Below are 50,022 nucleotides of genomic sequence, written 5' to 3'. Positions count from 1 at the left end.
TACTTTGAGGGGATAATACCAAAACACGGGCTTTTTTTGTTTGTTTATTGGATCGAATCATAATCGGAATTTTTCTGCCGAAAAAACTTGAAAGTGACGTAGCGTCATCATGTATAGTGAAGACATAACATACGAAGCAGAAAGCAGGTGTTCCCATCGATTCCGATTCATGAATTATCAAAACAAACAGGCATCACAGTGCGAACCTTACGTTATTATGACCAAATTGGGCTCCTCGTTCCAGCTGCCAAAACACCTGGCAAACAGCGGATTTATAGTGATGAAGAATTAATAAAACTGCAGCAAATACAGTTTCTGAAGAAGCTTGGCTTCAGTTTGCGAGAAATAGCGGATATGATGTCGGACCAGGAATGGAACTGGTCTGCCAGTTTAATGAACCAATTGGATTATGTACAGAATGAACAGAACAAGCTGGTACAAATGGAAGCCGCAATTCGATCTGTCCTGCATAGCATTGCTATCGAGGGGGAGACAAGCTGGAGCGTGATTCAGAAGCTGATCCAGCTCTCTGGAAAAGATCCAGCGCTGAAGCAGTCATTTCGGCAACAAATGTTTGAAAAGCGAGAAGCGGACATGCTGGGTCTTCTGCCCAGTATGAACAGCACGGACCCCGACTCCCTGGAGTGGATCGCTTTGCTTGGACAGCTTAAGCAGCGAATGGATGGCGGACCCGGATCACCTGAAGTACAAAGAATCATACACCGAATGGATGAAAAACGCTTGGAGCAATTTGAGGATGAAGACGCCTTTATCGATAAATTGTGGGAAATCCGTAAATCACCCGACAAGTCTGAAGAGATGGGGTTGTATCCGATTGAACCGGAATTAATTCGATTCATGGAGCATGCCTATGAGATTTATGCATCGAGGAAGGAAGAACAATCCCAGGCAGGGAGGGAGACAACATGACGTTGGAACTGCTGCTTTCCATTGGGGCTTTGTCGCTTCTCGACACGCTAAGTCCTGCAACGCTCGGTGTTACGGTGTATTTGCTATTAACGGGGAAGGAGCGCTTGATCTTACGATTATTTGTCTATCTGTCAACGGTGGCGGGATTCTATTTCCTGGTTGGCATCGCGCTGATGCTTGGCATGGATGCGTTATTGCAATCCTTGAATGCGATCTTCCAAAACCGTACGGTAAGCTGGATCATGGCGATTGTTGGCGGTGTTCTCTTTGTTGCCAGTTTCTTTGTACCAACGAAGACAACATCTGAGCTGCGTCGTCCCAAGTCACAAAGATTGGGAGCCATGGTTGGTTTGGGTTTGACTACTTCACTACTAGAGGTAGCAACGGCGCTTCCTTATTTTGCCGCGATCGGGCTTATGACTACTGCTCACTTAAGCATGTTCCAATGGATACCTCTTCTTGCAGCATATAATGTTGTAATGGTGCTTCCTCCACTTATATTGCTTGGATTACATCTCGTATTTGGACGTATTATGCAGAAACCGTTGGAGAGGCTGCGCATAAAAATCGCCCAAAGTTCCGGTTCAGTCCTATCCTGGGTCATGTGCATAGCCGGAGTGATTCTGGTGCTAAACAGCATCGATAACTTGTGACAAACCGAGCCTATCATCACTGAGCTTATTTCAATCAGAGCTTTCGGTCAGGGATGGACAACTATGGTATTAACAGAGATCCTATATTCAGGGAATATAGGATCGAAGGTTTGTGCTCGGTGCTATCCAAATTTACTTAATGGCATTAATGATAAATGCGATTAATGTTGTGAAAAACCGCGTATTATCACAGTCTATCCTGTAGTCTTCTAATAGTTATCTAGACATTCACCAGTTTAGCTATAGCTTTAGGCTATCACTGGATATAGCTTATATGAGTTACACGCTCCTTCGTCATCCGTGATATCTTTCTTGTAACAATATGTATAGGAGTGTTACATAGATGACGAGAAGCAGTGTATTGGGATACCCGCGTATTGGTGCGGATCGGGAATGGAAAAAAGCCTTGGAAGCGTTTTGGGCTGGCAAGCTGGAGGAGCCGGAATTTCATCAGAAACTGCAAGAAATTCGTCTGAATCATTTGCGCAAGCAGCAGCAGATTGGAATTGACCTGATCGCAGTCAATGATTTCAGTTACTACGATCATGTACTGGATACGGCGACGATGTTCGGAATTGTTCCAGAGCGATTCCATTATAATGGCGGAGCTGTTCCATTATCTGTTTACTATGGTATTGCCCGTGGAACGAAGGATGCACCGGCAAGTGAAATGACCAAATGGTTCAACACGAATTACCATTATATCGTGCCTGAATTGGATGGAGCGAACCCTGTGCTTACGGAGAACCGTCCGCTAACAGCATATCGGGAGGCCAAGGAAAAGCTCGGGATTGAGGGTAAGCCGGTTATTGTGGGTCCGTTAACCTTCCTGAAATTGTCCAAAGGTTACCAAGCCTCAGAAACAGATGCTTGGCTGGATAAATTGCTGCCGCTCTACGTTCAAGTGTTACAAGAACTTGCTCATGAAGGGGTACAATGGGTACAGATCGACGAGCCAATCCTTGTAACCAAGTTAAGCGATGCGGATCTTAAGCGTTTATCGAGAATCTATGAAACGTTTGCCGCGTCGGCTCCTGGTTTGAATATCATGCTCCAAACTTATTTTGAATCCATAGAAAACTACCAGGATATCATTCAGCTTCCTGTGAGCGGCATCGGGCTTGATTTCGTACATGGATTCACCGGCAATATTGAAGCCATTAAAGAAGCTGGATTTCCAGCGAATAAAGTACTGGGAGCAGGCATAATTGATGGACGCGGGATCTGGAAGGCGCCGCTCCGCGAGAAACTGTCCCAACTGGAAGAACTGAAGAAGTACGTGGCCGCTGAACGCATAATTGTACAATCTTCATGCAGCTTATTGCATGTTCCGGTGACGGTGAGCAATGAGACAAAACTGCTGCCTGAACTTAAGGGCGCTCTTGCTTTCGCAGACGAGAAGCTGACTGAACTGGTCCTTCTCACAAGAGCCATCGCTACAGGCACGGATCGTATCGCGAAGGAATTGGAACAATGTGATCTTGCGCTTCAGGCTCTTGAGCAATCTGAAGTACGAAATCGACATGATATTCAGCAAGCTGTTGCCGAGGTAAGTGCGCAGGAGCCAGCTCGCAGCCTTCCATTCTCGGAGCGTCATGTTGCACAGCAGAACAAATGGCAGCTGCCGATTTTCCCAACTACAACCATTGGCAGCTTCCCTCAGTCGGCAGAGGTGCGTAAAGCACGGCAGTCATGGCGTAAAGGTGAGTGGGATGATGAGCGGTATGAGCGCTTTATTCAGGATCAGATTGATATCTGGATCAAGCTGCAGGAAGAGATCGGCCTTGACGTACTGGTACACGGCGAATTTGAGAGAACGGATATGGTAGAGTTTTTCGGCGAGAAGCTGGGCGGCTTTGCCTTCACTCAATATGGATGGGTTCAGTCTTATGGCTCCCGCTGTGTAAAACCTCCTGTTATTTACGGGGATGTTACCTTCGATAAACCGATGACGGTGGAAGAAACAAAATACGCTCAGTCGAAGACAAATCATCCTGTTAAAGGGATGCTGACCGGCCCTATCACGATCATGAACTGGTCGTTCGTCCGTGAGGATATTACGCGGGAGAAGATCGCATATCAACTGGCCTATGCGCTCAGACAAGAAGTGGAAGCATTAGAGCAGGCAGGCATCGGAATGATTCAAGTAGATGAGCCTGCAGTACGCGAAGGACTCCCGCTGAAGGAAGAAGATCAAGCAGAATATCTTAAATGGGCTGTCAAAGCTTTCCGTATGACTACGTGCACAGTTCAACCGACCACGCAAATTCATACGCATATGTGTTATTGCGAATTCCATGATATGATCGATTCGATTGAGGCGATGGATGCCGACGTTATTTCGATTGAAACATCACGGAGTCATGGCGAGCTGATTCATAGCTTTGAAGTCAATACGTACGAACTGGGAATCGGACTAGGCGTGTACGATATCCACAGTCCGCGGGTTCCGCATGTGGAAGAGATGACAAGCATGATCGAGCGCGCCCTGCGTGTGCTGGATCCGAAGCTGTTCTGGATCAACCCGGACTGCGGTCTCAAGACACGCGGGCAGGAAGAGACTGTCGCTTCTCTTCGCAACATGGTTCAAGCGACGGAGATCGCCCGCTCGAAATATGCGTTAAACGTATAACAACATTAACACTGTGAAATGATGGGTATCATTCTTGAGTTGGGCAGGCTGCTTCGGCAGCCTGCTTCTTTTTGTATTAGGTTCGCAAACTCCAAATTTAGGATTGACAGTTCAATACATTAGATGTTAGATTATCCAGCAATCAAACCTAGAGTTAATATAAATGGAGGGAACTTTTGGGATGAGCAATGGAGGGAATTATGCCACATAGGTTTATAAGAAAGTTCAATTTCCTTAGGTCTTCAGGAGGGAATCGCGATGAGTGACAGGTCATGGCGAGTCTTTTTTAGAGTCGTTGCATTAATTATTATAACTGGAGTGGTCTATTCATTGGTTCAATCCAGCACTTCTTTTAAAGAGCTGATGAAGGATCAGGTTTATGATACAGAGAAGATTAGTTTTATAAAAATTGATAAAATGGACAGTTCATATGGTGAAAATAGTGTGGAAATTACCGACCCGGCAACTATAGATCGAATTATTAATAGCTTCTCTAATGCGAAGTTGTGGAAAACTGAAAATTATGGAAGAGGTACGGAGTACATGATATGGGTTAATGTCGAGTACACCCCCTTCGCCATATATTTTACAGAACCGAATATTATCAAGATATCTCCGAATAGAAGATCTCATAAGAAATACTCTTGGAGGTACAGGATCACTAATGGCTATGACATGTCAATCATTAATGATCTCTTTAAGGAAAAGTAGAGGAGATTCGCACTTCAGGGTGTTATTTATAAGGGAGCCGCGCCCATCGCGGTTTTTTTTGTGCTCATATGGACTCTGCCATAAATTTGATACGGTTTTTCCGAATAATGTCCGCTTTTCGTTTGCTGCATGGTTATATAGGTATCCAAGTTTTCTAGAGAGGAGGGGAAGCGTCATCAACACTGAAACGATTGAAAAATATGTAGGGCAGATTCAGGAAGGGCATGCAGAGGCATTTATTCCTATCGTAAGTGAGTACCAGCGCCAAATGTATATTTATTGCTGCCGACTTCTGGGTAGCGAACAGGAAGCGGAGGACGCCGTGCAGGAAATCTTCTTGAAGGCATATAAATCGATCACAAAGTATAAGCCTTCGGTCAGCTTTAACGCATGGTTATATAAGATCGCTTACCATTATTGTCTGAATGTAATTCACCGACGGCAATTATCGCAGAAGTTCGGGAGATTGTGGAAAGGACAGATTTTCGCCGAGAGTGCAGAGCAGGAGTATTTAAGAGGGACATTCAGCGAACCGCTAATGAGAGCCCTTGTGAATCTTACGGTACAGGACAGAAGCTTATTGATTCTGTATGCATTTCACGACAAGACGTATGCAGAAATAGGCGAAATAACAGGAAAGTCATCGGAAGCCATCCGTAAAAAGATAACCCGAATCAGAATGAAGCTGAAGAATGCCATGAATAAATGGAAGGAGGAAGAACAATGGGAAACATCGTTGATCCAATCGAAGAGTTGAGGCAGCAATCTGTACCGGACAGTCATTTTCGTGATGTGGAGTTTGTTTCAAGAGTCAGACAACATATTGAGGAGGAGCAGCGTAATAGACGCTCAGGACTCCGATCTTTCAAGCGTAAAACCGTAATGTCTATCATGATTTCCTCTGTATTACTAGTCTCGTTCACTGCATATGCAGCAACAGGGCATATACAAATTTTTAATAGCAAAGGGGAAATTGTTCTAAAAACAGCCGATCCGTCGTCAGGGCTGCCAGCCAAACTGAGTAATCTACTGGAGGAATACAGGACGAAGGTAAAATCCATGCTGAAGCCCGGAGAGCTGGCTGCATATTACATCAAGGATGATTACATTAATAAGGACAACGGGTACGATACGGCGAATCCTATAAAATTTGAATATCAACCGATAGCCTATCGTTCATATGATGATTTCCAAAAAGAGCGTGTTCGTACTTCGGCACCCATTCTAGAGGTACCCGGTTATCTTCCCAATGGTGTGAAATTCGCTTACGGTCAAGTATTTCCTTATGGGCCGGCACCTTCTGGAGAAACGGATCGTGTGAAACACTTAGAATTAGAACAAAAATTGTTTAATCAGGCCAAACTGTCCAACAGTGGTGAGAAGCTGTTTGTAGAGAAACTGGATTGGTCGAAGGCCTTCAACTCCATTATATACTTATCCGATGGCAAGAGCAGCACAGCTATATCGATCATGGCGGGGTATGGTCAAAGTGCAAGCTTAACGAAGTCTCTGAATGCATCCTCAGAGAAAATACAGCTAAAACATGTCGAGGCCATTTACCTCCATGATGATTCAGATGGAGACAAGATCAGTTGGTATGATAGTAAACGAAATACCGTATATACCATTATGGTAAATGTAAAAGGACTAATGACTAAGAATGACCTGAAGGCAATGGCAGAGAGTATGATTATTGACTAAGTAAGAGAACAGACAGCAGGCTGCCAAGGGGCAGCCTGCTTCTTAGTGTCGAAACAGAACTGAACAGAAACAACAAAAAATAGAATTGACAGCCCATAACAGAGATGTTAAGTTATCCGAAAAATAGTGCGTGCTTCTCTAACTAAGATAAGACTTCTCGATCGCGCTGATTGTGCAATTATCTTAAAGCTAATCATGGAGGGGAAGAAGTGGTGGATTATACGGAACCGGATTTTTCACGATGTGCGGTTATTACCATCGATACGCAGAACGATTTTAGTCTGCCTGGCGCGATTGCAGAAATAAGGGGAACGCATGAAGTTTTACCACAAATGAAACGTATTCTGGAGGCAGCAAGAAAGAGCCACATTCCTATTCTGCACGTGGTCCGGATCTATAAGGAAGACGGGTCGAATGCCGATATATGCCGCAAGGCCTTGATCGAATCGGGCGCACAGATTGTTAGTCCCGGCTCGTCAGGTGCCGAGTTGGTTGATTCCATCAAGCCTTCTTCAGACGTAATCTTAAGTCATGAGGAGCTTCTAAACGGTAAGATGCAACCCCTCGGTGATTTAGAATGGGCGATGTATAAACCAAGATGGGGCGCATTCTATCAAACCGATCTGGAAGATTTCTTACGAGGTAAAGGAATCGATTCACTGGTGTTCATCGGTTGCAATTTCCCGAATTGTCCAAGAGCGAGCATGGTACAAGCAAGTGAACGTGATTTTAAGGTCGTTATGATTGAAGACGCCATCTCGGGCGTTTATCCGCAGGGGATCGAGGAACTCGTCCGTATCGGTGTAAAAACCTATACCACCGAACAAGTTATTTCACAATTTAACGGATAGTTTGATGACAAAATGAATGCCTGGATTATACATAAGGGGGGGAGTGAAATCATGAAGGAGAAGGTCATGGAAGCCTATGATAAGCTGGCTGGAGACTACGAACGACATGTGGATTCACAGAGTGGGCATAATGCATTTTATGAGAGACCGGCTATGCTCAGCATGCTGCCTTCAGATCTTAAGCAGATGACTGTACTGGATGCAGGATGTGCCGCAGGGTGGTATACGGAGCAATTTATTCAACGAGGAGCCCAAGTGACGGCAATTGATCTCAGCCCCGCGATGATTGAGGCCTGTAAGAGACGTGTGGGCAACAAAGCAACTATATTTGCATGCGATATGAATGAGGAGCTGCCATTTGATGATGAGACGTTTGACCTGATCGTCAGCTCATTGACTCTTCATTACATTGAGGATTGGACTCCAACCTTTCGAGAGTTTCAGCGAGTGCTGAAGCGTGAAGGAAGCTTGATCTTCTCCGTTCATCACCCATTTATGGATTTTAAACATTTTGATCGCCATAACTACTTCGCCCGTGAGTTATTGTCGGAGACGTGGAACAAACCGGAATCCGGACCTGTCGAGGTTACTTTCTATAGAAGGCCGATACAAGAAATCATTAACGTAACTTCCTCCAAGTTTAACATCGAACAAATCGTTGAGCCGCAGCCCAGTAGAGTGCATAAGGATAGCCCGGAGGCGAAGGAATGGATGGCAAAATGGTATGATCGACTGATGACAAACCCTCATTTCTTAATCGTGAAGGCCCGGAAATCCATCGATTGAGATTCCAGACATGAGAGGGTGTGTTATATTCTATCATTCAGTCTGCAGGAGAACACAGTAAGGGAGATTACGAAGAGCAACCTTCTTGCAAAAGCATATAAGGAAACTGCGAACATCGCAGTTTCCTTTTTTAGTTTGGAGGGGAGTCTGATGGGCATCTGACCATACCGACGATTAAGTGCACGACAGATCTAGGATTGTTCCGACAGTTCCGCTATGGTAACATCGGATTAAGAGTCGATCGGAGTCATAAACGATCCACCATTAGCAGATATGGAGTCTACACTATGGGAACACCTTACTCCGCGACCATCACGTTTATTGTCACAGCAGGTGTATTAAACATTATTCTGGGAATATATGCACTGTCCGGACGTTCGAGAGTTATAACCGTCAAAAGCTTTATCGTCTTCTGTATGCTGGCTGCAATCTATACCTTTGGTGCCGCACTGGAACTGTCCAGCAGCACTATCCAAGAGATTCGTTTCTGGATAAAGTTTGAGTATTTGGGCATGCCATTTCTGCCACCTCTTAATTTGATTATTATCTTGTCATATCTTGGCATGGAGCGATATTTGAAGCGCAAACTGCTCATTGCGATGTTTGCTATTCCTTTCGTGACCCTTCTACTTGTGCTGACAAATGAATGGCATCATTTCTATTACCGTAACATCGTGCTTAATATAGGCGCAGCAGGCCAGCGGGTTGATATCCTTATCGGTCCCTGGTATATCATCCAAGGGGCTTATACCTTTGCTTGTATGGTTGGTGGAGCCATTCTGCTTGTGCGGAGTTTGCGCAGGATGCCATCTTACCGGTTTAAGCTTGTTATTATGTTGACTGGTTTGATCCTGCCTCTTATTGGTGATTTTCTGTATTTATGGGGACTAACTCCTAACGGAATGGATCCGATTCCTGTCATCATGATTCTTACTTCCTCGCTTTATCTATGGGCGCTCACTGCCAAAGGCTTGTTTCATGTTGTTCCCATTGCACGAGATAGCCTCTTTACGAGCATGAGAGATGGTGTTCTTATACTCGATCTGGACAATAAATTGATTGATTATAATCCAGCCGCAGCAGCTATGCTGCCTGAACTCCATCCTTCAGTTATAGGAGAACCCTTGGAAGCCTTATGGCAGCATCATTCAAGCCAGTCCATTTACACGATGGAGGAACGTACGGGAATGAAAGCGGAAGACGCGGACATTCAAGAAATTCGGTGGCGACTGAGAGACCAATCGCTTAATTATCAGATTAGGTCCTCCGTTATACGGAATCAGGGAGGACATGAAGCCGGACGATTAGTTGTACTGATTGATGTTACAGAAAAGACACGCCTCCAGGAGGAGTTACGCCAGCTGGCATATTATGATGGCCTGACACGAATATATAACCGCACCCACTTCATGAATCTCAGCTATAGTCTTCTAGGCCAAGCTATTCGGGATCATAAACCTGTGTCATTTCTATTATTTGATATTGATCATTTCAAACGGATTAATGACGATTTTGGTCATGACTTTGGCGATCAAGCACTCCTGCATGTTGTTGAGTTATCCCGTAATACGCTTCGTGCGGAGGATCTGTTCGCTCGTTATGGCGGGGAAGAGTTCGTCATCGCCCTACCAGGCTTAACGTTGTTAGAAGCTGAAGAGGCAGCAGAGCGTATACGTTTTGCGCTGTTATCGCAGCCTATGGTCACTTCACTGGGACCTGTTCGAGTTACAGCCAGCTTCGGCGTCGTTTCGGTGGGTTCAAGTTATTACTATAAGTTTGATGCCAAGCAATGGGAATGGGATATAGAACTGAAGAGAATTTTAAGATCTGCGGACCAGGCGCTCTATGAGGCTAAACGATCCGGCCGTAATACAATCAGAGTGTCGGAAGAGGAAGTATCACCTGATTCTTATGAGACAACCCGTGAAACATAGTGGAGTTTATGTGTATAATAGCATTTAGTTAGACCATATCAGCAATGCGATACATCACAATAAAGGGGAGAATTCCAAATGCAATGGAATGAAATTACGACACTAGAAGAATGGGATGCAATTTTGAACAAATCCTCAGAACGAGGCCAAGTCATTTTGAAGCACAGCACGACATGCCCGGTAAGTGCCAATGCTCTGGCAGAGTTTGAAGCTTACTTAGCTAAGACAGCAAACGGCGAGGTAGATTACACACTAGTGAAAGTCATTGAATCCCGCCCGGTCTCCAATAAAATTGCCGAAGATTTGAATGTGAAACATGAGTCGCCGCAAATTATTTATGTGAAGGATAAGAGTAAGTATTGGACAGCTTCACACTGGGCGGTTACGACAGAACATATCTCAGCGGTCTTGGACTAGAACCCGGCAAAGGTATGTTAAGGTAAGGTGCGATCATGAGGGAGATGGAAGAACTAACATCCACTGAAGCCATAGAACAGTTCATTGCAAACCATCCATTGAGCTTCTTATATGTGTCCAGGCAGGATTGCAGCGTATGCCATGCGATCTTACCTAAATTAAGAGAGTTGCTAGAACGTTTTCCTTCCATATCATTGGGACATATACAGGCGGAAGCCGTGGGCGAGATTGCATCGAAATATTTGATTTTCACTGCACCAACCCTCCTCTTTTTCATTGAGGGAAAAGAAATGCTGAGAGAGGATCGTTTTGTACAGCTTGGCGTGTTGGAACGAAAACTGGAGAATCTGATCGAGCTTCTTAGCTAGGTATCTATATAACGCTATGAAACACAAAGGCGATATTCCGAAGTCACTTGACTTTTCGGAAGATCGCCTTTTTCATTTTATGGATTCATTCCCTTTAGGAAGAAGTTTTATTGCGCGCATTAGAACTGAGACGATGAATTTGCTCATCCAAAACTGCGCTTGCCTTACCCAAGAACTGTGTAATGAGCTCCAGTTCTTCTTCCGAATAGGATGAAGCCAGATCGATCATGGAAGCATGAAGTGGAAGGTACGTGCTGCTGACTTCTTCTTTATTCTCGTACAAAGGAACAATGATGACTTTACGGCGGTCATTGGGGTCGTTCTCTCGGCGAACATATCCGTTTTTTTCAAGACGGTCGATCAATGCAGTGACACTGCCTGTTGTAAGTCCGGTTAGTTTTGAGAGTTCACCGGCCGTAATGGGGCCTTTCTCATGCAGGATATCTATGGAAATAAAGTCATTATTGTATAAACCCAGAGAGGAAGCTACATGCTGCTGGTACAATACTGTTCGGGTCCCAAGCCCTCGCATGCGCAAGGTGAAATTTTCCTGCTGTTCTGTTGGTTGATCCTTTCCATTGCTTGACAAAAGACTAACCTCCTTTTAAGATATTAATATCTTGATAACTGAGATATTTAATCATAAAGATAATTGATGATCGTGTTAATAGATCGAATACATTCTATCGGAATTTCTGCAGATTTGCAAAGAGGATAAACAATTACTTCTCTGCGCACCGCAGACTTCTAAACAACATTCATATTTTTGCAGATACATTCATTTGGATTAGGAGGGCTTTCCTGTGAAAGATACCATTATTATTAAAGGTGCGCGGGAGAATAATTTAAAGAATATCTCGCTTTCGATTCCCAAGTACAAGTTGGTCGTTCTGACGGGTCCATCAGGTTCAGGTAAATCAACATTGGCGATGGAGACGCTCCAGCGGGAATGTCAGAGACAGTACATGGAATCCATGGGAATGGCATCGGACTCGATCAGTAAGCCGAAGGTTGATTCTATAGAAGGATTGTCTCCTTCCATCAGCGTCGGACAGCATGTCACCAACCGTAATCCGCGTTCAACGGTAGGAACCGTAACCGATTTATATACTTATGTTCGTTTTATCTTTTCCAGATTGGGAGAACGGACTTGCCCACATTGCAGGGCCAAGATTGCCCCTTCTTTTGAACCGATAAATATGCTTGTGGAGGAAGACGAACCCGTAGAGCAACAAACCATGGACTGTCCAAATTGTGGAACAGAGCTTGAGAAGCTGGGTATGTCACACTTTTCATTTAACAAGCCGGAAGGAGCCTGCCAAACTTGCAGCGGGCTTGGTCATGCAGTCAGCATCGATGAAGATGCAGTTTTTAATCAAGAGCTCAGCATTCGAGAGGGAGGAGTTGCTTCTCTGAATGGAGTCCACCGAGATATTCAAATTCGTATTTTAGTAGCTGCTGGCAAGCACTTTGGATTTGGTTTTGACCCGGATCTTCCATTGAAAGACTACAATGATGTTCAGCGTGACCTGCTGTACCACGGTGTAGAGAGTGAGGCATTTAAGCGACATTATCCGCAAATGAAAGCTGTTCAAGGCACTAAATTTGAAGGTATCATCCCGGGTTTGTGGCGGCGTTACAAGGAGAAAGAAGAGGCCGGTAATCAGGAGAAAGAAGGGGGCTTTTTCCGTGAGCAGCTTTGTCCGGTATGCCTGGGTACACGCTTGAAGAAGGAGGTTGCACAGGTTCTAATAAATGGCTCATCGATTTCAGAGGTAGCGGAGTGGTCTTTAAGCCAAATGTTCGAGTGGATGAACGGACTTCAGGATTCAATCTCATCCGATGGTCTGCATCTGTTGGAGCCCATCCTGGATGATATGCCTGTTCGACTAAAACGGATCATGGATGTAGGGCTCGGCTATCTCTCGATGAACCGGCAGACCGTAACACTTTCGGGTGGAGAAGCACAGCGGCTGCGCCTTGCATCACTGCTCGGATCCGGTTTGACCGGGGTTCTGTATATTCTGGACGAGCCAACAACAGGATTACATCCACGGGATACCCTTGGACTTATCCGTGTACTTGAGGAACTTCGCGATCTTGGAAACACAGTGCTCGTGATCGAGCATGATGTTGAAATGATGCGTGCTGCTGATCATGTGATTGATATCGGTCCTGGTGCTGGAATATTTGGTGGGGCTGTAGTAGGGGAAGGAAGCCTGGACGACTTGATGACAAGCGAGCATTCGATAACTGGTGCCTATTTAAGGGATGAAGGGATGGCTGTTTCCAGCCGTATTCGACGGAAGGGGAATAGTCAGCATATTACGATTCGAGAAGCGAAGTTTCGGAATATTGATATTCCTGTTGTTTCTTTTCCACTTGGCAAACTGGTTTCCGTAACGGGGGTTTCGGGTTCTGGAAAATCAACATTAGTATTCGATATTCTTGCTCAAGAAAGCACTAAAGGGGTTATACCGACAGGATGTAAGGAAATATCCGGCTTGGATCAAGTGGGTAATATCGTTATTTTTGATCAAACACCGATAGGCCGAATGCAGCGTTCTAATGTTGCGACCTATACAGATGTATTTACTCACTGGCGGCAGATGTTCGCCAGCTTTCCGGAAGCCAAGGAAAGAAAATTAACGTCCAAGCATTTCTCTTTCAACACATCGGGAGGACGCTGCGAGACTTGCCAAGGGCTAGGAACGCTATCACTTGATATGAACTTCATGCCTGATCTGGAAGTGAGATGTCCGGACTGTAAGGGAAGAAGGTTTAACGAAGATGTTTTGCAGGTTCAGTATAAAGGTTTGTCTATTTCAGATCTGCTGAATTTGTCCGTGCAGGAAAGTCTCACCATCTTTGAGTCAGAAAAAAAAGTTGCAGCTATCATCGAGATGATGTGCGAGGTCGGATTGGGTTATCTGAAATGGGGACAGTCGGTCAAAACCTTGTCTGGCGGAGAAGGACAGCGTATCAGGCTGGCTAAAGAATTAAGTAAACCATCGAAGAACCATACGCTATACTTGCTGGATGAGCCAACAACAGGACTTCATCCATCAGATATCAAGCAGCTTCATATCCTACTTGATAAATTAGTGGAGACAGGAAATACGGTTGTTGTGGTTGAGCATAGTCTGGAGCTAATACGGGAATCTGACTGGGTTATCGATATTGGACCGGATGGTGGTGCAGCTGGTGGCAGATTAGTTGCTGAGGGGACTCCGGAGCAGATAGCAAAAGTACCGACCTCTTACACAGGCATGTTCCTGTAACACCGAGACAGGTCATATGGAAGGAAACCGCGAAAATCGCGGTTTTTTTGCTTGCAGAAAAACTGTACACAAAAGGAAGAATTTTAGAATAGGGGAACAAAAAAATTCAAATATTTGTCGAAAAATGGAACCTTGATTGCATATGAAAATTACTAAAGCATTAAAAAATGATGCATAAAAGCCGATCTATTAATAGTACAAAAGATGTCCTTATTATATAAGCAGGATTCAATAAGACCAAATTTCGCATAACAAAACGTTTGCGTGAACAACAAATAATATGGAAGGATTCACGTGATTCTTTACATATGAACATTGCTGAAAAATGTAATAAATTCATGAAAAGAACCAGAAATATATTTGATGTTCCTGAAAGTGGGTGATGCGATACGCTTGATAATGGAGGTACCAGTATTTGGTGAGTACATAATAGATATATAAAGGAGAGACACCAATTGAGCAACTCAAAAGCGTTCTCAAAGAGAATGCCATTTAAAAATCTTAGTATTGTTACAAGAAATATGATGTGGACGAGTCTTTATATCTTCATCACGGGTGCTGTTGTGATTGGATCAAGCTTCTATATCCAGGACAGCGTGCTGACAAAGCAGCTGCAGTCTGATTCCGGAAGTATTATGGAGACCTTGGTTAAATCCGTTTCGGTTAAAGACGCAGAAGAGGTAACAAAGACCACTGACCGGGAAGCCGATATCCAGAAAAAATTAACCAACATATTTGATGAATTATCCGTTCATTATCCAAATATTGCTCAAGGGTATATTTTTGGACCGGAGCTTGTAGATGGCTACAAAACTTCGATTGTCGCCATGCCTACGGCGGTGCTTGATATGTTTGCCGAAGAAAATCTGAATCTGGGCGATCTGTATGAGCAGCCTAAGATTCATGCGGATGCCGTCCGTGAGATGCTGAAATCGAAAGAATTAGTCTTTACCAAAGCTTATAAAGACAATTATGGTACCTGGATCACAGTACTGCATCCTTTTATTGATGCAAAGGGCGATATTTTCGCTTATATGGGTATCGATGTGGACGCAAGTTTGATCGCTACCGGTAAAACAGAGTTAATTAAACAAACAGTCGTTGCCCTATTGATTACTCTGGTGATCGTACTATTACTTCAGTACTTCACGATAAGACGAACATTCGCACCGATCAAAGCGCTGATGGGAGCTCTGGACAAGCTCAGCAAAGGTGACTTCACGGTTCAATTAAAAGCTGGCGAAGATGAGCTGGGACAAGTCAGTGCCAAATTTAACACAACAGTCCATAACATCAATGAGCTTGTCACAACGATCAAATCGGTATCAGAGCAATCCGCTGATCAGTCCAAATTTCTCTTCTCTACTGTGGAAGTCAATAATAACAAATCTTCAGCGATTACTAAGAATATGGAAGAAATGTCGGATCGAGTCGCCTTACAGAGTACATCGATTACCGAAAGTGTAGTTTCACTTGAGGAGATCTCCTCAGGCGTATCGACGATTGCAGGCAATACCTCGGATCTATCTGAAATATCGATACAGATGAAGGAACAATCGGAACGAGGTAACCAAAATGTAGAGCAGGTTATCCAGCAGATGCATTCGATTGATCACTCCGTCAAAAACTCGGTGGATATTATCGAGAAGCTGCAGAACCGCTCAAACGAGATTGGTCAGATTGTACAGGTTATTACTGACATTGCCACCCAGACAAATCTGTTATCACTTAATGCGGGGATCGAGGCGGCAAGAGCGGGTGAAGAGGGACGCGGCTTTGCAGTCGTAGCCAGCGAAGTGAAGAAACTATCGGAGGAATCCAGGCATTCCGCTGACCAGATTATTGAATTAGTTCGTTATATACAGGATGAAACGGCGCTTGCAGTAGAAGCCATTAGCGAAGGGGAACACAATGTCGCCAAGGGAATTGAGGTTGTAAAGGAAACGGGTGAGCTGTTTAAAGGGATGCTGTCAGCTACCGATACGGTGACCAGTCAAATCCAAGAGGTCTCTGCAGCAACCCAACAGATGGTTGCCGAGACGGAGCAGATTACTGCTGCAATTAAACAACTGGCCGAGCTGGCAGAGCGGAACTCCACTGTGTCAGGAGAAATCCGAATCAGTGCCCAGGAACAGCAGGCTTCTTTCGCTAAAATCTTTGAATCTGCAGAACAGATCAGTCAGGTTTCTGCTGAACTGGAAACCCTTGTGAATAAATTGCAAGTATAAAACTGAAAAAAGAAAAAGTAGAGATATAAGATGGAGCTGAAACCTTTGAATACAACGTTGATGATCGAACAAGGCAAAGAATATTGGTTGAAAGAGCTGCAGCAACCTTTACCGGGATTCTATCTGTACACTGATGGTCCAGCGCATCACCAGCATCAGGAACTAGATCATATGGTGATAAACCTTCATATCGCTACCGACAAGATGAAACGGTTCCGCGATTCATATAACATCAAAGCATGGATGTTGACAAACTATATGGTATTACTATACCGAATGACTCATGATGCCGATTTGCTGATCGGAGTGAATAATGAGAAGGGGAGTTTGCTTCCGTTAAGGGTTTATTTAAACGGGAATGATTCATTCACTCAGCTTTATAAACAGATTTCAGCTAAACTGGAGCTTATCGAAGCAAGTCGTCTTTCACTTGGAGATGTGGAAGAGTTACTCGGTCAAACCATCACAGTGCAAACAATCTATGGACTTAATGGGAATGGTTATGATTATAATGCCAGCTGGTTAAACTGGGTCATTCAAGAAGAGAAGCGAGACCACTGGACACTCCATGTCTCTTATAATCGTTCCCTATATAATGAGGGGACAATCGAGAAATTCAGCAGGCATTTTGAGCAGCTTGCCTTGGATGCTCTGGAACATATGGACATCCCAATTGGCCGATTATCGATGATGACAGATGAGGATCTGGATGCCTACGCTATTCTCAATGATACGAAGCGAGAACTTCCGCAAGATCCAACGATTGTTGCGATGTTCGGCTCGGTTGTGGCGCGCTTCCCGAACCAAATTGCACTCTCATCTGATCAGAAGCAAATCACATATAAACAGCTTGACGGTTTGTCAAACCAAATTTCACATATGCTGCTAGCCCAAGGACTTCGTAAGGGGCAGTTCGTGTCCATATTTATGGACCGAGGTCTAGATACGATTATCAGTATGCTAGGTGTACTCAAAGCCGGCGGTGCCTACATCCCAATGGATCCCTCACATCCGGATGATAGAAATGCTTATATTATTGAGGATACGAAATCGGCTATTATTCTTACACATCCGAATTACACAGCGAAGTTGGATGGATTATTGGCTGGTTTTCATACAAAGCCTGAATATTTCTGTCTTAATGACCAGATTCATTCCTATCCGACTGATCATTGCGGTGTAAGCGTTGAAGCTGAGGATTTGGCTTACATTATCTACACTTCCGGATCTACGGGTAAACCGAAAGGTGCGTTGATTGCCCATCAAGGCGTCGTGAATCTGGCATTGGCCAATCAGAAGAAGTTAGAGATGAGTGAGCAGGATATTATTCTTCAATATTCCACGTTCAGCTTTGATGCATCGGTTTACGATATATTCGGATCGCTGGCTTGCGGCTCAAGGCTGCACCTTCTATCGGATGATCAGCGTTTCTCCATCGACGCCTTTACACAAGCAGTGGTTGAAACCAATGCTACTCGTATTGCGATACTGCCTACCGTGTTCTTTAATCAGTTGGCTGCACATTTGCCGGTAGAAGATACCCACAAATATCGTGATATCAAGACGATCGTCGTCGGCGGGGAGGCACTGGCCGGAGAAACCGTTCGTATGTTCCAGAAGAAACTGAAGTTTCCTATCGTAAATCTATATGGACCTACTGAAACGACGGTGGTCGCCACAGGGCATGTTGTGGATTATGAGCTGCCGGATGATCTGGCCACTGTGTATATTGGGACACCATTTGATAATTATGAACTGTATATCGTGAATGAGCAGAATGAATTATGCCCAACATGCGTTACTGGAGAGCTGTTGATCTGCTCGGTTGGGGTAGCCAAAGGGTATCTGAATCAGCCGGACAAAACGAAGGAAGCCTTCATCCAGGATCCCGTCACACCAGAATCGGGGAAGCAGTTTTATCGTTCCGGAGATTTGGTTCGCCTCCTGCCGAATGGGCAAGTGGAATACCGAGGTAGAAAAGATTCGCAAGTGAAGATTCGGGGATTCCGAATCGAGATTGGAGAAATTGAAGATAATCTAGCGAAGCATAACGATGTTAAGGATATTGCGGTTATTCCGAGAACGGACGAGAACGGGACCAAAATACTGGCCGCTTTTTACACTACGAATAACGGGCAAGCTGCTTCCACTAAAGAACTTGCGCAGTTCTTGAGTCAGAAGGTGCCAAGTTACATGGTTCCTAAATATATATGTTTCATCGAAGAGATGCCATTATCACCTACTGGTAAGATTGACCGAAAAAAGCTTGCATTATTCGAGTTATCGTTGGAACTGGAAGAAGACGATACCCATTATGTAGCACCGGTTAATGAAATCCAGATGGACGTGAGCAACGCATGGGAAACATCACTAGGACTATCTAAAATCGGAATTCACGACGATTTCTTTGAAATAGGCGGTTATTCCTTGAAAATTCTTGAGATTCTAGTGCTCCTTAAGCCGCGTTATCCCCAGCTCAAGATCAATGACTTCTTTGTATATCCGACTATCGCGAAGTTAGCGGAGAGAGTAGAGGAATTGGGACAACAAGGAACTCATGCGGATCATATAGAGGATAAGGATCTTCCAATACAAGAGTTGGCTGAGTATCCGATTTCTTTTCCTATCCGCGAAGTTTCTGGACAACCGCGCTATGCTCAGCAGCATGTTTTACTAACCGGAGCTACGGGATACTTGGGATCGCATCTGCTGTATGAATTGCTGCAACAATCGACTGCCACCGTATATTGCCTGGTTCGTCCATCACAGCACATGAAGCCGTATGCTCGGCTTGAGCAGATTATGGTAGGTTATTTCGGAGTTGATGTTACATCTTTGATGGATAAGCGAGTGTTCGCAATTCAGGGAGATTTGGAGCAGGAGCATCTGGGGCTTGGAGTAGAGGAGCGTACAATGCTTGAAGAGCGTATCGACTCTATCATTCATTGTGGAGCAGAAGTGAAGCATTTTGGCGATTCCGACTATTTTGCTAGAGTCAATGTAGAGAGTACGGACCGCTTGTTGGCTTTGGCCCAGACCAGACCGCATATTCGGTTCCACTTCATTTCTACGCTTGGTATCCCAGAAGATCTGGCATTGGGCGGTCAATGGGATTCGATCGTTGCTGGCACCGGATATGAAGGATCATCCATCGAGAATGTCTACACGAACAGTAAGCTGGAGGCGGAGAAGCTCGTCATCAAAGCCGGTACTGAAAAGGGCATTCCAACATCGGTTTACCGCGTCGGAAATTTGTCATGTAACTCGAAGAACGGTATATTTCAACGCAACATAGACAATAACGCCTTTTACCGGATGTTAAAAGCGATGCTGCTCCTGAAGACTGCGCCTGATGTAAAATGGGAAGTGGATATTACGCCGATTAATTATGCCGGAGAAGCAATTACCGCATTGCTGCTTCAGGAAGAAACGGTAGGGCGGGTATTCCATATATGCAACCCGGTCGCCATTTCCTATGAAGACATGGTGGGGTATTTTAAAGACCAAGGATATGACATATCATTGGTGGATTGGAAGGAATATGAGGCGTGGCTATTGGATCCGCATCAGCCGAAGAACAAGGAAGGCCTGGAGCTGGCAATGGCGCAGTTTGAAGGCGACGGTGCTAAAAATTCCATTTATCGGTATACTTGTCCGCAAACATCGGCATTCCTGCAGTATACAGGAGTGGAATGTGCTATACCGGACAAGGCATTTTTTGAAAAAATGATCGAATATGCCGTGAGTATTGGGTATTTCGTTAAGCCTGAATAATCAAGCAAAAAACCGCGAATCGTTTTCGCGGTTTTTTGTTTTTGTAGTTATGTGTTACGGCAAGGCGAGAAAGAAGTATTTATGCACAGGAAGATAGGGGACTAGATTATTCATACGAAACGCGTGGAGGTTCGTTGGTTCCTTGTGTGCGAGGCGGTAGGTTTATAAGGTTGTTGATAAACAGGAAAATATGTGGCGGAATGTCTTTCTCTTGTACAAGACTAAGAACAATACAAGCAGGTTATCATAAGACAAAAGGAGTGTATGACGAATGAAACTGCTTGTGAAATTGTTGGTGCATGGTATCTTGATCACTTCCCTGCTCGTAGCACTTTCCAATGCTACCTTTACAGGAGCATTATTGACGGCATTAGGAATTGGCATTGTTGCTTATCTGGTGGGGGATTTGTTTATTTTGCCTCGTACCAGCAATATGTTCGCCACGATAGCAGATGGTATTTTGGTATTTGTCATGCTATGGGTTATCAGAGCGGTTACAAACTGGACTGTTGATTTCCCTGAAATTTTTATGTTAGCTGTATTTGCCGGAAGTTTTGAATACTTGTTTCATATGTGGCTCAGAGGCGAGAATTTGTTTGGAAAACGACAACGTGCCTCGTGAAAAAGATATTGAATTGCGGAACTATTGGTGTATCCAGTCATAACTCAAGCTGTTTGAAGCTTACGTAGTTTGATCCTGTCCAACATATACAGAATCCTTATGGGGACTGTACCATACCATCCTGTCTATTCTGGTCAAATATTTTTTCGGGTGGTATCCGGCTCCCCGTCCGCCGCAAGTAGATAGATATCCTCTATTTAAATGTATCGGAGACTGGCACTGCTGAATGGCATGAAGGTCAATAAACTTAGCCCTATTGCTCTATAGAACCAATAGGGCTAAGTTCTTTATCAGGAGTTTAAGGCTTCGCGTTCTTCCAATAAGTATACGCATGTACCAGGTTTCCTGCATATGAAGGTGAATCTTTCAATAAATCAGGCAGCTTGGCGAGTTCTTGCTCCATATAGGCAGCTCCTTCTTCATAGAAGGTGATATGGTCGCCTTCGTAGCTGGCTTTGATCTCTACTGATAGCTGAATCGGCTTGCCAAGCTCATCTGCAAATGCAATCTCTTCCTTGGATACTCCGACAATCCCGTTAGAACCTGCCGCAACATCCCGAAAAGCCATAAGAGAAACATGGTCCATTCGTTGAATCATCCACTTGCTAAGAGACATCTGTTCACCGGGTATGTTGTACTTATCCAGCCAAACGGCCATGTCCATGCTGGCTTCCAGGTTGGAATCCTTCTTCAATTCGGTAACGAATGCATCCAGATTCGCAGTCCATTCCGTAATAACCTGCTGTGTATTTTCATGCCAAGCTGGCAGCACATAAGGCTCAATATCCAGGTGTACGCCGTGAAAACGGGCTTGTCCTTCCACAGCACGATTATAGTCCTTCACGTATTGGATAAGCCGCATCATTCTTGGCCGATTCTCTTCTAGCGCCCAGATCGGATGCCCGCCCATAGCATGAACCTCGATTCCTGCCGCGGCCGCTTGCTTAACAAACGATGAGTACGAAGTAAATGGCTGCTCAAGGTCCAGTCTTACATATAGCCAGTTCAACTTTTTTTCTTTAGCAAACGCAAGAATTTCCTGGCTATTATGAATCACTTCAGACGCTTCCCATATATAGGTGCCTCTAACGATGGGATCTCGATTTACGGGATCCGCATCGGGCACCCGCCCGTCTTGTCCCGGATCAGGTTCCGGTTCAGGGTTAGGGGAGGGGGGAGTTGGTTCGTTGCTGTCAGGCGGTGCCATTTCATCATTAGTCATGCTCTGCCAATTGGAAATATCGTGAATGGCAATCCCGGCAAAAGATGCATAGGATCCGAGTGTGCTAGCCAGATGGTCCAGTTTCCGATCCATCTGTTCTTTGCTTTGTCCATAAAAGCTGGTGTGAGACTCACCGGGCATTTCTTTGGTATTCACACCAATCATTATATGCTTTCCAAGCCTGTCGGCTAGCTCCAGTTCATTACGGGTCAGATCAAGGATGCCATGCTCGGATTCCACCTCATTCCGATAAGCCATAATGGTGACCTGGTCAAATGTTCGGATCAGCCACTCATCGAGGCTCTGTCCATTCGTCAATGTATACGAATCAAACCAGAAAGGGATATCAATTCCGAGTTCCAGTCGGCTGCCGGATACCCGGCTTAGGAACATGTTCAGATTCTGCTCCCAGCTGGCAATGATCTTCTCATGATCCGTCTCCCATTGGTTCAGAACATAGGGCTCGATATCCAGATGAATTCCGTCAAATCTTGCATCAGCCGAAACCTTGTCATTATAATCGTTTACCCAATCAGCGAGACCGAGCATATCATCGGCATGTTTGGTAAGAGCCCATCCAGGGTCTCCTCCCAAGGCATGCACTGCGATTTGAGCTTCATGTGCACGCCGTATAAACGCTTCGTATGTGTCTGATGACATCTGACGATCAATCTGCAAGTAAATCAGGTTAATCCCTTCTTCACGCGAGAAACCAAGCAGTTCTTCGCCGCCATCTTGAATCAGATTGGTCTGCCATATCCAGGTTGCTTTTTTTAAAGCACTATCGCCATAAGCCGGAGTTTGAAGCCCCACCAGAAGCACAACAACCAATAGGCAGGCTAGCTTCTGGTAACCTTTCATTTTCATGTTTTCCCTCCATTTCTCTGTGAGAACTCCTTGTATTCTCCATTCTCTATTTAGTAAACGGGGCTATTATAGCATTGATGTTTCGAAAAATGATGAGGCCATATTCTTAGAAGACAGACTATAATCGCTGAACCGAACAGTTGATCCGTATAGAAGGAACTACTTAATAATTACAAAATAATGGATAAATCATATAATTTCTAATAATTAGCATAAAATAAGGCGAATTACTCAGGAAAAAAGAAGCGATTCTCCTACACATATGACCCAGTTTCCCTATTTTAAAATGGAATTAGCGTATCAGGGCCAATAGGGAAAATCACATTTTTTAGACCGGTAATTTCAACCATATTTATCGGACTACAACGTAAAGTCATGGGTGTGCAGGCTTGGATATAATTATGACCATAACCTGGGATCATGCTGGATAAACCGTATAAAGCTCTGAATTGACGTCTATCCTAGAAATAAAACGTAAGGTGGCTTAAACATGATTAATTTGGAATCGAGTCTGGAGAATATTGAAGATCGTTTCGTGAACATTGATACCTACCTGTGTAAGCATAATTTTTCTTTAGCGGGAAACTGGGATTACAAGCATGGGTACCTGGATAAGCGGCTGGATCAGGAGCGAATGGTGTGGCTGCGGATTCCTTTTCGAGTTACCCAAGGCAGCTTGGACGGCGAATGTGGCGGATGTCAAGCCATGATCAGGCTAGGTCGGCCTTTCGTATTCAGACATATCTACAATAAGGGAACGGATAAGCATGCTGCCCCTCATCTTCTTGGAGCCGTATTCGATCAATTCCAGTCTCCCATCGATCCGGATGCTTCTTTGGATGAAATGTGGGTTGAGGAAGCGAAAAAAGTACTGGTTGAGGTGGAGACTGGCTACTTGCACTGAATTGCAGCACCTGGTTTATAGGTTGATCATTTCCCATTTTGCTTTTAAAGCCGTGCAGCTTATGTACGGCTTTTTTGGTCATGCTGATCGCGACTGTCGAAGGCTTATATTGTTTGTGGGTGGAATGCCTATAGTAAATCCTTTAAAACTTTAGAGCTTCTCGGTTGCCGAGTCTAATCAATAGAAGTGCATAGTATAGTAGGATTGGCTAATATACAACACAGATGAGAACAGTATTGGCTGTTACCGAATGACTAATATTGGAATAACGAAGCTATATTGGGATATAAGGAGCTTCTTGCCGATCACATAGAAAATTAATTAACCCTACGGTATAATTAATTTCATCGAAATACTTGAAGGGATTGTGATGAACATGAAGCAAGTTAACAAGCCAAAGGGCAAGAAGTGGAACAGGATACTCATATGGACCTTATCTATATTGGCAATTGTTATCATAGCAGCTTATTTCCTGCTGGACTCGCTTACGTACAAACCGCTCAGTGAAGCGAAGGCTGTATTCCAAAGTAATACGGACGATATAACGATCACACGGCTTAAGAACGGATATCGCTTCGAGCCCGCGGTTGGAGAGGCAAGCGAGCCGAACATTATTTTTTATCCAGGCGGATTGGTGGAGCCGGAAAGCTATGCACCTTTTGCCAAAAGAATGGCAGAGAAGGGGCACCGCGTATATATAGCTTCCATGCCCTTGAATCTCGCTGTATTCGGCCAGAATAAGGCAGATTCCTTTATATCAGAGCATCCGGACAATCGATATGTTATTGGCGGTCATTCCTTAGGGGGCGTTTTTGCTGCGAGATATGCTTCTGAACATGCGGATCGCATTGATGGGGTATATTTCATGGCATCCTATGCTGATGATGGAGGCGCTCTAAATGGACTGAACATGTCCGCTCTGCAGATGACCGGTACGCAGGATGGCGTACTCGATCGGGCGAAATGGGAAGAAGCGAAAGTGAATATGCCGAAAGCTACCACATATGTGGATATAGCAGGAGGTAATCATGGGCAATTTGGTTCCTACGGTTTTCAAAAAGGAGACCACCAGGCTTCCATAACAGAGGCTGAGCAGTTGAACGAAGTGATTGAGGCGATGGACCTCTGGGTTCAGAATTTAGAGCAGTAACAACTGTTGTAACTAATTTGTAACCCGTGTGAAACTTCTACGTATAAAGGTTATAAACATGCATTCATGTTTAACACTTTAAGAAGTTGAGGGATTCCATCATATGAATGTGGCGTATACAGATCATGCCGATACGGGATGGCGGGCAGAAGAGAAGGCAGCCCAGTATTTTGCATCACTTTATGTACAGGTTAAGGAAAAGAGTTATGTTCCTTTCCTGACAGAAGACATTCTATTATGGAGACGCAAGCATATTCGTCGTTTTACATGGCGATCTTTTTTATCGCTTGGAAAAAGAAAACCGGATACTCGGGATTACTATAAATATATCAAATGGCTCCATCATACAGGCGAGTTGGATCAATACTTGGACCGAAGCATTTCTTATATATATATGCGAGATCTAGGGATGGCCCTGGATTCGCCGGATACAAAAACAAGAATTCAGCAGGTTGTGGAGTATACCAAAAAACTGCTGCTTCCCTCCGTCAGCATGGATGGGGGAAACAAGGCGCCGGATTTTATAAGTCTGGCCGGATTGTATCGTTGGGCCCAGAAGGAAGGAATAGAAACGGCCGTCATTTGGGTCATAAACAAGCTGAAGCATGTGGCGGATCATATTCCGGAAGAGATGGATGCAGAGCAGGCCCAACGCAAATTGATTAAAATCATTGTGGGTGTTGTTATGCATGTCATGGAAGATCTCGGGATGGAGGCATCCCCGGCTGAACGCTCGGCTCGTCTGGAAGATGCCATCCGGCTGGGCTATTCTTACGGGCTAACCTATCCCTTCATAGACGATCTGCTCGATTCGGGAGTACTGAACGTTCAAGAGAAGGAACAATACTCGCAAATGATACGGCATGCGCTGCTCACTGGAACTGTACCGGAAATTGGTCAGTGGGACGGAAAGAACATGGAACTCGTTCATTACGTACATCAGGAACTCACGGATGCGTTCGAGTATATCAAAGGACGACAACGCCCGGAAACGCAGCAAACTTTTTTCGAGCAGTCCAACGTTTTTTTTCATTCCCAGCATGTGGATCGGATCAAGGATCTTTCGTATCCCGCTTACACTAATGAAGAATTATATATGCCGATTATTCTGAAGTCAGCTTCCTCCCGCTTGATTGTCCGTTCTGTCATAAGCGCATCAGCGGACGAAGACTTCGAGGAGCGCATCAGCGGACGAAGACTTCGAGGAGCGAATCTTCGCCTATGGGATTTACAATCAGCTGGCAGATGATTATGCCGACATGTTTCAGGATATGGAAGATGGGGCAGTAACGCCTTACACCTATTACTTGAAATATCGGGATCAGCGGGCAGATCTTATCAATCCATTTGAATTGTACTGGACGGTGATCTCGCATCTCATTCATAATGTCTACCGATCGGACATCAAGACGCGAGACCTATTGCTTGACCGGGCCATCAATGGCTTGAAACGCAGCAAACAGCGGGTCGGAACTGAGAAGTATAATGAAATTATGGGGATATTTGCATCCAGGAATCCGGAGTTTAATGAACTTATCCAGCAAATGGTCCGTAAAGCGGATCAGGTGGATTTTTTGGATAAATTACTGCGGGACCAGATGGTTGCCGTGCTAAGAAACGAGCGGAAAGAGAAGGATTATTTTATCGATACCTTCAAATCCGTGCGGGAAGAAATCAATCATAACTTGCAAATTGACAAGGCACCTGGCATACCACTGATGAAAGCCACACTGATCGATGCGGCCAATTACACGCTTGAAGGTGATGGCAAGCGACTAAGACCCATCTTGACCTGGGTTATGGCGGTGAACGAATATGGACTGCAAGCTTCGGCTGTTATGCCGCTGCTGAGGTCATTGGAATACATGCATACCGCTTCCCTGATCTTCGATGATTTGCCGACCCAGGATAACGCCTCCGTCCGAAGAGGGCGGCCTACCTTGCACCGGGTTCATGACAGTGCTACGGCAGAAATTACGGGTTTGTACCTGATTCAGAAAGCCATTGAAGAACAGTCTTCACTCAAAGGATTCGATCCGGAAACGGTTCTGAAGCTGATACAATATTCGTCCCAGCGGGCGGGAGATATGTGTGCTGGTCAGGCAATGGATTTGAATTCCAAGGGGAGACTCTTGTCTTTGGAGGAGCTGAATACTGTTTGTTATTACAAGACGGGTATCGCATTTGAGGCTTCTCTCGTGATGCCGGCCATTCTGGCTCAGGTGGATGAAACCGAAATCGCCATCTTAAAGAAGTTTGCCTATCATGCGGGCATTGCTTTTCAGATTCAGGATGACCTGCTGGATGTTCATGGGGATTTGGAGCAGCTCGGGAAGCCCTGTGGACAGGATGTGGAGAACAACACTTCGACCTTCGTGACTATTTTGGGACAGGAAGGTGCCAGTCGGGAGATGTGGGAGCATTATTGCCTGGCGATGGAAGCGTTGCGGGAGCTGCCGCGTCATACGGCATTTCTTGAGCACTTACTCAATTACATGGTCAACCGGGACCGCTAAGTTCGCTCCTTGCACCCCATAAGAAAGCGTTGGCACTCATGCCAACGCCTTTTTGTCGTTCCGGTTTGGTAATTGGAGGTGAAATTGGAGTAGCTGTGAGCCAGCATATATCATATAATTCATGTAACAATACGTTGGGACGTGATTCCATGAATCGCACGGTAAAACGACTGATCGTTGGAGATTTATCGTTAGAATACACAATAGTAGGAACAGGAGAAGAAATATTAGTATTCCACGGCGGACATTCTAGCTGCCATGAGGAATTTGGTTACAAGACCTTGTTGTCCGCCGGCTATTCCGTAATTACACCTTCAAGAGCAGGTTATAGCGGAACCTCTACAGTTGATAATTTGAAAACGACATGCGGTATATATCGAGCGCTGCTAGATCATTTGGAGGTTGCAAAAGTACATATCATCGCAGTATCGGCAGGTGGGCCAACAGGCATCTGTTTTGCGAGCATGTATCCTGAACGCGTTGCAAGTTTAACGCTGCAGAGTGCAGTCACGAAGCCTTGGCTCAAGCCCACTGACACAGGATATAAAATGGGCCAGCTAATGTTTAGGCCTGGTATGGAGAAAGGCATATGGAAGATGCTTGCAACGCTAAATAATTTGTTACCACGTCTCACATTCAGAATGATGTTTTCTTCCTTTTCCAGCCTTCGTTTTCCTGACATTCGTGAAATAATAGACGAGCAAACCATTGAGGAGTTTAGAAAAATGAATAATCGTCAGCGTTCCTATTCAGGCTTTCTCATTGATATGGATCAAACGCAAGTCGATTATACAAACGAATTAAAGAGTATTCTAGCACCGACCTTGATCCAACATAGCAAGAATGATCGTCTTGTTTCTTTAACTCACGTCGAGCATGCTGAGCGCTTTATCCTTCATGTGGAAGTCGATATTCAGGACTCATGGGGACATCTGATTTGGATTGGAAAGCATTCTTGCAGTTTTAATGAAAGACTGTTACATTTTTTATCAAATCATCCAATTCATCATTAATCATCAGAAGAAAAGCTTAACTAACGTATTCACATTCATTAGGAGGGATAACATGAACGAACAAGTACAAGTACAAGGGAATCTTAACGACGTGCAAGCAAGTCCGATCAAGAACAAAGTGGGCAGTATTTTCATTCCAGTCCGGGACATTGAGAAATCGCGGAGCTGGTACTGTCGCGTGCTTGGATTATCGGAAGACAAATGTCCTATTCTGAATGGTCATCTATGTCCGTTACCTATGGAGGGAACAGGTGTAATCCTGGATACGATGCCGATGTGGGGAGGCAGTGAGCCGGGTGGTGCACCATCTATTCAAACGCCTGCGTTTATGCTGCTGACTGCAGACCTGGAAGGATCCATAGACTACATGAAAAATCTCGGCGTGGAACTGGTTACGGATATTGAGCATGATCATTGGTTTGTCGTGAAGGACCCGGATGGCAATAAACTCATGATTTGCCGTGAATAAGCCTGATTACTCTGGGATCACTCCTGCTTGCCTGGGTGAATGAGGCGGAAGGGTCTCGCAAGTGGGTCATTGAACCATTATAAATCGTCGTGAACAAGCAGTCCTGTTAAGGGCTGCTTGTTTGTATATAAGGAACGCTCGCTGACGAGTCAGGAGCTGGTCTGGTATAATCGTGTTAAAAATATGGAGGGAGTGGATTCATGCAACCCGTTCTTTTTACAAATGGTGTTCTGTTTTCACCTGACAACGCGTCAACAGCGGATTCAATATATGTGGAAGATGGGATCATTCGTGCCATCGGCAATGCAGCTGAGCTTCGGCTCCAGCTGGCTGGCAAACCATATCGAACGGTGGATTGGGATGGCGCCTTTGTGGTGCCAGGCCTGGTTGATGCCCATGTGCATCTTGGTATGCATGGACTAAAACTTGGTATGCTGGATTTCACCGAAGCTGCTTCCAAGGAAGAGATGCTGTCCATGCTTCGGGAACGTGCTGCTGTTACGCCGTCCGGGGAGTGGATCATGGGACTGAACTGGAATGAGAATAATTTCGCAGATCATATGATTCCGAGTATGCAGGAGCTGGACGCCATTACATCAGATCATCCTGTTTATCTGACAAGGACCTGTTTCCATGCTTTCCTCGGCAACTCGGAAGCGTTCCGAAGAGCGGGGATCACTGAGAACAGTCTGGATCCTGAAGCTGGCGCTTTTGGTAGGGACGCCGATGGGCGTTTGAATGGCTGCATCTATGAGAACGCTTCGGTGCCTTTTGCCAAGGTTCAGCCTGAACCTGATCCGTCCATGATCAAGTCGGCCATGCGTGAGGCATGCCGGGATGCGCTTCGGCTCGGTCTTACGGCGGCTCATACGGAGGATCTTCGATTGTTTGGCGGAGTTGGAGCCATGCAGCGAATACATAGAGAGCTGCGAGAGGAAGGGGTGCCCTTCCGTACCCATCAGCTGATGTATCATGAGTATCTGGATGAAATGGCGGCGCTTGGCGTCAAGCCCGGCAGCGGCCACGAATGGGACCGGATCGGCGCCGTTAAATTGTTCGTGGATGGGTCTGTTGGAGGTAGAACGGCACTGCTGAAGGAGCCCTACAGTGATGCGCAGCATACCCATGGAATGGCCATGCATTCGCGTAGGGAGCTGGAAGAGATCGTGGGCAAGGCCCGCAAACAGGGTTTCCCTGTAGCTTTCCATGCTATCGGAGACGGAGCGGCAGCGTTGATGACGGATGTGCTCGAAAAACTGCCGCTCCGCATGGATGCACAACTACCCGATCGCTTCATCCATGCGCAAATTGTACAGCCGGATACGGTGGAACGAATGAGCAAACTGAATCTGGCCGTCGACCTGCAGCCCAGATTCGTAGCCAGTGATTTTCCTTGGGTAATGGACCGTGTCGGTCCGGATCGGACAAGCTACTTATATGCATGGAAGAAATGGCTGCAAACGGGTCTCCCATGTTCAGGCGGAAGTGATGCACCGATCGAGCCGCTGGACCCGCTGCTAGGCATTCATGCAGCTATGGCTCGATGCAGACCAGGGGAGGATCATAAGGGATATTTGCCGGAGGAGAAGCTAAGCTTTACGGAAGCCATCGGGTTATTTACGCTAGGCAGTGCTCGGGCAGCTGGAGAAGCAGCACAGCGTGGCAGCATAGAGATTGGCAAATATGCAGATTTTACAGTGTTGAATCGCAGACTATACGACGGAATGGATCCGGATGAATTGCTGAAGACGAAGATTAGAATGACCATCGTTAACGGGGAAATCGGTTACTCCGAGTAAGTCTTAGGTACACATCGAAATCGTGGATGTGTCAGAGAAATTTCATAAATAAGGTTTACCATCGATATAGTTTTATATATAATAATCGTAATCATAATAAATGCGATGAAGAGACGAGTAAATAAACGAATTCTTGTACAGAGAGCTCCGGCAGCTGAAAAGGGGCAAAGCGTTCTTTATTGAATAAAGACTCAGAGCAGCACATGGAACCCTCAATTCGAGGAGGATGATGTGCCAGGAGCTCCTGTTACAGAGCTAGAGTATCTGCATGACTTACGATGCCGTACTCGATGAGGCGAATATGGTGACATATTGGCAAATTTAGGGTGGTACCACGAGTATAACAATCTCGTCCCTGAGACTACAGGTCTTGGGGGTGGGATTTTTTTGTTATATCATAAGGAATACAGGAGTTCCAGGTAGAAAACCTACACCAATCCGGTCAGGTTGAATAGTTATCTAGAAAGAACTTATTTGCTTATTTATTGCATGCACTTGTCCGTACGGTAGATGAGATACGATGTATGGAGAACATGACGCCATTATTGAAAGGATATGAGAAACGTATGTCACAAAAACTAAAAGTGGGCATTGTCGGGGGAACGGGTATGGTTGGACAGCGCTTTATACAGCTGCTGGATGGCCATCCATGGTTTGAAGTTACTTCTATTGCAGCGAGCAGCAATTCAGCTGGCAAAACCTATGAAGAATCTGTGCAAGGGCGATGGAAGCTGGACACGCCGATCCCTGAACACGTGAAGAGCCTTATTGTTCAAGATGCTGCACAAGTGGAGCAGGTGGCAGCTGACGTGGACTTTGTATTTTGCGCTGTCGACATGAAGAAGAATGAGATTCAAGCACTGGAAGAAGCCTATGCCAAAACCGGAACGCCAGTCATCTCCAACAACTCAGCTCATCGCTGGACGCCAGACGTCCCTATGGTTATCCCTGAGATTAATCCAGGGCATATCGATGTTATTGCAGCGCAGCGTAAACGTCTTGGAACTTCTACAGGCTTTATTGCCGTCAAGCCAAATTGCTCCATTCAGAGCTATGTACCGGCGCTTCACGCTTTGCTCGATTTCAAACCTACCAATGTTGTCGCATCCACATATCAAGCGATTTCGGGAGCCGGTAAGAACTTCACTGACTGGCCGGAAATGCTGGACAACGTCATTCCGTATATCGGTGGCGAGGAAGAGAAGAGCGAGCAGGAACCACTTCGTATTTGGGGAAGCGTTGTAGATGGTGAGATCGTCAAAGCGGCGTCTCCGATCATTACGACGCAGTGTATTCGAGTTCCTGTAGCTGACGGCCATTTAGCGACCGTATTCGCCTCATTTGAGAACAAGCCGCCGAAGGATGAAATCCTCGATCGCTGGCTGAAGTTCAAAGGAAGACCGCAAGAGCTTGAACTTCCAAGCGCGCCAAAACAATTCATCACGTATTTTGAAGAAGAGAATCGTCCTCAGACCAAGCTGGATCGCGACATTGAACGCGGTATGGGCGTATCGGTTGGTCGACTACGTGAGGACTCACTTTATGATTATAAATTCGTAGGTCTTTCACACAATACCCTCCGCGGGGCAGCGGGTGGTGCTGTACTGATCGCTGAACTGTTGAAAGCGGATGGATATATTGTAGCTAAATAATGTACTCATGATGATCAGAAGACGACTGCTTGGTGCGGTCGTCTTTTTCTCGGTGTTTGTTCATGATTCATTCATTGACGGATTTCATGGTTATCGTTTATAGTGGACCTTGCGCTTCAACGCCCAAAAGCCAAAAAGCACAAAAGTAGAAAAGCGCGTTTTGACATTCAAGTAATTCTGGATAGGGAGGAAGTGCCTGTCCAACCACATGCAAGGAGTTCGATCATCATGGAACGACATCTTAGTTTCTCAAAAAGCATCATTCTTATTGTCTTTATTCTGGTTATTCTGTTTATATCCATCTTTCTGCTCAAGTCCGAGCCGCATATCCCGCTTTTGGCTGCGACAGTGGGTACAGCAGCGTTGCTGCGCTTATTCGGGTTCTCCTGGAAGCAGCTCGAATCTGCCATCATTCAAGGTATTCAAACGGCGATTATGCCGATTCTGATTCTTTTACTTATCGGTATTCTCATTGCGGTATGGATGATGAGTGGTACTGTCCCAACCATTCTTTACTATGGTATGGATTATATCGAACCTCATTATTTTGCTGTAAGCGCGTTATATGTTACTATCGTGGTCTCGATGTTCACCGGCAGTTCCTTCACAACCGTCAGCACTGTGGGTGTGGCACTCATGGGGATCGCGGTAACAACTGGAATTTCGCCAACTCTGGCAGCAGGAGCTGTCATTTGCGGAGCATGTTTCGGTGATAAAATGTCGCCGCTATCCGACACGACCAACTTTGCTCCTGCTGTTGCCGGTATATCTATATTCACCCATATCGGCCATATGGTCTATACTACGGTGCCAGCTCTTGTCGTGACAACGGTATTCTTCTTGTTCGCACCCATGGCCAGTACGATGGATTTATCATCGCTGCATCTAATTAAGACCGCGCTTAATGAAGGGTTTCATATCCATTGGCTAACCCTGGTATCGCCGCTTGCCGTAATTATTTGCTCAATCAAGCGAATTCCGATTCTCCCGACATTGATCATCGGGATCGTTACCGGGCTCCTCTTAACTGCTTTGGTTCAGCACCATACAGATGTTGAAGCCTGGTTCAGCGTGATGCAGAACGGCTATAAGAGCCCGATCGCCAACGAAACGGTTGCTTCCATTGTCAACCGGGGCGGTTTGCAATCGATGATGGGGTCCGTTTCCCTCATACTGATTGCTTTGGCGTTAGGAGGGCTGCTTCAACATTGCGGCGTCATAGAGGCTTTCTTCCGTAAAGTCATGCAGCCGCTAAAGCGGAAGAGCAGCATCGTGATGATGACCGGCGCATCCTCGATTGCGGTTAACGGCATGACAGGCGAGCAATACTTATCGATTCTCTTGCCTGGACAAATGTTCAAAGACGAATACGTCCGCAGAGAGATTCCCGCAAAGACGTTGTCACGTACCTTGGAGGATTGCGGTACACTGGTCAATCCCTTAATTCCATGGGGGGTTAGCGGGGCTTTCTTCGCGGCTGCACTTGGAGTGCCCGTCATTGAATATGTTCCCTATGCCATCTTTTTATGGGTGAGTCCGCTCTTTACTTTTGCCTACGCTTTAATACCACGATTACAGCGGAACTCGCTGGGCGGGAAGAGTTAAAGCTAGTCTATAATCGCATATGATAAATTTAAGCTTTGTCTCCCAGGTATTAGGGAGACAAAGCTTTTTATATGCTATGATGAGATCAATTTAGATAACGATAGTGAAATGATGTTCATATTATAGAACAGCTTCTGGTAGGAGGTTAAAGCATGAATTATTGGAATGAGCATGAGCCCATTGCCAGGGATTTGATGGAGCAGCATGTTAGGGCAATGTTTAGGCATGATGATGAGATGCGGATACGCACAATCAATGAGCCATGGCCCGGCGAGAAGCCTGCACCCCGGTTTTTCTTAGGCCGAGCGATCGACGGTTCTGTTGTCTGGAGGATTTGTCATGATGTTCCCGAGATGCTAGGAGGACAATTGAAGGCTTTGGTTGAGAGTGAGCCAATTGTGATCAGTAACATCCAGACGAAACCCAAACATTATGCTGATTATATGAGTCTTCTTCAAGCTGACCATAACACAAGTGGCCCTTGTTACCTGATCTCTGGACAAACCAGGCCGACAGAACAGACGGTATTGATCACAAGTGACAATATAGCCGGGTTTTCACTCTCCGGCTTTGAATGGCTGATCAAAGAAATAGATTATGACCAGCCGTGTGTTGGACTATTACAGGGGAACAGGATTGTATCGGTCTGCCGTAGCGTCAGGATTACCACTGATGCACACGAGGCCGGATTGGAGACGTTAGACGAGTTCCGTGGAAGAGGTTATGCAGCTATAGTTGTTGCCGGATGGGCAGCTGAGGTATATAAGAAGGGAGCGCTTCCGTTGTACAGTACTTCATGGGAGAACACCTCTTCTCAGAGAGTGGCCAGTAAATTGGAATTGTTCTGTTACGGAGTTAACTTCACGATTTGGTAACTATACCAAGCTTAGGGGGCTGTATTTCTCGGTTAAGAAAAGAAATCCACTAAGAGTATTCGATTGTTCAACCGGGATTAGCTGTTAAGTCGATCTATTGTTTTTTGTTAATTAAATCAGTTATCCTGCTCTGAAGCTGGTCATGCTGGTCAAAATGGTTGTACATGCGAAATGCTACCGTCTGGGCATTTCCAAAGAAGAATCGTTCAAATTGGGTTTGCCGGCCGCCGAACGAGCTTGCACCAAGTTCCCAGGCAAGTCTGAATAATGCGAGGCGCTCCCGAGCCTCGGTTGTTGTTCCTTTTAAATACTGGTTGAGGTAGGGTCCTGAATAAGAGTGAAAATCCAATTCGGAAGGAATCATAATCAAGCTGCTGGAGCCTAGCAGCTGGATCATGTCTACCATTTCAGTATAAAACTTCGAAAAGAGCAGGCTCGATGCGAAAAGTGGACTGGCGGCAGGAACGAAATACCCGAATTTATCTTGGCTGGCCCCTTGCTCGGAAGCCAATCTCAGCGCTTTGAAGGTTTCCAGAAAGGCAATGATTTTGGATACATTCATAATCATATGGGGTTCGAGTCCCACATTTTGTTCATCTGCCAACGACTCGAGTAAACCGAGCATGAATTCTGTTTTTACAATAAAACGTATGGTCATTTGGTGGGCGATGTGTGTATGGAAGTGACTCTCACTGAATAGTCGTCCGGCATAAGCCTCGTCCCCATAGTAAAACACCCGGTCGTGCGGGACAAGCACGCGGTCGAAGATGACAAGGGTATCCATCTCTTCATATCTAGCACTCAAGGGATAATCATAGGTGGAAGAAGCGCCATAGCTTTCTCGGCATATAAAAGTCATCCCAGGTAAATCGTTGGGGACTGCAAAAGCAAAGGCATAAGGATTGACGTCACGGTACATGGTTGGAGAAGGAGTCGGAAATACCAGGATTTCTTCACAAGTGGCACCTTGCGTTGCCATCATAAAAGCTCCGCTAACGACCATTCCCTCATCGTTAATTTCTATGACCTTGGCTGCAATCGAGTCATCTTCGTCATCTTGTTGAGCTGATATTTTGCAAGAGTAAGGCTGTATAAAAGCGTGTGATAGCGTAATATCATGATCTCGGCAGTATTTGTAATAGGTCCTCAGGTTTTCCGCATAAATGGGATTATGCTCCTCGAGGATATCAGCTGCCGTATATAGCGACATAATAGCTGTATTCATATAATCCGGAGCACGCCCTAAAAAGCCGTGATGCCTGTTCGACCAGAGCTCCATCATCGTTCTGCGTTTCTGCAAATCCTCAACATTCCTCGGTGGCAGAAAAGACAGGCCGACTCTTTCTCCAGTATCGGGTGAAAGATATGTCATCTGGTCTGTATAACGCTCATCACATTGCATGTCGTATAAATCTGCCTGTGTTTGAATGAGGCCCCGGAAGGCAGGATGCTCGGATAGGGATCCTTCAATGCGAGATCCTTTGTACCAAATGTTGATATTTTGCCGATCAATCTGTTCAATATACTGCTTCCCCGATTTTATAGCCACGTGTTCGTCACCTCATTTGCAGAATCGTACGCGTTAATGAACATGTCTATTGCTGTAAAGTACGTCATCAGTCCACAGGGAGTGCGTTGTCCTAATGGAAGCTTCGGAAAATATGCGAATGTACCCGAGAGGCTTAGATAAGGGGAGAGAAACAAATAAAAAGAAACGAGCCTGAACAGACCCGTTTCTTGATATACGATAATTAGGATTGACCCAAGTACTCTTCAAGTGTCAGATGTCGTTTCGATATTTCTCCAGCGATATACACCCCTACATAACGAACATGCCAAGGTTCATAAGAATATCCGGTGATTTTCTCTTGGTCTTTTCCATAACGAATAATGAATCCATATTTCGGTGCATTGGCTTTCAGCCACTTGCCTTCCTTGGTATTGCCAAAGCTTTGCTCGAGTGCATAACCCACGGAAGCACTTGATATATCCATAGTCAGTCCGGTCTGATGCTCGCTTTGTCCTGGATGTGCGCTAGTCTTGTTGGCTACAGCTTCTCCTTTGATGCTGGCGTTACGCTGAAATATGGCTTTTTGCGTTGCGTAGGAACGATAACCAGACACGGCTTTCAAATCGATGCCGTCCTTCTTGGCCGCGGCAAACAGATTTTCCAGCGCATTCGCAGCTATTTTTCTCATCTGCTTCTTGGGGCTCGACCCTGAGAAGCTAAATGGTATATTAGGAACAACTAAGTCTTGTGGAATATAATTCGCTGGAAGATTCCTCTGTTTGTTGACCAGAACTACTGTGCTTGATAGATTAGTGACGGTATGGATTCCATGGATCGTCTTCAGCGTTCGATTCGCTGCGTTATCCTTCAAGAACTTGGAAAATGATATACTGGAAGCAGATGCAGCTTCTACTTTGCCTGTGCTGTTGGTGTTTAGTAAACCGGATAAGGCCAGGCTTGTAACAACGGAACCTATGATGACCTTGGGTATGATGGTTTTAGCGATTTTAGTATGCACTTGATGTCCCTCCTTGTCAGCTATCTCCGAGTATATAAGAGAGTTATATCGGTAGCATGTCTGACTTGTTTCTGAATTGTAAACAAAATAGAATAGATTGAATCTCATCATAACCCAACCATAGCGGATATTGATATGAAATAGAAACGATTTTCTACAAAAGGAGACAACATAGATGGAGATACGCGATTATATCAAACAAGGGTTTGAAACCTATTACAACAAATATCGCCATGTTACGGAGGATGGTTTCTGCAGGTGGATGCGCCCCGATGTCCCCGCCGAGATGAAGGCCGTAGATACTGGTGAAGAGTGGTCTGTATGGAAGTTGATACCGTCCTTGGTAAGCGATGATGATATCGAAGCTATGGAAAAGGATTACGGAGTGACATTTCCCAACATGTACAGAGCTTTCATCTCTACGTACCATCACTACTTTGATGAGATACCGGAACAACCCGTGGACGCGCCGCTGGATAATGTGAGAGATATGTACAATCCATTGTTGTGCCGGCTGGGTTATCTTCCTTTTACATGGGATTCTGAATACGGGAAAATATGGTGTATCGACGTGAGTGAAGATGCTGGAGAGGGAGGAGGAGCGATCTATGAGATCGAACATGAGATTTTGTTTGATCTGGATGAAGAACACACGGATCGAAGCGTGCTTAAAGAATCGCTTGTATTGCTATACCCAGATTTTAAGGCGTATTTTGACGATACCTTTCTAAAGGGATGAATCGATCCAATATGTAAATAAGGAGAAGTTTCAAGTGCGAACTGAACAGCTGCAAGAAATTTTGAATAAATACGACATCCCGGAACCGGAGATTGTCTTTATACGACATAATGAAAATCGAACCTATAAGGTAAAAGGCCATGACGGAAATACATATCTGCTGCGCATTCATCAACCTGTAAAAGAAGGCATGGTTGGTCAGCAGCATACATACGAAGGTCTGCTGGGTGAATTGCAAATGCTGGAGCACTTGTCAGGCCGGAATCAATTGCTTGTCCAAAGGCCTGTGCGAAATCGGGAAGGTGAGTTGATCACGATCATCGAATATGAGGGGAAGCGTTGGAATAGTTCCGTGCTTACCTGGTTGGAAGGAAGAGACTTGCAGAAGGATGATTTAAGCGACCCGGTATTGGTCGAGAAGCTGGGGGCTCGCATTGCAGAGCTGCACAAGTTCTATAGCCAATACGAGCGGGAGGGCTTGGACAAACGCCCCAGTCAGGGGATTGCTTACAATCAATATATGATAGAGGTTATAAAGCAAGGATTAGCGAAAGATTTGTTTACTTCCTCCGACGTTTCTATAATTGAACAAACGATATCGTTGGTTAACGTACGCCTTGAAGACAGTGAGAACGATGATACTTGGGGGCTCATCCACGGTGATTTAAGTATGGGTAATATTATTCTAACGTCGGATGGAGAACTGAGTTTTATCGATTTTGGTTTTTTCGGACCAGGATATAATTACACGGATGTTGCAATGGGGGCCATGATAGTTCCTTCGGAGCATCGGGATATATTCCTGAAAGGGTATTATGGAAGTGACCATACGGGACAAGAGAAGCTTGATATGTTAGAAGGTTTCATGCTGCTGGCCATTATCGGATACTATGTCTTTCAGATGGAGAATGAATCTGTGCATGCATGGATGCGTGAACGAATGCCGAAGCTGTGTGCCGATTTCTGTACGCCTTATTTGTCGGGGGGACGCATATTTTATTCCGTATAGATATCGAATCAGACGATGTCCGTAAAAGTTAATTATAAGCATTCAATCCCTTGGTCAGCAGGCTGGTCGGGTGATACCATATGAGATGTATAACATAAGGTTTAGAGGTGAACACCGTCAGGGGCCACCAATAAACAATATTGCTCAAGATTCAATAATAGGAGATCTACATATGGAGATTATTAAGCATAACCAAAACAATTGGGATTTTAAAGTAAAACAGAAAAACCAGTGGACCGTTCCTGTAAGCAGCGAAGAAATTCAGAACGCCAGAATGGGCAATTGGTCTATTATCGTTACCTCAACCAAACCCGTGCCCAAAGAATGGTTTCCGGAACTAAGCGAAAAGAATGTGCTCTGCCTAGCTTCTGGAGGAGGACAGCAGGGACCCGTGTTGGCTGCTGCGGGAGCCAATGTAACCGTGTTAGATTTTTCCGAATCTCAGTTGGACCAGGATCGCTTTGTTGCTAAACGAGATGGATTGTCCATTCGGACGATTCTCGGTTCGATGACCGATCTAAGCATGTTTGAATCGGAGAGCTTTGATTTGTTGGTTCATCCGGTATCTAATCTTTATGTGCCTGATATTCAGCCGGTCTGGCAGGAGGCATATCGCGTATTGAAGCCTGGTGGCATTATGATTAGCGGCTTTATGAACCCGGTCTTTTATTTGTTCGATTGGGAGCTGGAAAAACAGGGTACGCTTCAAGTAAAGCATACCCTTCCATATTCGGAACTGGATTATGCCTCGGAAGAAGAGATCGTGAAAAGCGGGGTGGCATTGGAATTCGGACATACGCTGGAGCAGCAAATTGGAGGCCAGATCCAATCTGGATTTATGATTGCCGGCTTATTCGAGGATTCCTTCGGAGGCAAGAAATTGTTGGATCGTTATGCGAAAAGTTTTATTGCGACAAGGGCAATAAAGCCCTAACATCATGCCTCTTTCCGAGGTTTAACAAAAGAGTCATCCTAATGGATGGCTTTTCTGTTTTAAGTATATGTAAAACTTAAGTAAATCCTATTTTTTTAATATTATCCATATGGTTTTGCCTGTGATAGCATAATCGTATATCTGGCAAGAGTAGAGAGGAAGGATAGATATGAATTCAACCTATTGGTTAACAAATGCCCGGTTAGAAAGCGGCTATGAAGTTCAAGATGGCGTGATTACAGGAACAAAGACAGAGATCCGCCATTTATTCATAGAGAATGGAAAAATCGCGACAATCGTAGATTCGAACACAATTATAGCAGATGAATGGCCTCAGCAAGATGTGAAGGGGTTATTGCTTCTGCCATCCTTTATCGAGAAGCACTGTCATTTGGATAAAACGCTGCTTGGCGACCGGTGGCGTTCCGTGACGCCGGTGCCCAGCATTTTCGAACGTTTGGATATCGAGAAAGCAACGCTTCCTTCGCTGGATACGATGACGCAAGAGCGTGCGGAGCAGCTGCTTCAAATCTACTTGGAGTCCGGCATAACTCATGTGCGTACGCATGTCGATATTTATCCGGAAGCCGGGTTAGATAATCTAGATGCGGTTCAGCAAGCATTACGTGCATATGAAGGAAAGTTATCCTATGAGATCGTTGCTTTTCCGCAGCATGGTTTGCTGCGCTCTAAATCAGCGGAGTTAGTGAGACAAGCACTTCGCAGCGGAGCAGGCTTGGTTGGCGGGGTTGACCCGGCAACGGTGGATGGCGATATTGAAGCATCCTTGCAACAGATGGTGGAGCTGGCAGTCGAAGCAAATGCAGGAATCGATCTGCATCTGCATGATGCTGGCCATCTGGGAACTTTCACGATGAAGCGATTAGCTCAGTTGACCATTGAAGCTGGACTGCAAGGCAAGGTTGCGATCAGCCATGCATTTGGTCTTGGCGATATTTCTGCATCCCAAGCAGAGCAAATGGGGGAACTGCTCGCAGATGCCGGGGTTGCCATTATTACAAGCGTACCGATTGACCGAAAGTTTCCACCGGTTGGTTTACTGCACCAGCATGGTGTAGAGGTAGCAGTCGGGTGCGATAATATATTTGATGTGTGGTCGCCATTCGGTAATGGGGACATATTGGAGCGCGTTGGCCGCCTGGCGGAAGTATCCAGGTGGGTGGATGAACGTTCTTTAGCGCAAACACTTCAATATATTACGGGCGGAACTACTCCGCTAAACCATGACGGGGAACAGATATGGCCGAAGATCGGTGATGTTGCGAGCATTGTATTCGTACAAGCTTCATGTTCAGCTGAAGCCGTTGCGAGAAGATCCAAACGCGTAGCGACGATGTTTCAGGGACAGATCGTTTCCGGTTCGTTATAGGCAATGTTGATGTCGATTAGAATCAAGCTATTGTTGTCCTTTACCGGCATGCTGCTTATCAGCTTGCTGGTTTTTGTCTTCACTGCATGTTTGTTTACCATCGCGACTTCCGGCGACATTCATGGGGTGAAGGATTTTTATAAGGTACACTATCAGATTAACCCGCTCACAGAGCAGGAGGAGTCTATTTTCCTAGAATTAATATATTTGGCCAAAAAATGAACCGGATGAACTCCAGGACACGGAGCTGCTGACGGAATATGACTTTAACCTGCGAACCGTAAGAGCTGGATTGTTTGTCCGCAGGGAAAACGACCAGTTTGAGTCTAATACAATGAACCAGCCTGAACTGGAAGCAAACTTGCCTCCGTATGACCTGAACAACAATCAGATTCGCAATACCCTTATATCGGGGAGTAGTTCTATGCTTATGCCAAGTGTGGTTGGTACTGACTGTAGAATAATACACACCAAGAAAGAGAGTCATAAATACACCTTATTAGGATGAGCTTAACTGCTCGTCCTATTCTTTTTATGATGGTGATACCGGCAATGTGACTATTCTTCCCTTTCCTTAAACGTAAAGAGGAGAATTCATCCCTGATGTTGAAGCTATCTAGCAGCAATTGTCGAAATATTACAGGATTATAAGAGCCATATAAAACACGGGGGGCTTAGCTATGAAGGATGAGGTCGTAATTGGAATTGATGGTGGCGGGTCGCATACGCGCGTCATGGTCTGCGATTTGAATGGAAATGTTCTCGCTTATACGGTTGGCGGAGCCTCTTCAATTCATAAAGACAGCAATTCACACGAGAATGTACAGCAAACGATTCTTTCGTCCCTTACCATGGCGGGCTGCGAATTGAATCAAGTTAAGGGTCTATACGCAGGTATAGCCGGCTATGAGTCGGAACAGGATATGGAATGGGTCACTCGTTTAACCGCGATCGAAGGACTTGATTGTCCAAAATGGTATGTGAACGATTCGGTTGTCGCGCACGCCGGCGCATTTATGGGGAAGCCGGGAATCGTTGTCGTGTCAGGGACCGGATCGATGATTCTGGGTATTACCGAACAAGAAACTCCTATTAGAAATGTGGATTTTCACCATTATGCCGCCAGCGCTGCGAGATTTTTATCCTATGATGCCGTATATCAGTTGCTGGCTGGAATGAATGATCCATCGGATGAGGCGTTGGTCGGCCATATTCAATCATTCTGGAATGTCGAGAACATGGAGCAGCTGCGAATGTTGGCGTTGACGGGTTTTATCAAAGACCGACAAGAGCGAGATAAGAAATTTGGGGAAATGGCCCCGCTTGTTACTTCGGCAGCTGAAGCTGGGAGCAGATTAGCTCGTAACGTATGCGATGAGGCCATGAAGCAAATTATGATAGGGGTCGAGATTCTAGGTTCATACTTCCAGCAAGATCACATATCTGTAACTGGCATTGGCAGTGTCATAAACTGTCCTTATATGACAACACAACTTAGGGACAGCTTGAAATTAAGTCATAATAAACAGTATGAATTCATAACTCCCCAGTTATCGGCTGCGGCAGGCGCTGTTCTTCTTGCTTTTCGTAACTTAGGTACGAATGTGAATGAACATACAATTGAATCTATGCGCAAACATCTTCATGCAAGATGTTAGGAATATAATGTTTACATAACGAATGTTATGTAAACTTAATTCACTTGGTAAATATTTGAACATGAACACGATGTCGTAATTTTAAATAGGAATTGTCGCATAGTTGGACTATCAAAATCAGCAAGATGTGATAACTTATATGTGGATGTTATCAATATAGAATTACATAGTATCCGCCTGCATTTTAAAGGACCTATGGATGGCTGGATGAAGCAATCGTTTATCAAATTACGAAAAAGTGATGGTGAATCGATCATGTCTAAATTGTATCGTATTGGAATTATTGGCTGTGGCGGAATAGCAAACGGAAAGCATCTGCCCAGCTTAAGCAGATTAAAGAACGTAGAATTGGTCGCATTCTGTGATATCGTTGTTGAGCGTGCAGAAGAAGCGGCGCGTAAATACGGGATTGAGGACGCGAAAGTATATAGCGATTACACGGAGCTGCTGCAGGATCAGAGCATTGATATTATCCATGTGCTGACGCCGAATGATTCTCATGCCGAGATTTCCATTGCTTCACTGGAAGCAGGAAAGCATGTTATGTGTGAGAAGCCGATGGCGAAGACAGCTGCGGATGCCAAGAAGATGATGGAAACCGCCGAGCGCACAGGCAAGAAATTGACGATCGGATACAATAATCGATTCCGTGAAGACAGTCTTTATTTGAAGCAGGTATGCGAAGCTGGTGAACTCGGAAATATTTATTTTGCCAAGGCGCATGCGATTCGTCGAAGAGCAGTTCCAACATGGGGCGTATTTTTGGATGAAGAGAAGCAAGGCGGCGGGCCTCTTATCGATATCGGTACACATGCTCTTGATCTGACTCTCTGGATGATGGATAATTACAAGCCGAAGGTTGTCCTGGGTACGACATACCATGAGTTGTCCCGTAAAGAAAACGCGGCAAACGCATGGGGACCTTGGGATCCCGAAAAATTCACCGTTGAAGATTCCGCTTTCGGTATGATTGTGATGGAGAACGGTGCTACCATTATGCTGGAATCCAGCTGGGCGCTCAATACGCTTGATATCGATGAAGCCAAATGTTCTCTTAGCGGGTCAGAGGGCGGCGCCGATATGAAGAATGGCCTACGCCTTAACGGTGAGAAATTCAGCCGCTTATATACGAATGAAATCGAATTAAGTTCCGGCGGCGTTGCATTCTATGACGGCAAGAAGGAAGAGGCTCCTGACGTGGAGATGAGAAAATGGATTGAGGTGATTGAACAGGATAAAGATCCTGTCGTTACTCCAGAACAAGCCTATGTTGTGTCACGGATACTGGAAGCTCTGTATGAATCCGCTAAAACCGGCAAAGCCGTTTACTTGGATTAATTACAGAATCCTTATGAGCAAGCCCTGATAATTCAGGGCTTGTTTTATTTTTTATGAAGTAAAACAAGCAATGATTCAAAACAAATTCAAACGAATGAGATGCACGTTAAGGGTTATACTAACCTCATAAAATATGAAAGCAGGTTAGTGTCATGATCTTTATATACAATGATTATGGTGGGACTCATACGACTTCGCTCGCAGCAGCTTATCATTTGAATCAATTACCCACGAACCGACCGCTCTCGACGGAAGAGATTCTGGGAGTTAACTATTTCAATAAACTCAAAACTTCCGATATGGGAAGGCTCATATTCCATGGCCTGGATGAGAACGGCAATCCCGTATATACCTTGGGGCGCGGTTCATCCAAAAATGTCATACCGGCCTTGAGTAATCTTAGCCATATTCTGCAGGACAAATATCAGAATACTGAGCCCATCGTATTCTCCAATACGTCGCCTACGGTTCCATTCGTCATGACGATTGGCGGATTTCTTACTAAACGATTGAAATTGAGTGCAGTTGGCGACCCAATGCTGCTAACAGGTGCGAAGCAGTGCTGCAACCTTATCCGGGAACTGGTCCTACATACGAAACAAACGGCAGCTTCAAGGTCCGGAACGGAGAGTGTTATCGTGATCGATAACAAGAACTTTTCTTCTTAGCTCGTAAAGATTAAGGCAGACGTAGCCGTATCGAAGTACCATCCGAAGATGAACCTGGATGAATCGGGTCATCTTCTTTTTTATGGACAAATGTTCGAAAAGTGATCGTGAGAATGCAGCCCGTTTGGTACAATTTGGATAGGGTGCCGCTAATTAAGGTATACCTCAGGATACTAGCTTGATTGATAATGAAGGGAATGTGGTAGTGATGAAGCGTTATTCCAGGATGGGAGTATGGATCGTTATCTTGATATATCTGATACTGCTGGGGATTGGCATCTTTCAAGACTTATTAACTATTCGTACAATAGTTCTAATGACTATCATTACCACCTTGATTGTGTTCATATTATACTGGATTCCCAAATTGTTCGCCTACATGAATCGTAGGTTATATGAGAAGTTGAGACGCATGATGAAATAAACATGCCTATCTTGCAGCTGCCGGTAAGACTAAAGAACTGTGCAAGGAATCATAAACGATAGAATGATGAACTAGAGGATGATATCCGGGTCAATCAACTTCCAGGATATCGTCCTTTTGTTTTCTCACATGATTTTTCTTTTGAAAAATCAATCGAATTCATGCCCAGCTGCGTCTTACTTTAAGAGGAGAGCGAATCGAGGCTTGTTTCCCATTAAACATAGATAGAAGAAAGGGGGACTGTGGGATGGAGAACACGATGAAGGAAATCAGGACAGCAGATTCAAAAGTGATAGAAGAAGAGGTCTTCTTTCATAACTTATCAAGCGAACAACGAAGATTGTATTCAGTTGCACTCAGTTATATGAGAAACGAAGCGGATGCGCTGGAAATGGTGCAGGAAGCATCTTGCAAAGCATGGATGAAACGTAAAAAGCTCAAGGATCAACAAGCATTTGCCCCCTGGATGATCCGGATCACAATCAACTGCTGTATGGACGAGCTGCGGCGTAAAAAGCGTATGATCCCGGTGGACACTGTGAAGGAAGAAGCTGTTGAGGAGATGCAAAGCACTGATCGAATCGATCTTGCTCAAGCTATGAGTCGGATGAAAAATAAGTATCGGCACGTCGTCATGCTGAAGTATTACCAGGATATGACCACTGCTGAGATTGCAAGAGTGCTTAAAAAACCGGAAGGCACGATTAAAACCTGGCTGCGTGAAGGGTTGAAGCAGCTTCGAAATTATGTGTAGGGCGATAAGGGAGGCGAAGCAATATGTTGGACAAAGAATATCAGCTTATGAAAGATTCAACGGTGCTGAATGAGAAGGCCAATTCCCTACCGGAATCGGAACTTTCCACTGCAGTCCGAGAAGGAATGCAGCAGGGGAGAAAACGCGAACAGCGTCGTAAGTACTCTGTAAGCATCGGTATTCTGGCAGCAATGTCTGCAGTCGTTCTTTTATTGGTTATCGGGAATCGTTCTCCGTTCACAGAGATTCAGGATCGAAACGTTCAAACCTCCAGCATTAGCAGCATGAATGGTCTGGAATCGTTCCCAATTGACCTTTTAAGGGACAGCTCCCTGAGAGAGACGCTTGAAGGCGGATTAGTCAAGCCAATCAACCTGATCGCGGAGAAGAATGGATATGCTGTAGAACTATTGGGAGCTGTTACTGATGGTCGTAAAGCTCATGTCCTATTTAATGTAATTAATCACAAAGATGTAGATATCATACTGAGAGGCTTCAGTCTTGAGTTTGGAGGTTACGTGGCACCTTCATTCGGCGCGAGGTTCGACAATTTGAGCGGAAGCGGGCAGATTTCAGCTGGGCAAAGTTCCTATTATGTTTATTCCACTGATCTTTTGCCAAACGATCCTTATACGAATGAAGCAAAAATCCACATTTCCTTATCAGATACATCAACACAAGCGCTAAATTCAAATAGCAAAAAGTATGTAACCAGCATGGACATCTCATTACAGCTTGAACCCAATATGTTCAAAGACAAGGAACGCGTTTATTCTCCGAATCGAACGCTGACGGTAGATGGACAAAAAATAAATGTTCGTCAATTACTGTTTACGCCTTTGAACACCTATGTGGACTTGGAATATAACCAAGCGAACGATAAACAGATTTATAAATTGCTGAACCCGGTTCTCATTGGTAAACGGGGAGAACATGTTGAAAAGTTATACTATCCTCAATCTACATTAAGGGATGATTCCAAAGTTACGCTGGTTTATAAGTCCAGCCGGCTCGATCAGCTCGGTACATTATCGTTAAAAACATTCGGTATCGCTGCTGTGAATAAGGATAAGCTTAAAATTGTCGTTGATCTGAACAAAAAGCAAATCATCGAAGCACCAGATAATCATCTTCAAATGTTTGACTCAGATCAACCATCAGGAGCAGGAGAAGTGTATTTTCTGCGCAAGCTTGAAAATGCCCAAGCTGCAGAAAGCTTCGGGATGTGGCTGGAAGACAGCTTCACCGATGCCACAGGAGTTAAACATAGCAGATTATCACCTGAAAACATTGGTCATAGTGGACTCCTCATGTCGGTTAAGGACGATACGATTGAGGACCAGACTTCTTATAATTTTGGAGAGAAAGCAGTAAAGTATCCTCAGCCGCTAACGATCAAGGTCAAACAATATTGGATTCCGATTAAGGATACGCAAGCGGTAGAGCTGCTGAACAAATAAAGTGATCTATCTTATGGATCATGAATTACCCCTCAAGGCAGACAGTGTAATAGAGATCAAAATTATCTTGAACTCTGCATTGTCGACTAGAGGGGTTTTTTGTGATGAGAAGAAACCATCTAAGTTTACAGCTTGTTCTCTTCGGCAATAATGGGGGAATAGCATCTAGGAGAGGAAGAAGGTTTGCATGCGGAATCGTAGAAGCACCAATCACTCCAGCCAAAACAACACAAAAGATACCCATCAGGCAGACTCAAAGAATTTCGATGCTTTGAAGGGGAGTTTAAAGGAAAGTCTGGAGCACATCCAGGCATCCCTTGGTCACAGTACCGACATCGTTATAAGAGAGATCTCTATTGGTGCAGAGAAAGAATGCCATATTGCTATCCTCTACACGGACGGTCTCGCGGACCCAAAGATGATCTCGGATAATATCATGATGGTCATAGCTGACATGACTAAATCACCGATGGGGGAAGAACCGGAAACATCGCAGTCCTGGGATAGTCGCCTGCTGTGGGAGCAAATATCTGCATTTAATCAAGAGATTCAAACGATAAATGATTACCCGGCATTATTCCACTCCTTATTGTCGGGAGATACGATTCTTCTGATGGATGGATTGGATCATGGCATGGCAGCAGGGACCCGGGGATGGAAAGATCGTGGCGTTATGGAAACGTCTGCGGAGAATGTTGTGCGGGGTCCACGGGAAGCTTTTTCGGAATCGCTGCGCACAAATACATCCTTGATTCGTAGGAAAATCAAGGATCCTAATCTCTGGATGGAGACGAAGCAGATTGGACGAATTACCCAAACGGATGTCGCAATAATGTACATCAATGGCATTGTAAACGATAAAATCGTCGAGGAAGTCCGCGCTCGGCTACAGCGAATTGATGTGGACAGCATTTTGGAGAGCGGTTATATCGAAGAATTGATCCAGGATAAAACGCTGACACCATTTCCTACGGTATATAATACCGAACGTCCTGATGTGGTTGCCGCTGAGCTTCTGGAAGGGAAAATCGCTATTATTGTGGATGGCACTCCATTTGTATTGATCGTTCCAGCACTGTTTGTCTCTTTCCTGCATGCAGCCGAAGACTATTATCAGCGCGCTGATATCAGTTCTTTTCTACGTGTACTGCGGTATTTAAGTATATTCATCTCATTGCTCGGTCCTTCCCTTTACATCGCTATAACCACGTTTCATCAAGAAATGCTGCCCACACAGTTATTATTTGGGCTGGCGGGGCAGCGGGAGCAAATCCCTTTTCCTGCGTTTGTGGAGGCCGTCTTCATGGATGTTACCTTCGAGATTCTCCGTGAGGCTGGTGTACGGCTCCCTAAAAATATAGGATCGGCTATTTCTATCGTAGGTACGCTTGTAATTGGGCAAGCAGCTGTTGAGGCTGGTATCATCTCTCCTGCCATGGTAATCGTTGTATCCATAACAGCGATATCCAGCTTTGTTGTTCCTTCCTTCAATATGTCCATCGCCTTCCGGATGCTGCGGTTTCCATTAATGGCGCTCGCCGGTTCCTTTGGCCTCTATGGCATTATTGTTGGGATTATCGCGCTTATGCTGCATTTGTGCAGCCTTCGCTCGTTCGGAGTTCCTTACCTGTCTCCTTTCGCGCCATTAATTCCGGAGGGACAAAAAGATACGATCTTGCGACTGCCACATTGGTTGTTAACCAAGCGTCCACGGTTGGTCAATCAGAATAATATGACTCGAAAAGTAAGTTCTCCTCCGCGCAAATCGCGCGAATAAATACATCAAGATCAGCAAGAAAGCGAGTGAGTTAAATGAAGCGGAGGAAAAAGATTTTAGTGATAATTCTCTTGCAGATTGTCATTGCGCTTCTACTGAGCAGCTGCTGGAATCGCAGAGAATTGAATGAACTGGCTATTGCGGTAGGCGCAGGGGTTGACTGGGTGGATAACAAATATCGTTTATCGGTTCAAGTCGCCATTCCCGGGCAAGTGACTTCCAAACGAGGCGCAAGTCCCCAGGCCCCTGCCACCTTGTATACGGCAGAGGGCGATACCATATTCGAGGCGGCACGAAGGATGACCCAGATCAGTCCCCGAAAAATTTATTTCTCCCATTTAAGGATATTCCTTATGGATGAGGCATTGGCAAGGAAAGGGGTA

At 45.1% G+C, this 50,022-nt stretch carries 38 protein-coding genes, 2 pseudogenes and 1 other annotated feature (1 of these 41 running past the window's edge); of the genes and pseudogenes, 36 read left to right on the top strand and 4 right to left on the bottom strand.

All coding sequences use genetic code 11. The features are described from left to right. The first annotated feature begins 147 nt into the window (after positions 1-147). From ABEQ74_RS26700 to ABEQ74_RS26650, 11 genes are all read left to right on the top strand, one after another. A complete protein-coding gene (locus ABEQ74_RS26700) occupies positions 148-930 on the top strand; it encodes a MerR family transcriptional regulator (protein ID WP_430125263.1) in 783 nt (260 codons plus the stop codon). Further along, positions 927-1,583: a GAP family protein gene (locus ABEQ74_RS26695; protein WP_430125262.1), complete on the top strand. Its 657-nt coding sequence runs from the start codon at positions 927-929 to the stop codon at positions 1,581-1,583. The genes ABEQ74_RS26700 and ABEQ74_RS26695 overlap by 4 nt, the downstream gene beginning before the upstream one ends. 343 nt (positions 1,584-1,926) lie before the next feature. Further along, positions 1,927-4,215: a 5-methyltetrahydropteroyltriglutamate--homocysteine S-methyltransferase gene (gene metE, locus ABEQ74_RS26690; protein WP_430125261.1), complete on the top strand. Its 2,289-nt coding sequence runs from the start codon at positions 1,927-1,929 to the stop codon at positions 4,213-4,215. 258 nt (positions 4,216-4,473) lie between these two features. After that, on the top strand, positions 4,474-4,926 hold the full coding sequence (locus tag ABEQ74_RS26685) for a hypothetical protein (protein ID WP_430125260.1): 453 nt from the start codon (positions 4,474-4,476) through the stop codon (positions 4,924-4,926). A 19-nt stretch (positions 4,927-4,945) separates the two neighbouring features. After that, the gene (locus ABEQ74_RS26680) at positions 4,946-5,683 is read left to right on the top strand and encodes an RNA polymerase sigma factor (protein ID WP_430125259.1); all 738 of its coding nucleotides are present in this window, start codon (positions 4,946-4,948) and stop codon (positions 5,681-5,683) included. Next, positions 5,650-6,627: a hypothetical protein gene (locus ABEQ74_RS26675; protein WP_430125258.1), complete on the top strand. Its 978-nt coding sequence runs from the start codon at positions 5,650-5,652 to the stop codon at positions 6,625-6,627. Before ABEQ74_RS26680 ends, ABEQ74_RS26675 begins: the two co-directional genes overlap by 34 nt. 212 nt (positions 6,628-6,839) lie before the next feature. Beyond that, positions 6,840-7,478, top strand: coding sequence for a cysteine hydrolase family protein (locus tag ABEQ74_RS26670; protein ID WP_430125257.1), 639 nt, complete (start codon positions 6,840-6,842; stop codon positions 7,476-7,478). Between the two features lie 51 nt (positions 7,479-7,529). Beyond that, a complete protein-coding gene (locus ABEQ74_RS26665) occupies positions 7,530-8,264 on the top strand; it encodes a class I SAM-dependent methyltransferase (RefSeq protein ID WP_430125256.1) in 735 nt (244 codons plus the stop codon). Positions 8,265-8,551: 287 nt separating this feature from the next. Beyond that, a complete protein-coding gene (locus ABEQ74_RS26660) occupies positions 8,552-10,198 on the top strand; it encodes a histidine kinase N-terminal 7TM domain-containing diguanylate cyclase (RefSeq protein WP_430125255.1) in 1,647 nt (548 codons plus the stop codon). A 78-nt stretch (positions 10,199-10,276) separates the two neighbouring features. After that, positions 10,277-10,615, top strand: a complete 339-nt coding sequence (ytxJ, locus tag ABEQ74_RS26655; protein ID WP_430125254.1) for a bacillithiol system redox-active protein YtxJ — start codon at positions 10,277-10,279, stop codon at positions 10,613-10,615. 35 nt (positions 10,616-10,650) lie between these two features. After that, positions 10,651-10,983, top strand: a complete 333-nt coding sequence (locus tag ABEQ74_RS26650; protein ID WP_430125253.1) for a thioredoxin family protein — start codon at positions 10,651-10,653, stop codon at positions 10,981-10,983. A gap of 94 nt (positions 10,984-11,077) precedes the next feature. Here the strand turns inward: ABEQ74_RS26650 and ABEQ74_RS26645 are convergent, their stop codons facing one another. Then, positions 11,078-11,515, bottom strand: coding sequence for a MarR family winged helix-turn-helix transcriptional regulator (locus tag ABEQ74_RS26645; protein WP_430125266.1), 438 nt, complete (start codon positions 11,513-11,515; stop codon positions 11,078-11,080). 271 nt (positions 11,516-11,786) lie between these two features. Here ABEQ74_RS26645 and uvrA point away from each other — a divergent pair, with 271 nt between their 5' ends. The 4 genes from uvrA to ABEQ74_RS26625 all read left to right on the top strand — a co-directional run bounded on the left by uvrA (position 11,787) and on the right by ABEQ74_RS26625 (position 20,888). After that, complete coding sequence (gene uvrA, locus ABEQ74_RS26640; RefSeq protein ID WP_430125252.1) at positions 11,787-14,264, top strand: excinuclease ABC subunit UvrA; 2,478 nt, start codon at positions 11,787-11,789, stop codon at positions 14,262-14,264. Positions 14,265-14,719: 455 nt separating this feature from the next. Continuing rightward, the gene (locus ABEQ74_RS26635) at positions 14,720-16,492 is read left to right on the top strand and encodes a methyl-accepting chemotaxis protein (RefSeq protein ID WP_430125251.1); all 1,773 of its coding nucleotides are present in this window, start codon (positions 14,720-14,722) and stop codon (positions 16,490-16,492) included. Positions 16,493-16,537: 45 nt separating this feature from the next. Then, positions 16,538-20,266 (top strand): amino acid adenylation domain-containing protein, encoded by a 3,729-nt coding sequence (locus ABEQ74_RS26630; protein ID WP_430125250.1) that lies wholly within the window; start codon positions 16,538-16,540, stop codon positions 20,264-20,266. 271 nt (positions 20,267-20,537) lie between these two features. Continuing rightward, positions 20,538-20,888 (top strand): DUF2512 family protein, encoded by a 351-nt coding sequence (locus tag ABEQ74_RS26625; protein WP_430125249.1) that lies wholly within the window; start codon positions 20,538-20,540, stop codon positions 20,886-20,888. Between the two features lie 298 nt (positions 20,889-21,186). Here the strand turns inward: ABEQ74_RS26625 and ABEQ74_RS26620 are convergent, their stop codons facing one another. Further along, positions 21,187-22,977: a hypothetical protein gene (locus ABEQ74_RS26620; RefSeq protein WP_430125248.1), complete on the bottom strand. Its 1,791-nt coding sequence runs from the start codon at positions 22,975-22,977 to the stop codon at positions 21,187-21,189. A 490-nt stretch (positions 22,978-23,467) separates the two neighbouring features. On the opposite strand from ABEQ74_RS26620, the gene ABEQ74_RS26615 reads away from it, so the two are divergent. From ABEQ74_RS26615 to aac(2')-IIb, 9 genes and pseudogenes are all read left to right on the top strand, one after another. After that, complete coding sequence (locus ABEQ74_RS26615; RefSeq protein ID WP_430125247.1) at positions 23,468-23,881, top strand: YugN-like family protein; 414 nt, start codon at positions 23,468-23,470, stop codon at positions 23,879-23,881. A 370-nt stretch (positions 23,882-24,251) separates the two neighbouring features. Then, positions 24,252-25,031 (top strand): alpha/beta fold hydrolase, encoded by a 780-nt coding sequence (locus tag ABEQ74_RS26610; protein WP_430125246.1) that lies wholly within the window; start codon positions 24,252-24,254, stop codon positions 25,029-25,031. 103 nt (positions 25,032-25,134) lie between these two features. Beyond that, positions 25,135-27,547, top strand: a pseudogene (locus tag ABEQ74_RS26605) (polyprenyl synthetase family protein). Between the two features lie 149 nt (positions 27,548-27,696). Continuing rightward, positions 27,697-28,560: an alpha/beta fold hydrolase gene (locus ABEQ74_RS26600; protein WP_430125245.1), complete on the top strand. Its 864-nt coding sequence runs from the start codon at positions 27,697-27,699 to the stop codon at positions 28,558-28,560. A 52-nt stretch (positions 28,561-28,612) separates the two neighbouring features. Beyond that, a complete protein-coding gene (locus tag ABEQ74_RS26595) occupies positions 28,613-29,029 on the top strand; it encodes a VOC family protein (protein WP_430125244.1) in 417 nt (138 codons plus the stop codon). A gap of 200 nt (positions 29,030-29,229) precedes the next feature. Then, a complete protein-coding gene (locus ABEQ74_RS26590) occupies positions 29,230-30,828 on the top strand; it encodes an amidohydrolase (RefSeq protein ID WP_430125243.1) in 1,599 nt (532 codons plus the stop codon). Positions 30,829-30,924: 96 nt separating this feature from the next. Further along, positions 30,925-31,188: a binding site (T-box leader), on the top strand. Positions 31,189-31,394: 206 nt separating this feature from the next. Next, a complete protein-coding gene (gene asd / locus ABEQ74_RS26585; RefSeq protein ID WP_430125242.1) occupies positions 31,395-32,480 on the top strand; it encodes an aspartate-semialdehyde dehydrogenase in 1,086 nt (361 codons plus the stop codon). Positions 32,481-32,708: 228 nt separating this feature from the next. Beyond that, complete coding sequence (nhaC, locus tag ABEQ74_RS26580; RefSeq protein WP_430125241.1) at positions 32,709-34,085, top strand: Na+/H+ antiporter NhaC; 1,377 nt, start codon at positions 32,709-32,711, stop codon at positions 34,083-34,085. Between the two features lie 152 nt (positions 34,086-34,237). After that, the gene (gene aac(2')-IIb / locus ABEQ74_RS26575) at positions 34,238-34,960 is read left to right on the top strand and encodes a kasugamycin N-acetyltransferase AAC(2')-IIb (protein WP_430125240.1); all 723 of its coding nucleotides are present in this window, start codon (positions 34,238-34,240) and stop codon (positions 34,958-34,960) included. 94 nt (positions 34,961-35,054) lie between these two features. Here aac(2')-IIb and ABEQ74_RS26570 read toward each other — a convergent pair whose 3' ends face one another. Further along, positions 35,055-36,509, bottom strand: coding sequence for a 4-hydroxyphenylacetate 3-hydroxylase family protein (locus tag ABEQ74_RS26570; protein ID WP_430125239.1), 1,455 nt, complete (start codon positions 36,507-36,509; stop codon positions 35,055-35,057). A 202-nt stretch (positions 36,510-36,711) separates the two neighbouring features. Further along, positions 36,712-37,488, bottom strand: coding sequence for a M15 family metallopeptidase (locus ABEQ74_RS26565; protein WP_430125238.1), 777 nt, complete (start codon positions 37,486-37,488; stop codon positions 36,712-36,714). Positions 37,489-37,663: 175 nt separating this feature from the next. On the opposite strand from ABEQ74_RS26565, the gene ABEQ74_RS26560 reads away from it, so the two are divergent. From ABEQ74_RS26560 to ABEQ74_RS26505, 12 genes and pseudogenes are all read left to right on the top strand, one after another. Next, positions 37,664-38,227: an SMI1/KNR4 family protein gene (locus ABEQ74_RS26560; RefSeq protein WP_430125237.1), complete on the top strand. Its 564-nt coding sequence runs from the start codon at positions 37,664-37,666 to the stop codon at positions 38,225-38,227. Between the two features lie 34 nt (positions 38,228-38,261). Next, entirely contained in the window at positions 38,262-39,236 is a 975-nt protein-coding gene (locus tag ABEQ74_RS26555) for a phosphotransferase enzyme family protein (protein WP_430125236.1), read from the top strand. 172 nt (positions 39,237-39,408) lie between these two features. Beyond that, positions 39,409-40,170 carry a class I SAM-dependent methyltransferase gene (locus ABEQ74_RS26550; RefSeq protein WP_430125235.1) on the top strand — a complete coding sequence of 254 codons (762 nt, stop codon included), beginning with the start codon at positions 39,409-39,411 and terminating at the stop codon, positions 40,168-40,170. Between the two features lie 169 nt (positions 40,171-40,339). Further along, entirely contained in the window at positions 40,340-41,560 is a 1,221-nt protein-coding gene (locus tag ABEQ74_RS26545; RefSeq protein ID WP_430125234.1) for an amidohydrolase, read from the top strand. Between the two features lie 9 nt (positions 41,561-41,569). Continuing rightward, positions 41,570-41,998: pseudogene (locus tag ABEQ74_RS26540) on the top strand (two-component sensor histidine kinase); the annotation flags it as partial. Between the two features lie 242 nt (positions 41,999-42,240). Continuing rightward, positions 42,241-43,218, top strand: coding sequence for an N-acetylglucosamine kinase (locus ABEQ74_RS26535; protein WP_430125233.1), 978 nt, complete (start codon positions 42,241-42,243; stop codon positions 43,216-43,218). A 255-nt stretch (positions 43,219-43,473) separates the two neighbouring features. Continuing rightward, on the top strand, positions 43,474-44,556 hold the full coding sequence (locus ABEQ74_RS26530) for a Gfo/Idh/MocA family protein (RefSeq protein ID WP_430125232.1): 1,083 nt from the start codon (positions 43,474-43,476) through the stop codon (positions 44,554-44,556). 152 nt (positions 44,557-44,708) lie between these two features. Then, complete coding sequence (locus ABEQ74_RS26525; protein ID WP_430125231.1) at positions 44,709-45,224, top strand: DUF3189 family protein; 516 nt, start codon at positions 44,709-44,711, stop codon at positions 45,222-45,224. Positions 45,225-45,895: 671 nt separating this feature from the next. After that, on the top strand, positions 45,896-46,402 hold the full coding sequence (locus tag ABEQ74_RS26520) for a sigma-70 family RNA polymerase sigma factor (protein WP_430125230.1): 507 nt from the start codon (positions 45,896-45,898) through the stop codon (positions 46,400-46,402). Between the two features lie 23 nt (positions 46,403-46,425). After that, positions 46,426-47,862: a DUF4179 domain-containing protein gene (locus tag ABEQ74_RS26515; RefSeq protein ID WP_430125229.1), complete on the top strand. Its 1,437-nt coding sequence runs from the start codon at positions 46,426-46,428 to the stop codon at positions 47,860-47,862. A 187-nt stretch (positions 47,863-48,049) separates the two neighbouring features. Next, entirely contained in the window at positions 48,050-49,639 is a 1,590-nt protein-coding gene (locus ABEQ74_RS26510; protein WP_430125228.1) for a spore germination protein, read from the top strand. A 59-nt stretch (positions 49,640-49,698) separates the two neighbouring features. Further along, positions 49,699-50,022: the 5' portion of a Ger(x)C family spore germination protein gene (locus ABEQ74_RS26505; protein ID WP_430125227.1), read on the top strand. 867 nt of this gene lie beyond the right edge of the window; 324 of the gene's 1,191 nt are visible here — the first part of the coding sequence; the start codon lies at positions 49,699-49,701; its stop codon lies beyond the right edge, outside the window.

The sequence above is a fragment of the Paenibacillus solani genome (assembly GCF_050475945.1).
GTDB lineage: Bacteria > Bacillota > Bacilli > Paenibacillales > Paenibacillaceae > Paenibacillus_AQ > Paenibacillus_AQ solani_A.
Note: the sequence above shows the minus strand (reverse complement) of the source record. Positions and strands in the feature narration are given on the sequence as shown.

What these genes read in the sequence shown, in the direction of transcription:
- ABEQ74_RS26695 (WP_430125262.1), top strand. Translation starts at nt 927, where the DNA reads ATGACGTTGGAACTGCTGCTTTCCATTGGGGCTTTGTCGCTTCTCGAC.
- metE (WP_430125261.1), top strand. Translation starts at nt 1,927, where the DNA reads ATGACGAGAAGCAGTGTATTGGGATACCCGCGTATTGGTGCGGATCGG.
- ABEQ74_RS26685 (WP_430125260.1), top strand. Translation starts at nt 4,474, where the DNA reads ATGAGTGACAGGTCATGGCGAGTCTTTTTTAGAGTCGTTGCATTAATT.
- ABEQ74_RS26675 (WP_430125258.1), top strand. Translation starts at nt 5,650, where the DNA reads ATGGGAAACATCGTTGATCCAATCGAAGAGTTGAGGCAGCAATCTGTA.
- ABEQ74_RS26665 (WP_430125256.1), top strand. Translation starts at nt 7,530, where the DNA reads ATGAAGGAGAAGGTCATGGAAGCCTATGATAAGCTGGCTGGAGACTAC.
- ABEQ74_RS26660 (WP_430125255.1), top strand. Translation starts at nt 8,552, where the DNA reads ATGGGAACACCTTACTCCGCGACCATCACGTTTATTGTCACAGCAGGT.
- ytxJ (WP_430125254.1), top strand. Translation starts at nt 10,277, where the DNA reads ATGCAATGGAATGAAATTACGACACTAGAAGAATGGGATGCAATTTTG.
- ABEQ74_RS26650 (WP_430125253.1), top strand. Translation starts at nt 10,651, where the DNA reads ATGAGGGAGATGGAAGAACTAACATCCACTGAAGCCATAGAACAGTTC.
- ABEQ74_RS26645 (WP_430125266.1), bottom strand. Translation starts at nt 11,515, where the DNA reads ATGCGAGGGCTTGGGACCCGAACAGTATTGTACCAGCAGCATGTAGCT.
- ABEQ74_RS26625 (WP_430125249.1), top strand. Translation starts at nt 20,538, where the DNA reads ATGAAACTGCTTGTGAAATTGTTGGTGCATGGTATCTTGATCACTTCC.
- ABEQ74_RS26620 (WP_430125248.1), bottom strand. Translation starts at nt 22,977, where the DNA reads ATGAAAATGAAAGGTTACCAGAAGCTAGCCTGCCTATTGGTTGTTGTG.
- ABEQ74_RS26615 (WP_430125247.1), top strand. Translation starts at nt 23,468, where the DNA reads ATGATTAATTTGGAATCGAGTCTGGAGAATATTGAAGATCGTTTCGTG.
- ABEQ74_RS26610 (WP_430125246.1), top strand. Translation starts at nt 24,252, where the DNA reads ATGAACATGAAGCAAGTTAACAAGCCAAAGGGCAAGAAGTGGAACAGG.
- ABEQ74_RS26600 (WP_430125245.1), top strand. Translation starts at nt 27,697, where the DNA reads ATGAATCGCACGGTAAAACGACTGATCGTTGGAGATTTATCGTTAGAA.
- ABEQ74_RS26595 (WP_430125244.1), top strand. Translation starts at nt 28,613, where the DNA reads ATGAACGAACAAGTACAAGTACAAGGGAATCTTAACGACGTGCAAGCA.
- ABEQ74_RS26590 (WP_430125243.1), top strand. Translation starts at nt 29,230, where the DNA reads ATGCAACCCGTTCTTTTTACAAATGGTGTTCTGTTTTCACCTGACAAC.
- asd (WP_430125242.1), top strand. Translation starts at nt 31,395, where the DNA reads ATGTCACAAAAACTAAAAGTGGGCATTGTCGGGGGAACGGGTATGGTT.
- nhaC (WP_430125241.1), top strand. Translation starts at nt 32,709, where the DNA reads ATGGAACGACATCTTAGTTTCTCAAAAAGCATCATTCTTATTGTCTTT.
- ABEQ74_RS26560 (WP_430125237.1), top strand. Translation starts at nt 37,664, where the DNA reads ATGGAGATACGCGATTATATCAAACAAGGGTTTGAAACCTATTACAAC.
- ABEQ74_RS26550 (WP_430125235.1), top strand. Translation starts at nt 39,409, where the DNA reads ATGGAGATTATTAAGCATAACCAAAACAATTGGGATTTTAAAGTAAAA.
- ABEQ74_RS26545 (WP_430125234.1), top strand. Translation starts at nt 40,340, where the DNA reads ATGAATTCAACCTATTGGTTAACAAATGCCCGGTTAGAAAGCGGCTAT.
- ABEQ74_RS26535 (WP_430125233.1), top strand. Translation starts at nt 42,241, where the DNA reads ATGAAGGATGAGGTCGTAATTGGAATTGATGGTGGCGGGTCGCATACG.
- ABEQ74_RS26530 (WP_430125232.1), top strand. Translation starts at nt 43,474, where the DNA reads ATGTCTAAATTGTATCGTATTGGAATTATTGGCTGTGGCGGAATAGCA.
- ABEQ74_RS26525 (WP_430125231.1), top strand. Translation starts at nt 44,709, where the DNA reads ATGATCTTTATATACAATGATTATGGTGGGACTCATACGACTTCGCTC.
- ABEQ74_RS26520 (WP_430125230.1), top strand. Translation starts at nt 45,896, where the DNA reads ATGGAGAACACGATGAAGGAAATCAGGACAGCAGATTCAAAAGTGATA.
- ABEQ74_RS26515 (WP_430125229.1), top strand. Translation starts at nt 46,426, where the DNA reads ATGTTGGACAAAGAATATCAGCTTATGAAAGATTCAACGGTGCTGAAT.
- ABEQ74_RS26510 (WP_430125228.1), top strand. Translation starts at nt 48,050, where the DNA reads ATGCGGAATCGTAGAAGCACCAATCACTCCAGCCAAAACAACACAAAA.